This is a genomic window from Pseudomonas sp. rhizo66 (genome assembly GCF_031931925.1).
Classification (GTDB): domain Bacteria; phylum Pseudomonadota; class Gammaproteobacteria; order Pseudomonadales; family Pseudomonadaceae; genus Aquipseudomonas.
In genome coordinates this window covers 172,867-224,533 of record NZ_JAUJWZ010000009.1, presented here as the reverse complement: position 1 = coordinate 224,533, position 51,667 = coordinate 172,867, and the positions used below count along the sequence as shown (strand labels likewise).

Here is a 51,667-nt window from a genome sequence, read left to right as displayed (position 1 = left end):
GTTATTGCCAACACATTGACCGGCCCCAACCGTCGCAAGGGCTGCCATTGTGAAAATTCCTTCTGAAATGACCTTGCAGTTTTTGGTATGGTGCAGCTCGTTTTTTTAACGGACTGATGTCATGCCCACGGATCGGCACTCATTTATGTTAAAGAGTTGCTGTAGAAATGCCTGAACCCATTCCGATCAAGGACCACGAAAAAGAGACGCGTCTGGTCAACAAACGTTTGATCGCCTGCGCCTTGTTCGTCTTCGCCATCAGCTGCGCCCTGGTCGTGCGCCTGTATATCCTGCAAGTGGTGGAATTCGACTACCACTCCACGATCTCCGAAAACAACCGCGTCCACGTCTTGCCGATCCCGCCGACACGCGGCTTGATCTACGACCGCAATGGTGTGCTGCTCGCCGATAACCGCCCCAGTTTCAACCTGACTATCACCCGCGAACGCGCCACCGACGTCAATCAAGAACTGGACGAGGTCATCAACCTTCTGCATTTGCCTGCAGAAGATCGAACAGTCTTCGATAAAGCCATGAAGCAGTCCCGTCATCCGTTTACGCCGGTGACGCTGTTCTATGAGCTGACGGAAGAACAAATCGCCGTACTGGCAGTCAACGAGTTCCGCCTCCCAGGCCTTGATGTCGAGCCGCAGTTCGTCCGCCATTACCCGTTCGGCGCGCATTTTGCCCATTCGATCGGTTACGTCGGGCGGATCAACGAAAAAGAATCCAAGAGCCTCGACTCGGTGGAATATCGCGGTACGCAATCCATCGGCAAAACCGGCATCGAACGCTTCTACGAGGCGCAACTACACGGTCACGTCGGTTACGAAGAGGTGGAGACCAACGCTCAAGGTCGTGTACTCCGTGTGCTCAAACACACCGACCCGATCCCGGGCCAGAACATTGTCCTGAGCCTCGACATCAAACTGCAGGAAGCTGCCGAGGCCGCATTGGGTGATCGTCGTGGTTCAGTGGTCGCGCTCGATCCGTCGACCGGCGAAGTGTTGGCCATGGTCAGCAATCCGAGCTTTGACCCGAACCTGTTCGTCACGGGCATCAGTTCCAAGGAATACTCGGCACTGCGAGATTCGATCGACCGGCCGCTGTTCAATCGTGTGCTGCGCGGGCTCTACGCACCGGGTTCGACGATCAAGCCAGAAGTGGCAATCGCCGGCCTCGACGCCGGCGTCGTGACACCGCAGACGCGCGTCTTCGACCCCGGTTATTACCAACTCCCGGACTTTGATCACAAGTACCGCAACTGGAACCACAGCGGCGACGGCTGGGTGGATATGGATGCGGCGATCATGCGTTCCAATGACACCTATTTCTACGACCTCGCGCACAAGCTCGGCATCGATCGCCTGCACGATTACATGGCGATGTTCGGCCTCGGGGAGAAAGTCTCGCTGGACATGTTTGAAGAGTCTCCCGGCCTGATGCCATCGCAAGCGTGGAAACGCGCAACCCGCCGGCAAGCCTGGTTCCCGGGCGAAACGGTCATCCTCGGTATCGGCCAGGGCTACATGCAGGTCACGCCGTTGCAACTGGCTCAAGCCACGGCATTGATCGCCAACAAAGGTGTGTGGAATCGTCCGCACCTGGCCAAGACCGTTGATGGCGTCGCCCCGGTCGACGAGCATCCGATGCCGAACATTCTGCTCAAGGATCCGCGCGATTGGGAGCAGGTCAACCACGGCATGCAAATGGTGATGCACGATGCGCGAGGCATTGCGCGTGCGGCCGCTGCCGGCGCGCAGTATCGCATCGCTGGCAAGAGTGGTACGGCACAGGTCGTGGCGATCAAGCAGGGCGAGCGTTACAACCGCGAGAAGACCCTTGAACGCCACCGCGATAACGCCTTGTTCGTCGGCTTTGCACCGGCCGAACATCCGAAGATCGCGATTTCGGTGATGATCGAAAACGGTGAGGCCGGTGGTCGTGTGGCCGGTCCTGTGGTGCGACAGATCATGGACGCCTGGTTACTTGATCAGGACGGCCATCTCAAGCCGCAATACGCCGCGCCGACGAAAGCGCCGGGTGACCCGCACGTTTAACCTTCTACGGCTCACAGCACCGGCTCACGCAAGGCGAACCGATGTTGTGAGCTCCGCTTGCAAAGTCTATTTGCAGTGGTAACCCTCGAGCATCGTGGCGGTGTAGTTGCGCTGCACGCGATCCTCAAAGTTGAGGTTTGCAAGCCTTGCTCCACCAGAAAGGCTTCGACCTTGGCGGATTGGCAGTCTTCGTTACAGGACGAATCGCGAAGCAGGTAGACCTGCGCTTGCTGGCCTCATCCCGGACAGTGGCAACGAAGGACTGAGCGTGGTGTAACCGATGCGCAGAGGTGATTCGCTAGCCATCGAACCCTAATCGCCCTGCGGTGCTTGCCATCGCCCTGACGTTAACGTAAAGATTGCCGTCAGGGCGCTCGAATAAAGAAAGCGCAAAGCGGACCGCTACGGAGCGCTTGATGACTCTTATAAAAACCACCGATCCCAAGTCTCGCCACGAAGCCCGGCTCGCCCGGGAAAAGCTCCATCTGGAGGGCCAGGTACCCGACGGCGTGCTCCGTGCCGAGATCGATGCTTCGTGGCGGCGCAGCCTCAGTCACGGCGTGCATTTCAACGGCAAACACGAGCTGTCCCTGGAGTCGGGCGTCAGCCTCGACGTGTTGCTGGCAAGCAATCGCCTGCTGATCGATGCGGCGATGCCGGCCATCGATTACCTCGCCGAACGCCAAGGCAAAGAAGGCCTGATCATCCTTGCCAACTCCGATGCAACCATCCTCGCCGTCGAAGGACGTGCCGACCGGCTCAAGGGCAGCGGTCTGCAAGACATCACCCTCGGCGCCTGCTGGAGCGAAGCGGCGCGCGGCACCAATGCCCTCGGCACCGCACTGGTCGAAGCGCGGCCGACGCTGATCGATTGCGGCGAACACTACCTGGATCGCCTCACGGATTTTTCCTGCACCTCGGTGCCGATTCATTGCCCGCAAGGTGAGATTCTCGGTGTCCTTGATCTGACGCGCGAAGGCCCGCTTGGCCGCGTGCACGACAGCACCGCATTGCTGAGCATGGCGGTCAGCCAGATCGAAAGCCGAGTGTTCAATAACAGTTTCCCCGAGCAGATCGTTCTCGCGTTTCACAGTCGCCGGCAGTATCTGGAGTCGCCATGGCAAGGCTTGTTGGCAGTCAGTCTCGGCGGGCAGATTCTCGCGGTCAGCGCGCAGGCCTGTCAGTTGCTGCGGGCCGAACGTTCGGCGCTGGTCGGTCGCCGTTGTGAAGAGTTTCTCGGTGTCGATGGCGTGCAACTGCTCAGTCGTTTACAGCATGGCGGCGTCGGCAGTCTGCAAACTGCCAAAGGTGAGTTTTTCTACAAAGCCCTGCGTGCGCCGGCGCGTTCGGTCAACCTCGGCGGGCCACCGCGCAGCGTGGCGAAAAGCGTCAAGCCGCAAGCGGATCTGGACGCATTGGCTGGCAGCAACACCCGCTATGCGCGGGCCTTGCGCATGGCGCGCCAAGGTCTGGCCAATGAGTTGCCAGTCTTGCTCCTCGGCGAAACCGGTACCGGTAAAGAAGTCATTGCCCGAGCTCTGCACATGGCCGGCAGTCGTTGCAACAGACCGTTTGTGGCGGTGAACTGTGCGGCGATCCCCGAAGGCCTGATCGAGTCGGAACTGTTCGGCTACCGCGAAGGCGCGTTCACCGGCTCGCGACGCGGCGGCATGATCGGACGCTTGCAACAAGCCCACGGCGGGACGCTGTTTCTCGATGAAATTGGCGATATGCCGCTGGCCTTGCAGGCGCGGTTGCTGCGGGTTTTGCAGGATCGCAAAGTTGCGCCGCTCGGTGCCGGGGAAGAACAGGACATTGACATTGCGCTGATCTGCGCCACCCACCGCGACCTGAAAATACAGGTCGCCGACAAGCAGTTTCGCGAGGACCTGTTCTATCGCGTCAACGGCATCAGCGTCATGCTTCCGGCCCTGCGCGAGCGCGATGATTTTGCCGCTCTGGTCGCCAGCCTTTTAAGCAAGCTCGACGCGCCGAATGTGTTGCTGCACGACGACCTCGATCGTCTGCTCGGCGCCTATCACTGGCCCGGCAACATTCGCCAGTTGGAGATGGTCCTGCGCACTGGGTTGGCCATGCGCGAGCCGGGTGAAACCGTGCTGACCCTCGATCACTTGCCCGACAGCATGCTCGACGAGCTCAGCGTCACCGAGAAACCCCAGGCCGGCAGCATTCGCGAGAACGAACTGGAGATGATCCGTCAGTCCCTCGATACCCATCAGGGCAATGTCTCAGCGGCTGCCGACGCTCTTGGTATCAGTCGCGCGACGCTGTATCGCAAACTCAAACAGTTGCGCTCGTGATGCAGCGCTTCATCGTAAGGCTGATCGACAGCCGCGACCCCGCCGCGCTGCAAACGGCGTTGCGCTGGCTGTACAGTTTCGTCCGCCCGCAGCGTTTGGCGATTGCCGGTTTGCTCGGGTTATCGGTGTGCGCCTCGTTACTGGTGCTGGTCCAACCGTGGCTGGTGAAGTTGCTGATCGACGATGGCCTGTTGGCGCGCAACTTCCCGATGCTGGTGATGATTGCGGTGCTGATGATCATCGCCGGATTGCTTGGCACGGCGTTGTCGGGGATCAACCGTTATCTGCATACGCGACTGTCCGGGCGCATTCTGTTTGCCCTGCGCGACGACCTCTATCGGCATCTGCAAACCCTGTCACCGAGCTTTTATGGGCAGCGGCGTATTGGTGATCTGATGTCGCGCCTTGATGGTGATGTCGCGGAAATCCAGCGCTTTGCCGTGGATTCGCTGTTCTCTGCGGTATCGAGTGTGATCGGGCTGGTGGTGGCGATCGCCATGCTCTTTACGCTGTCCTGGAAACTTTCGTTGCTGGCATTGGTGCTGATCCCCCTCGATGTGATGTGGCTGCGCTGGATGCGGCGCAAGGTCGAGCGCGATGTGCGGCAATTGCGCGAGCGTTCGGCGGACATGTCGTCATTCATGGTCGAGACCTTGCCGGTGATGAAGTTCATCCAGTCCGCCGGGCAGCAGCAGCGTGAAGCGCGGCGCCTGGAGCGTCTGGGGCAGGGTTACATGAATCAGTTGCTGCGCCTGCAAGTTACCGAGTTTTTCACTCAGGCCGTGCCGGGCACGTTGACGTCGTTGTCCCGCGCCTGTGCGTTTTTGATTGGCGGCTACTGGGTGGTGCAGGGCACTTGGCAGCTCGGCGCATTGATCGCGTTTTCCACCTATCTGGGCATGGCGGTCGGGCCCGTGCAAAGCCTGTTGGGGCTGTACGTGGCGATTCAACGGATGACAGTCAGCCTCGGCCGGGTGATGGAGTTGCGCGGCGAAGAACCGACCGTACGCTCGCCGGTTACGCCGCAACCGCTGCCGGCCTCGGGCGAACTGCGCTTTGACGATGTGCACTTCAGCCATCCGGGCCGCCCGAGCACATTGAGTGGCATAGAGGCGACGATTCCTTACGGTTTGAAAGTCGCGTTAAGCGGCGGCTCCGGCGTCGGTAAATCTACCCTGATCGATCTGTTGCAGCGGCATCACGATCCGCAGTCTGGCCGGGTGTTGCTCGGTGAAATGGATCTGCGCGAGCTGGATCTGTTCGAACTGCGCCGACGCATCGCCGTAGTCAGTCAGGACATCGTGCTGTTTCGCGGCAGCCTGGCCGACAACCTCGCTTATGCGGTACCCGATGCCAGTCGCGAGGCGATTGCCGAAGTGGCGCGACTGGCGCAACTCGACAGCCTGATCGCCTCGTTGCCCGAAGGTCTCGACAGCCCGTTGGGCGAGCGGGGTCAGCAGTTGTCCGGTGGACAGAAACAGCGCATCGCAATTGCCCGGGCGCTGTTGCAGGATCCGTTGATTCTGGTGCTCGACGAAGCAACCTCAGCGGTCGATGAAGCCACCGAGCGTGAAGTGATTGAAGCCATCGACCGTCTGTTTGCCGGGCGCACGCGCATCCTCATCAGCCATCGGCCGTCGACCCTGGCCGATGCCGATCTGCGCTTCGAATTGCTCGACGGTGTGCTGACTTCGAAAACGGTGCTGCATGAAGCCTGAGTTACGTATCGGTGTGGTCGACAGTGGGCACTCGGCGGCGCAGCGTGTGCAGGTGATTGCCGGGCAGCGTTTTTCACTGCTGGAGGACGGCTTGGCGCAGAGTGATGTGCGCGATGATCCGCTCGGGCATGGCAGTGCAGTGATCGAAGCGATCAGCCGCCGCGCACCGGCGGCACAGATTTGCCTGGCGCAGGTGTTTGATCAACGTGGCGTGACCAGTGCGTTGCAGATCGCCACGGCGATTGACTGGCTGGTGACGCAAGGCGTGCGCTTGATCAATCTGAGCCTCGGTTTGCGTCAGGATCGCAGCTTGTTGCGCGAGGCCTGTGCGGCAGCGGTGGCGCGCGGCGTGTTGCTCTGTGCGTCGAGTCCGGCGCAGGGTGCGGCGGTGTTTCCGGCGAGTTATCCGCAGGTGTTGCGGGTGACCGGGGATGCGCGTTGCACGCAAGAACAGTGGTCGTGGCTCGACAGCGCGCAGGCGGATTTTGCCGCGTGTGTGCACGGCACTTATCCGGGGCAGTCCGGAGCGAGTCTGGGCTGTGCGGCGCTGAGCGGGCATATCGCCGGGTTTCTCCTCGAACATCCTGGCGCGAGCAACGCGGACGTTATCGAGTGGCTGAAACGCAGCGCGCGCTATCGCGGGCCTGAACGACGGTCCGGGCCATGACGGCGATCGTGATCCTCGGTGCAGGCCCGGCGGGCGCGGCGGTCGCGCTGGGGCTGCGACGGCTTGGCTATCCGGTGACGCTGATCAGCGAGTGGCGACGCTTTGCGGCACTGGAAGGCGTTTCGCAACGGGTACTGGACGCCTTGCGCGGCGCGGGGCTGCAGCATGCGTTGGCAGGTGCGCTGCTGCCGTCCCGGCGGCAGGTGAACTGGAACGGTCAGCAGCACGCGCAGAACATCGAGTTTCTGCTGGATCGGCCAACCTTTGATCGCGGTTTGCGTGACGCTTTGCGCGAGGCCGGGGTTGAGCGGGTCGAGGGTCGCGTGCTGAGTGTGCAGTCCTCGGTAAACGGACATCGAATCGCTCTGGATGGCGGGGTGGCGGTATTCGCGGATTTTCTCGTCGAAGCGCGGGGACGTCAGGCGCCGTCGCTCGGTAAAGGTTTGCGCGGGCCGGAAACAGTCAGCCTGCTCAATCGCTGGCAAGGTGCGCCGGGCACGACCGCCAGTGCGGTGGAAGGCCTTGAAGACGGCTGGGCGTGGATGGCGCGCCGCGCCGATGGGCAATGTTATTGGCAATGGACGGTGGATGTGGCCAGTGCCCAATTGCCGGGCAAGGCGCAGTTGCTGGATTACTGCCGGCACCGTCGGCACGTCTCGGATTTTGCGCGGGCGTTTTTTGCCGATGGCGCAGAGACCGATTCGCACCTGCACGCGCGTAGCAGTACGGCGATTCTTTCACCGCAAGTGTGCGGCGAAAACTGGATACGTGTCGGTGATGCGGCGATGGCGGTGGATCCGTTATCGGGCAACGGGATTTTTCAGTCGCTGTCGTCAGCGTTGCAGGCACCGGTGGTGATCAACACCTTGTTGCATAAACCCGAGCGTGCGGCGCTGGCGCAGCGCTTTCATCAGCAGCGGGTCGAACAGTTGTTCTTGCGCTTTGCGCGGATTGGCCGTGATTTTTATGCCGATGAACAGCGCTGGTCCGAACAGCCATTCTGGCAGGCGCGGCAGTCCTGGCCGGATGCTCGGGTGGCGCACGCAGCGGCGGATTTTTCAGCGCTCAGGATCGAGCGGATGCCTGTGTTGCGGGATGGTTTTGTCGATGAGGTCGAGGTGGTGATTACGACGGATCAGCCGTTGGGGATCTGGCATGTGCAGGGGATTGAGGTGGCGCCGCTGGTGCGACGGTTGCACACGGAGCCAGCCGATCAAGTGTTGGCGGGATTGAGTGAAGAGCAGGGCAGGGTGATCAAGGGATGGCTGTTGAGTCAGGGATATCGGCCCTCACCCTGACCCTTTCTCAGGGGGCGAGGGCTGGGTGAGGGTGCTCTTGAGCTTTTACAGTTTGATCAACACCGACTTCAGTTCGGTGTAATGCTCAATCGCCGCATAGCCCATTTCCCGCCCAACCCCGGACATCTTGTAGCCGCCAAACGGCAGCGCCGGGTCCAGTGCGCTGTGGCAGTTGACCCACACCGACCCCGATTTGATCCGCGGGATCATCCGGTGCACCGCCGCCAGATCATTCGACCAGATGCTCGCGCCCAAGCCGTAGGGACTGTCGTTGGCCATGCGCAACGCATCGGCTTCGTCATCAAATGGAATCGCCACCAGCACCGGGCCGAAGATCTCCTCCTGCACCAGCGAATGCTGTTGATCGACATCCACAATCACCGTCGGTTTGACGAAGAAGCCCGGCCCGAATTGCTCGCCACCACAGGCGATGGTCGCACCACTTTCCCGGCCCATTTCGATGTAGTTGTACACGCGCTCCTGCTGGCGCGCGGAAATCAGCGGGCCCATCTCCACGCTTGGATCGAGGCCGTTGCCCATCTTCATCGCGTTGGCGATGGCACTGATATCGGCCACCACATTGTCGAAATGCTTACGCTGCACATACAGCCTGGAACCGGCACAACAGACCTGTCCCTGGTTGAAGAAAATCGCACTGGCCGCGCCCGTTGCGGCGCTTTTCAGGTCGGCGTCGGCCATGACGATGGTCGGCGATTTGCCGCCCAGCTCAAGAGTGACGCGGGTCATCGAATCCATGGCGATTTTGCCGATCTGTTTGCCGACGGCGGTGGAGCCAGTGAAGGTCAGTTTGTCGACCAACGGATTGTGCGTCAGTGCTGAACCGGCGGTGATGCCGGTGCCGGTGACGACGTTGAACACGCCTTCGGGGTATCCCGCTTCCAGCACCAGTTCCGCCAGTTTCAGCGCGGTCAGTGGGGTTTCATCGGCAGGTTTGAGCACTACGGTGCAACCGGTGGCCAGTGCCGGGCCGAGTTTCCAGCAGGCCAGCAGCAGCGGGAAGTTCCACGCGACGATCGCGCCGACTACGCCGACCGCCTCGCGACGGATGAAACTGTGGAACTGATCATTCGGCATCAGCGGCAGCGACACTTCGACACTGGCGCCTTCGATTTTGGTCGCCCAACCGGCCATGTAGCGCAGAAAATCGATCGCCAGTTGCACGTCCATCACCTGCGCCACTGCCGCGCTCTTGCCGTTGTTCAGGCATTCCAGTTGCGCCAGCAGTTCGGCGTCGCGCTGCATCAGGTCAGCGAGTTTCCACAACAGGTTCTGCCGTTCGCGCGGGCGCGTGCGGCTCCAGGCGGAGTCGTCGAAGGCCTGTCGTGCGGCGAGTACCGCACGGTCGACATCGTCCGGCGTGGCGCGGGGTACCACGCACAGCACTTCACCGGTGGCCGGGTTATGCAGGGGCATGGTCTGGCCGTCGGCGGCCTCGACCCAATCGCCACCAATCAGCATGCGCGGTGCGCGCTGAATGAACTCGGAGGTGGCGGGGAGCAGATAGGGGAGGGACATGGCAAAGCCTCTTGTTGTTCGTGAGAACGAGACTTTCGCAATGGCTGTGCCAACTGTCCGGCGCGGCCGCGTGGCGCCGGGTTAGCGGGGTTTGCAGGGTTACCGGGACAGGCATCACGCGAAGGTTTGTCGCAAATCGCGACGGCGGTTGAGACATCCGCAACAGCCTTGGCCAATGATACGGCCAAGGCTTTTTCAAGGGCCTTGCTACCGAGAGTCAGACCTTCTCATCGATTCGCTTGGCATCGCGTGCGGCTACGATGGCAGCATCTGTTTCAGGCGTCCCCAACTGACCTTTACGCCATAACTGATGGGAGAAATAGCCGTCGATGGCTTCAGCACTGATGGTGTTGCCCTTGGGTACAAACAGCGCCGCCAGGTCAATGGTGCTGGCGAAGTTGTCTTTGGTCAGGTTGTACTTGCCCAAATGGCTGCCGCCCGAACCGGAATCGGCCGCGACCAGTTCGATGGAGGCGTCGCGGTAACCGCTCGCGGCGGCTTTCAATGCGTCCGAGTCATTGAGCAGAGTGTTCAGCTTATCCATGTCGGCAGCGCTCAGCTCATTGGCAGTGTTCAGCACCTTGAGGTTGCCATCGGCTTCAATGGTAAAGCCAAATTTCTTGTCGGCGAGCTCCGGAAAACTGTCGCTCAAGCTCGCTTTGAAGCTCTCGAACGTCAGTTTCAGCGAGTTGTTCGCTTCTGCGTGCCGTGCGGCCACTTGCGCGAAGTCAGCGGCCTGAGGGCGGCCGATCCAGCCCGAGATCACTTCCGTGTTCGGGCTGATGGTCGGGACATCACCGCTTGGGTGGTAAACCACCGCCGGATTGATGTTGACCGCATTGTTCTTGAGGTCTGCGCTGAGCGATTCCATCGTCAGGGGGTTCGCGGTTTTGTTCAGCTCTGCGGCTGACGGCTGGGTAAAACCGGGATTTAAAGTGATCGCCATGTCGTCATTCCTTGATCGTTGGTGGTAAGCCATTTATCGGCGGGCGCTGGCCTTGCTTAAGTTGTTGTCTTTGATTAGACGTAACTTGATGTGTCGGGAAAATGCTCGCCAGTACAGGCATCCATGCTTGTCTCACACTGCTACAACTGTCGCGAAATTGGACGCCTGTCACCCGTTCAAACGGCCACGTAGCGGCGTGATTGACTGGTAAGTGCTTGATTGAAAAGCCTCTCAACAAGCTGGCACGCTCCGTGTATTGCTCATCGCAGACGTTTCTCTTGCCTCCGTCTGTGCAACAGCGCCGACGGCAGAAACCATAAAAACGATAAGCGACAACAATAAGAAAGCACCGTGCGAGGTTCGACGTTGATGAAGAGAAGACTCCGATCAGGCATGAGCGCCAGCCTGCTGGCCGTGGCCGCGTGTGTGGCCCTGCATTCGCCGCACAGCCTGGCTGCCCGCGACGCCCAGACCATCCTGAAAGAAACCTGTCAGGGCTGTCACACCCCCGAGGCCGATAACGCCCTGAGCCGCATCAGCCACCAGCGCAAGACCCCGGAAGGCTGGCTGATGAGCATCGCCCGCATGCAGGTCATGCACGGCCTGCAGATCAGCGATGATGACCGTCGCACGCTGGTTAAATACCTGGCCGACACCCAGGGCCTGGCACCGAGCGAAACCGATGGCGTGCGCTATGCGCTGGAACGCCGCTTGAACACGGTCGAGCAGTTCGACGAGAAGACCAGCCAGATGTGCGGCCGCTGCCACTCCGGTGCGCGGGTCGCGCTGCAACGGCGTCCGGCGCAGGAATGGGAACGCTTGGTCAACTTCCACCTCGGCCAATGGCCGTCGCTGGAGTATCAGGCCTTGGCGCGCGATCGCGACTGGTTCGATATCGCCCGCAAAGAAATGGTGCCGTTGCTCGCCAAGCGTTATCCGCTGGACAACCCGGCGTGGCAGCAATGGCTGAAAACCGCGCCAAAAGCCGAAGCGCTGGTGGGCGACTGGAGCTTCAGCGGTCACTTGCCGGGCAAGGGAGAACTGGCCGGCGTGATGAGCGTGACCGCTGACGGCAATGACACCTTCAAGGTCAGCGTCAAAGGCCAATACGCCGACGGCAGCGCGTTCAATGGCGACGGCAGCGCAATCCTCTACAGCGGTTACGAATGGCGTGGCAATGTGACTGTCGATGGCGTGACCATGCGCCAGGTGTTCGCCGCGCAGGGCAACGCGATGCAAGGGCGGATGTTCGAGGCCGAACATGATGAGCGCGGTCTCGATTTCGTTGCCGCCAAACAAGGCTCGCAACGTTTGCTCGCTGTGCAGCCGGGTTACGTGAAGGCCGGCAGCGAAACCGAAGTGACCCTGATTGGCAGCGGTCTCAGCGGTAAACCGAGCTTCGGTAAAGGCGTCGAAGTCGTCCAGGTGCTCGAGCAGAACGCCGAACGCATCAAGGTCAAAGTCAAAGCCGCCGCCAACGCTCAACCGGGCCTGCGCGCCGTCAGCGTCGGTGCGCTCAAGGGCCCGAGCCTGTCGGTGTACAGCAAGATAGCTTCGGTCAAAGTGGTGCCGGAATTCTCCGTGGCGCGGATCGGCGAGGGCGGTGGTTCGACGCCGAAAGTCCAGGGCCGTTTCGACGCTGAAGCCTGGGGCAAGGGCGCCGATGGCAAGCCGTATCGCATCGGCGTGTTCCCGGCGCAGTGGAAGGTGGAAGCCTTCGACGACCGCGCCAAGGAAGATGAAGACGTCAAGTTCGCCGGCACCATGCAGGCCGACGCCGGCGTGTTCACCCCGGGCGATGCCGGGCCGAATCCGGCGCGCAAAATGTCCACCAATAATGCCGGCAACCTCAAGGTGATTGCCGCCGTCGACGATGCCGGGCAATCCCTCACCGGCGAAGGCCATCTGATCGTCACCGTACAACGCTGGAACAATCCACCCATTCCCTGAGTTGTTTTGAACGCACACGCTTCAGACACTTTTCGGAATGACCGCAAGCCCCGCCCAACGGGGCCTGCACAGGAGGTTTGCAATGGGCGCTATCTTGAATCTGGTCGAACGCAATCTGCACGAAGTGCACGTCGACGCCGACCGCATGCTGTTCCATATCCCCAGCAGTTCGCTGTTTGCCAGCGATGAGCTGACCGGCACCATCATTGATACGTTGCGCGGCCCTGGCTGCTCCTCGGAAGACCTGATTGAACGCCTCGCCGCGCGGTTCAACGGCGAGGAGATCAACGAGACCCTGCGCGAGCTGATCTCGCTGGAACTGGTCAGCGACGGCTCGCCACTGACCCCGGACATCGCGGTCAAACGTGTCGAGCGCACCGCCATCAATACCGTGGTGCTCAACGTCAACACCGGCTGCAACCTGAGCTGCACGTATTGCTACAAGGAAGACCTCGACAAGCCATCGGCCGGCAAGAAGATGGACGTTGAAACCGCGATCGCTTCGGTGGAAATGCTCCTGCGTGAATCGCCGGATGAAGAGCGCTTCACCGTGGTGTTTTTCGGTGGCGAACCGCTGAGCAACCGCAAGCTGATCGAGTACATGGTCGACTACTGCGAGAAGCGCTTTGCCGAGGCCGGCAAGTTCGTCGAATTCGTCATGACCACCAACGCCACGCTGCTTACGGAAGACACCGTCGACTACCTCAACGCCCACCGTTTCGGGCTGTCGGTGAGCATCGACGGGCCGAAAACCGTGCATGACCGCAACCGCATCACCGTGGGCGGGCAGGGCACTTACGACGTGGTCCGGCGCAAGGCCGAGATGCTGCTGTCGCGTTACAACAGCCGTCCGGTCGGCGCTCGCGTGACGCTGACCACTGGCGTCACCGACGTCGAAACCATTTGGGATCACCTGTTCAATGAGCTGGGATTTGCCGAGGTCGGATTCGCCCCGGTGACTTCGGGCGATATCAGCAGTTTCAACCTCAGCAGCGAAGAACTGATTGAAGTCTTCGCCAGCATGAAACGCCTCGGTCGGCGTTATCTGGAGGCCGCGCTGGAGCACCGCAACATCGGTTTCTCCAACCTGCACCAGTTGATCACCGACATCCACGAGGGCCACAAAAAAGCTCTGCCGTGTGGCGCCGGGCTGAAGATGCTGGCGGTTGATCACAAGGGCGAACTGAACTTGTGCCACCGCTTCACCGGCTCATCCTTGCCGACGTTTGGCAACGTGCACAGCGGCGTGAAGCAAGTCGAACTCAACGACTTTCTGTCCCAGCGCCTGGATCGCACGAACACCGGTTGTCACGACTGCCAGATCCGCAATCTGTGCTCCGGCGGCTGTTACCACGAGAGCTACGCGCGCTACGGCGACCCGGCGCACCCCACTTATCACTATTGCGAACTGATGCGTGACTGGGTCGACTTCGGCATTGAGGTCTACACCCGGATCATGGCCAATAACCCTGCGTTCATCAGCAGCTACATCACCCCGCGCAAGGCTCACTGATATGAAACATCTCAAGGCAATCAATAACAAAGCGTTGAAGCTCGATCAGGCCGCGGAGGAAAACCGCATCGAAGAGGTGGTGGCGATGAGTTCGGTGGCGGGCTGTGCCTCGACCACCGATCCGGGTTGGGAAATCGATGCGTTCGGCGGGGTGTCGTCGCTGTGCCAGCCGATGGAGGCTGACCTTTACGGTTGCTCCGACCCGTGCTGGTGGCCGGCGCAGGTGCCGGACATGATGAGCACCTACCCGGACTGGAACAAGGATGCCCAGGCGTCCAACGACAACTGGCGCAACCTCGGCACGGTCTTCCCGAAAGACAAGTGATCGTCCCGGACACGAAGAAGGATTCCAGCATGCACAGCATCAAAGCCTGCGGCCTGGCCGCGTTTGCCGCGCTGAACGTCTGTTCGTTCAGTGTTCTGGCCGATGAAAACACCGCGCTGCAAGACGGTCACGAGTACATGGTGACCACCAATTATCCGAACAACCTGCACGTCCTCGATCTGGCCACCGACAGCCTGTACAAGACCTGCAAGATGCCCGACGCCTTTGGCCCCGGCACCGTGCAATTGTCACCGGATCGCAAGACCGCCTACGTGCTGAACAATCATTACGCTGACGTTTATGGTGTCGAGCTGGACAGCTGCAAACAGGTGTTCCACGCCAGCATTACTCAGCAGCCGGGGGAGAAGGCGCGGTCGATGTTTGCCTTTACCGTCAGCCACGATGGCAAGGAGCTGTACACCATCGCCAACCCGACGCAGATGCTCAACGATCGCTACGAGGTTAAACAGCCGCGTCTGGATGTCTATGCCACGGATGCCGGGATGAACGCCAAACCGGTGCGCAGTTTTCCGGCGCCGCGGCAGTTGACCATCATGCAGAGCGGCGACGATGGCACGCTCTACGTGGCCGGCGCTGATGTGTACAAGGTTGATGTGCAGAGCGGCAAGTTCGATGTGCTGATTCCCAGTCGCCACTGGAAACGCGCGAATTACAGCGCGCCGGACGTGCTGTATGTATGGAATCAGCAGACCTACCGCCATGACTTCTCGCTGCTCTACACCACGGCGAAATTCAAGGACAAGAAGCAGGACCCGGCGACCGCCGAGTATCTGTACGGACTGTTCAGCATCGATTTGAAAACCGGCAAGACCGAAACCACCGACTTCGGCCCGCTGACCGAGATCTACTTCAGCGGCATGCGTTCGCCGAAGGATCCGAACCTGATGTTCGGGGTGCTCAACCGTTTGGCCAAGTACGACATCAAGCAGAAAAAGCTGATTCAGGCGGCGACGCTGGAGCATTCCTACTACTGCATTTCCTTCAACAAGGACGGCAGCAAGATCTACCTGGCCGGGACGTTCAATGACGTGGCGATTTTTGATGCCGAGACGATGCAGCAGACGGGTAGCATCAAGTTGCCTGGGGGGGATATGGCGATTACCACGGCGCAGATTTTTGTCCGGTAAGTCGCAGCGACCGGGCTGACGCCATCGTTAGCAGGCTAGCTCCCACACGATTTGTGAATGCCACAAGACCAACGTGGGAGCTAGCCTGCTAGCGATTTGGCCCTTGAAACCAATAAAGCACTCAGGCCCCGGGCACCGGGCAACTCATGTCACCTTCCTCGCACTTCAAGTACTCCTTCAGCGCCGCAACCCGCACCTTGGTCACGCTGGTCAGGCAATTGCTGTAAATCAACGGATAAACACTCCCGCCTGATACCCCCGACGCCGAAAACTTGCACTCGGCATCGCGAAACGCGATCCACGCTCGTTGCGCACCGACCAACAGCTTCTTGCCCTCCGGATTGTCCTTCAAGCGAGCGGTGATCTGCTGATACACCGTGTTCAGTTCTTTGTCTGCTGCTTTGAAATCCTGCCCGGCGCACTGATTCATCGTCGCCTGATCACTGGCGTTGGCGCAGTCGACGGCGGCGTGGGCGATGGGGGCGAACAGAAAGGGCGTCAGGGCCAGAAGACGACGTGGGGACATGATCAAATCTCGCTGTATCGAAAGTAAGTGCCGAGCAGTGTAGCGGCTGCATCGCGCTTATTCAGGTGGACGCATCCGGGAAGCCTCAAGCAAACGGTCGGCGGTCGCCGCAATCTCTTCACCGTCGTGCAGCATTTCCAGCCAGTGCGCAGGAATGCCCCGCACACCGTAGTACGCGCCAGCCAACTGGCCGGTGATCGCGGCGGTAGTGTCGGCGTCATCGCCCAGGTTAGCGGCGCGCAGTATGGCTGCTTCGAAGCTGTCCGTGCGCTGAAAGCACCAAAGTGCTGCCTCCAGCGACTGCACGCTGTAACCGCTGCCTTTGATGTCCATTTCGGATTTTTCGAGGTAATCGCCACGGGCAATGGCTGCGACTTTGGGTTGCGAGAGATTGGCCGAGGTCAGCTGGCGCAATTCTGCTTTGGATACGCCTTCAAGTGCCCTGACGATCAGGCCCGCCAGCAATTGGCAGCACTCGATGGCTTCAGGGGCAGCGTGGGTGGTGCGCGAACTGTCGCCGGCAAACGTGTGGACCTGCCGGGCGTCTGGAAAGTAAAACAGCACCACCGGAGCCAGGCGCATCAGCGAACCGTTGCCGGCGCTATAAGGATCGGTAGAGCCAGCGAAGGGCTCAGCGGTTTGTTGATACTGCGTCAGTGCCTGACTGACGGTCATGCCGATATCGAAACACTCACCGATCGAACTGAGATAACCCCACTGCCACCAGTTGAGGTAACGGCCCATCTGGTCGGCCGCATTGAATCCATTCTTGTTCAGCAGGCTCTGCGCCAGACACAGCGCCATTGAGGTGTCATCGGTCCACTGCCCGGGCTTGAGATGGAACGGGCCGCCACCGACCATATCGGTCATCGGTTGGAATGATCCCCGTGGTTTGAACTCAACCGTAGTACCGACGGCGTCGCCGCACGCCAGACCGAGCAGGGTGCCACGATAACGTTCGGCGAGGGATGGCTGCATGATTCGTCCTTGTTGATTCAAATTCGCTGGAAAAGGTAACAGTTTCGCCGCCCGCAGCGGGCTGGATCCATCGCATTGCCGGTCAGAAAAATGCAGCGGGATGTTTCCTTTCAGATCAATAACTGCACCGCTCTGATACAACTTCACATTGGACATGTGGTCATACAGGCCTAGTGTTCAGAACAGGAGGTGACGTATGAAACCAGTACCCAACAGTTTCGAACGCAAGATCACGCTCAAGGCGCCGCGTTCGCATGTCTGGCGTGCATTGGTCGATGCCGAGGCGTTTGGCCAGTGGTTTGGGGTGGCGCTGGAAGGGCGGCGGTTTATTGCCGGTGAATGGACGCAGGGGCAGGTCACGTATCCGGGTTATGAACACGTGTTGTGGAATGTGCTGATCGAGCGGGTCGAGCCGCAACAGTTGTTTTCGTTTCGCTGGCATCCGTATGCGGTCAATCCGCAGATCGACTATTCGCAGGAACCGACCACGCTGGTCAGGTTCGAGCTGCAGGATTTCGAGGAGGGCACGTTGCTCAAGGTGTCTGAATCGGGTTTCGCGCACATTCCCGACACCCGCCAGAAAGAAGCGTATTACATGGACAGTCGTGGCTGGGAAGAGCAGTTGAGCCGACTCGAACAGTTTCTTGTCGAAAGTGCCAAGGCTCGCGAGCGTCACGGTGGCTGACAGTTTTCAGCCCCGGCCCGAGCGTTGGGCACTGGTGCGGGGCCGTGCGGCAAGTGCCGATCGCGGTCCATGCTTGATGCCTGACACGACTAGGGGTTTTCGGAAGGGTTGCTATGGCGAATGTCTTACACGCACTGGTAGCTTTTACGACTATTTCCGATTGGATCCACTGCGTAATCTACACACATCAACTGAGACACAGGGAGTGTTTCAGGATCAAGGATGATCGACCATTTGCAAGGATCGCTGCCGACAGGGAGTCGATAATGGTCTTGGGAAAAACCCGCTTCGGCGGGTTTTTTTTCGTCCGTATGTAGGAGCTGCCGCAGGCCGCGATCTTTTGACTTTGGCTTTTAACAGCAAGATCAAAAGATCGCAGCCTGCGGCAGCTCCTACATTGGTTTGTGCGTTACGAGGCGATCAACTGGCGCAGGACGTAATGCAGAATCCCGCCCGACTTGAAGTACTCCACCTCATTCAACGTGTCGATCCGGCACAGCACCTCGATCCTTTCCTGGCGTCCGTCCTCACGGGTAATCACCAGCGGCAGATTCATCCGCGGTGTCAGCTCGACCCCGGTCAGGCCCAGAATCTCAAACGTTTCCTTGCCGGTCAGGTTCAGGCTCTTGCGGTTCTGATCAAGCTTGAACTGCAGCGGCAGCACACCCATGCCCACCAGGTTGGAACGGTGAATCCGCTCGAAGCTTTCCGCGATCACCGCTTTGACCCCCAGCAGATTGGTGCCCTTGGCCGCCCAGTCACGGCTGGAACCGGTGCCGTATTCTTGCCCGGCAATCACCACCAGCGGCGTGCCCGAGGCCTGATACTTCATTGCCGCGTCGTAGATCGCCAGTTTCTCGCCGGTCGGAATATAAATCGTGTTGCCACCTTCTTCACCGCCGAGCATCTCGTTGCGGATACGGATGTTGGCGAAGGTGCCGCGCATCATCACTTCATGGTTGCCGCGACGTGAGCCGTAAGAGTTGAAGTCCCGTGGCTCCACGCCTTTTTCACGCAGATAACGCCCGGCCGGGCTGTCAGCCTTGATGTTGCCGGCAGGGGAGATGTGGTCGGTGGTCACCGAATCACCGAGCAGGGCAAGCACCCGTGCACCTTTGACATCTTTGACTTCTGGCAGCGGGCCGGAAATGTCATCGAAAAACGGCGGATGCTGAATGTAGGTCGAATCGTCCTGCCACACATACGTTGCCGCTTGCGGCACCTCGATCGCCTGCCACTGCTCATCACCGGCGAACACTTCGGCGTATTCCTTGTGGAACATCGCCGTGTTGACCTGACTCACCGCGTCGGCGATCTCTTTACTCGAAGGCCAGATATCGCGCAGATAGACCGGATTGCCTTGCTGATCCTCGCCCAGCGGTTCGCTGCTGATGTCGCTGCGCACGCTGCCGGCCAGGGCATAGGCGACCACCAGCGGCGGTGAGGCCAGCCAGTTGGTTTTCACTAACGGGTGCACGCGGCCTTCGAAGTTGCGGTTGCCGGACAGCACCGAGGCCACGGTCAGGTCGGCTTTCTGGATGGCTTTCTCGATCGGCTCCGGCAACGGCCCGGAGTTGCCGATGCAAGTGGTGCAGCCATAACCGACCAGGGAAAAGCCGAGCTGATCGAGGTATTGCGTCAGCCCCGCAGCCTTGTAGTAATCGGTGACCACTTTCGAACCCGGTGCCAGCGAGCTTTTCACCCACGGTTTGCGGGTCAGGCCTTTCTCCACGGCTTTTTTCGCCAGCAGGCCGGCGGCCATCATCACGCTCGGGTTCGAGGTGTTGGTGCAGGACGTGATCGCGGCGATGACCACGGCGCCGTTTTTCAGGCGATAAGTGTGGCCTTCATATTCATATTCGGTCTCACCGACCAGATCGGCATTGCCTACCGCGACGCCGCCACCGCCCTCACTTTCCAGGCGTCCTTCTTCTTTGCTGGTGGGTTTGAATTGCAGATCCATGAAGTCACTGAACGCCTGTGCGACATTCGGCAGCGACACGCGGTCCTGCGGGCGTTTTGGTCCAGCCAGACTCGCTTCGACGCTGCCCATGTCCAACGCGAGGCTGTCGGTGAACACCGGTTCCTGGCCTGGCAGGCGCCACAGGCCCTGAGCCTTGGTGTAGGCCTCGACCAGTTTCACCACTTCCGGTGGCCGCCCGGACAGGCGCAAATATTCCAGCGTCACGTCATCGACCGGGAAGAAGCCGCACGTCGCGCCATATTCCGGGGCCATGTTGGCGATGGTTGCGCGGTCGGCCAGCGGCAAGTCGGCGAGACCATCACCGTAGAACTCGACGAATTTGCCGACCACGCCTTTCTTGCGCAGCATCTGCGTGACGGTCAGCACCAGGTCGGTGGCGGTAATGCCTTCCTTGAGTTTGCCGGTCAGCTTGAAACCGATCACTTCCGGAATCAGCATCGACACCGGTTGCCCGAGCATCGCCGCTTCCGCTTCGATCCCGCCGACGCCCCAGCCGAGTACGCCGAGGCCATTAATCATGGTGGTGTGCGAATCGGTGCCGACCAGCGTGTCGGGGAATGCGTAAGTGCGGCCGTCCTCATCCTTGGTCCACACGGTGCGGCCGAGGTATTCGAGGTTGACCTGGTGGCAGATGCCAGTGCCTGGCGGCACCACGCTGAAATTGTCGAAAGCGCTCTGGCCCCAACGCAGGAAGGCGTAACGCTCGCCATTGCGCTGCATTTCGATGTCGACGTTCTGCTCGAACGCGCTGGCGGTGGCGAACTTGTCGACCATCACCGAGTGGTCGATGACCAGATCCACCGGTGACAACGGATTGATGCGCTGCGGATCGCCACCGGCCTTGGCCATCGCCGCACGCATGGCGGCAAGGTCGACCACGGCGGGCACGCCGGTGAAGTCCTGCATCAATACCCGGGCAGGGCGGTACTGAATTTCGCGGTCGGAGCGGCGTTCCTTGAGCCACGCAGCAATCGCCTTGAGGTCGGCACCGGTGACGGTTTTTTCATCTTCCCAGCGCAGCAGGTTTTCCAGCAGGACTTTCAGCGACATGGGCAGCTTGTCGAGGTCGCCCAGACTTTTGGCGGCATCCGGCAAACTGAAATAGTGGTAGATCTTGTCGTCGATTTGCAGGGTTTTGAGCGTTTTCAGGCTATCGAGGGACGGCATTACAATCACTCCTTTGAATCCGCACGGCTACGGATTGTGGGGACGGGCAGAGCTAACAACGTAGCCCTGTTTTCATTAGCTGGCTAATAACTGGACTCTATGAGCGGAACCAAGGTTCCGACATCGGCTATCATGCGCCGGTTTTCGTGACAGGCTTTGCTGCAATGCAAGGCCTGAGCATCGCGCAGGGGCCGAATGATCGCCCGCTGCCCAGGAGTAAGAATGAACACCCTATTCATGCATTGCCGGCCCGGCTTCGAAGGCGAAGTCTGTTCGGAGATTTCCGACCTCGCCGCCCAACTCAACGTGGCCGGCTACGCCAAGGCCAAAGCGGCCGCTGCCTATGCCGAGTTTGTCTGCACCGAAGAGGATGGCGCCGAGCGCCTGATGCGCGGTCAGCGTTTCGCCGAGCTGATCTTCCCGCGCCAGTGGGCGCGCGGGGTTTTCATCGATCTGCCGGAAACCGACCGCATCAGCGTGATCCTCGCGCACATGGCCGAATTCCCGGTGTGCGGCAGCCTGTGGCTGGAAGTCGTCGACACCAACGACGGCAAAGAACTGTCGAACTTCTGCAAGAAATTCGAAGGCCCGCTGCGCAAGGCTCTGATCGGCGCCGGCAAACTGGTGGATGATGCGAACAAGCCGCGCCTGCTGCTGACCTTCAAGAGCGGTCGTGAAGTGTTTCTGGGGATGGCCGATGCCGGTAACTCGGCGATGTGGCCAATGGGCATTCCGCGCCTGAAGTTCCCGCGTGAGGCGCCAAGCCGTTCCACTCTGAAGCTGGAAGAGGCCTGGCACCACTTTATCCCGCGTGATCAGTGGGAAGATCGTCTGCACAGCGACATGACCGGCGTTGACCTCGGCGCCGCGCCGGGTGGCTGGACCTGGCAACTGGTCAATCGCGGCATGCTGGTGACCGCCATCGACAACGGCCCGATGGCCGAAAGCCTTATGGACACCGGGCTGGTCCAGCATTTGATGGCCGACGGTTTCACCTTCAAGCCCAAGCAACCGGTGGACTGGATGGTCTGCGACATCGTCGAGAAACCGGCGCGCAATGCCGCGATGCTGGAGGAGTGGATCGGCGAAGGGCATTGCCGCGAGGCGGTGGTCAACCTGAAATTGCCGATGAAGCAGCGCTATGCCGAAGTGAAGCGTTTGCTCGAACGCATTGCCGATGGTTTCAAGGCACGCGGGATCAAGGTCGATATCGGCTGCAAACAGCTGTATCACGACCGCGAAGAAGTGACCTGCCATTTGCGTCGTCACGACACCAAGAAGCCAAAATCCCGCTGACACAACTCAAAACCCCTGTAGGAGCTGCCGCAGGCTGCGATCTTTTGATCTTGAAAAGCAAAGATCGCAGCCTGCGGCAGCTCCTACACAGGGTGTGGCGTAACGCCACAGATGACCGAATACCCGGCAATGCGCGACAATGCCGGCCAGTTTCAGGAGTGAATCATGAGTGAAATGATCGATACCCCGGTCGACGGCACCCTCGACGCCACCGGCCTCAATTGCCCGGAGCCGGTGATGATGCTGCACCAGCACATCCGTGACCTGGCGCCTGGCGACCTGCTCAAAGTGATCGCCACCGACCCGTCGACCAAACGCGATATCCCCAAATTCTGCGTGTTTCTCGACCATGAACTGGTGAGCCAGCACGAAGAGGCCGGTACTTACCTGTACTGGATCCGCAAGAAACACGCATAACAGCGGCTACACCCAAAACAAATGTGGGAGCGAGCCTGCTCGCGAATGCGGTATCTCAGTCACTATTGTGGCGACTGATTCACCGCATTCGCGAGCAGGCTCGCTCCCACATTTTTTTGTCTTGCGTAAAGGCTCAACCCGCCGAGCGACTGATCCGAATACGCTTGCGCGCACTGCGCGTCAGTCGGATCGACAGCATCAGTGCCGCACAGCTCAGGCCAACGATCAGCCCCTGCCACAAGCCGCTCGGGCCACGTGGTTCACCGAGCCAGTCAGTCAGGCCGAGGGCATAACCCACCGGCAAACCAATGCCCCAGTAGGCGAACAGGGTCAGGATCATGGTCACCCGCGTGTCCTGATAACCGCGCAGTGCGCCGGCAGCGGTTACCTGAATCGCGTCGGAAAACTGGAACAGCGCCGAGTACACAATCAGCATCGCCGCGATGTGAATCACCGTCGGGTCAGCGGTGTAGATCGCCGCAATCGGCTCACGCAGCATCAGCATCATGCTCGCCGACAGGCAGGCGTAGGCCAGCGCGGTGCCCATGCCGACGCCCGCAGCAAATCGTGCCTCGCGCGGTTCTTCACGGCCCAGTGCCTGACCGACGCGTACGGTAACGGCCATGCCCAGCGAGTAGGGAATCATGAACACCAGCGAGCTGACGTTGAGCGCAATCTGGTGCCCGGCCACTACGGTGGCGCCGAGGCTGCCGATCAACAGCGCGATCACGGCAAAAATGCTCGACTCGGCAAACACCGCGATGCCGATCGGCAGACCAATCGCCAGCAGACGCTTGATCACTGCCCATTGCGGCCAGTCGAAACGGCTGAAAATCTCGCTCGAACGATAAGCCGGAGCCCAACGCTCATAACCGGCCAGCCCCAGTGCCATCACCCACATCACGATGGCCGTGGCCCAACCGCAACCGACGCCGCCCATCGCCGGCACACCGAAGTGGCCATAGATGAAGATGTAGTTCAGCGGTATGTTCAGCGCCAGACCGCACAGGCCCAGCACCATGGCCGGGCGGGTACGGCCGATGCCGTCACTGGTGCAGCGCAGCACGTGATAGAACGCCACCGCCGGCAGACCGCTGGCGATACCGTGCAGGTACTGCATGCATGGGCCGATCAGCTCGGGATCGACTTTCATCAGGTGCAGCACCGGTTCGGCGGCCATCAGCATTGCCGTCGCGATCAGTCCGACCACCAGTGCCAGCCACAGCGCCTGCCGTACGAGCGGGCCGATCTCACTGTGGGTCCCGGCGCCAAAACGCTGGGCGACTTTCGGCGTAGTTGCCAGCAGGGTGCCGGTCATCAGCAGAAACACCGGCACCCAGATCGAGTTGCCCAGTGCCACGGCTGCCAGATCCTTTGGCCCGACGCGACCAGCCATCACCGCATCGACGAAGCCCATGGCCGTGGTCGCCAGTTGCGCGATGATGATCGGCAACGCCAAAGCGAGCAGGTTCTTGAACTCCAGGCGAATCCGCGCGGGGCGGGTGAGGGAGACGGCGACAGGTTGATCAGTTACAGAATTCACGGGCAAAACGTCCACAGGTGTTGATGCGCAAGGCGCCGCATTCTACGCCGCTGACGCCTTGGTCAGGAAAAATCCTCTGTTGCGGATTTGTAAGCGCAAAGCTTGCTGGCCCGGCGACCGATCTGCACCTAAACTGCCGATCCGCCAAAGGAGCCCGCCATGCTGATTGTTGCCGACGAAAATATCCCCCTGCTCGATGCCTTTTTTGCCGGTTTCGGCGAGATCCGCCGGGTGTCGGGCCGTTCCATCGACCGTGCGACGGTCGAGCAGGCCGATGTATTACTCGTGCGTTCGGTGACCAACGTCAACCGCGCGTTGCTTGAGGGCAGCAAGGTGCGCTTTGTCGGTACCTGCACGATCGGCACCGATCATCTGGATCTCGACTACTTCAATGAGGCCGGCATCACCTGGTCGAGTGCGCCCGGCTGCAATGCCCGGGGCGTGGTCGATTATGTGTTGGGCAGCCTGATGACCCTCGCCGAAATCGAAGGTGTCGATCTCACTCAGCGGACCTACGGTGTTGTCGGCGCCGGTGAGGTGGGGGGGCGCCTGATCGAGGTTCTGAAAGGGCTGGGCTGGAACGTCAAAGTCTGCGATCCGCCGCGTCAGGCTGCCGAGGGCGGCGATTACGTGAGCCTCGAGCAAATCATCGAGCAATGTGACGTGATCAGTTTGCACACACCGCTGACACGCAGCGGCGCTGGTGCGACCTGGCATCTGTTCGATCAGCAGCGTTTGCAGCAACTCAAGCCTGGTGCATGGCTGATCAACGCGGCGCGTGGTCCGGTGGTGGATAACGCCGCGCTGCGCGAAGTGCTGCTGGAGCGTGACGACCTGCAGGCCGTTCTCGATGTCTGGGAGGCCGAGCCCGAGGTTGACGTGGCACTGGCCGAGCTCTGCGTGCTGGCCACCCCGCACATTGCCGGTTACAGCCTTGACGGTAAACAGCGCGGAACGGCGCAGATTTATCAGGCTTACTGCGCATTCATCGGCCAGCCAGCCAGCATTCAACTCAGTGAGCTGCTGCCTGCGCCGTGGGTGTCGCAAGTGACCTTGGATGGCGACAGCGATCCGGCCTGGGCGCTGGCGATGTTGTGCCGTGGCGTGTACGACCCGCGCCGTGATGATGCGGATTTTCGCCGCAGCCTTGTAGGTAATGTCGGTGAGCAGCGCGCGGCGTTCGATGTGTTGCGCAAGCAGTATCCGGTGCGGCGCGAGATTGAAGGGTTGAAGGTGCGGATTGAAGGGGAGTCGCCGGCGTTGCGGCAGACTGTGGCTGCACTCGGGGCGGTGGCTGTTTAGAGACCGAGATGGATTCATCGCTGGCAAGCCAGCTCCCACAGGTTTCTCGGGTGTACTCAAGTTTTGAGTACGACGAAAATTTTGTGGGAGCTGGCTTGCCAGCGATTGTTTCAACACGAATTTTAATTGTTTAGGCAGAAAAAACCCGCCCAAAGGGGCCGGGTCAGGAAGACGGTGGCTATATCACTTTTGTTCGGCAGGCTTGACCAATCGCTTGTCCAGCTCGCGGCACGCGTCCTGGATCATGTCTTCAGTGATCGGTACTTCACGCCCATCCTTATCGATAATCGAGCAACCCAGAGGTTGGCCGGGCTTGGTGCGGATCACTTCAATCTTGTCTTCGCTGCGGTGTTGCAAGGACATGGCCTGTCTCCTCATCAGGTTGTTTACCCAGATTAAAACCGCCACGTGACCAGGCTGTGACAGCGCCTTTCGATCCGTCATGAGCGGCCATTCCAGTCCAACAGAAATGACCGTTCGTCTCAACCTTGACGTTAGACCGATAGCAACTATGGCCTAGTCTTTGGGGGCATATTTAACCTGACTCATTGTGATTTACAGAGTTCCACCCCAAAGAAGGTTTACGCTAGCCCTTTCATCAACACGGATGTGTACCTGAATGACCCCGAAGCTTTCTTCACGACACCGTCGCGCGCTGCGTCTGACCAGTCGATTTCTGGCCCCTTACCGCTGGCAAGTGATCGCTGCGCTGCTGGCGTTGATCGTCACCGCCGCCGTCACGTTGTCGATGGGGCAGGGGATCAAGCTGTTGGTCGACCGGGGCTTCATGACTCAGTCGCCGCATCAGCTCAACCAGAGCATCGGCATCTTCATGCTGATGGTGCTGGGGCTGGCGGTCGGTACGTTTGCCCGGTTCTACTGGGTGTCGTGGATCGGCGAGCGTTGCGTGGCCGACATCCGCCGTGAGGTGTTCAACCATCTGGTTTATCTGCATCCCGGCTTCTATGAGAACAACCGCAGCTCGGAGATCCAGTCGCGGCTGACCGCCGACACGACGCTGCTGCAATCGGTGATCGGCTCGTCGCTGTCGATGTTCCTGCGCAACCTGTTGATGGTGATTGGCGGTGTCATCCTGCTGTTTGTCACCAATGCCAAACTCACCAGCATCGTGGTGATTGCCTTGCCGTTCGTGGTCGCGCCGATCCTGATTTTCGGCCGGCGCGTGCGCAATCTGTCACGGCTGAGCCAGGATCGGGTCGCCGATATCGGTAGCTACGTGTCGGAAACCCTCGGCCAGATCAAAACCGTGCAGGCCTACAACCACCAGGTCCAGGATGAGCGGCGTTTCGCGACAACGGTCGAGGACGCGTTCGACACCGCGCGCAAACGCATCTTTCAGCGTTCGTGGATGATCACCATGGTGATCGTGCTGGTACTCGGCGCGGTGGCGGTGATGTTGTGGGTCGGTGGCATGGACGTGATCGCCGGGCGCATCACCGGGGGCGAACTGGCGGCGTTTGTCTTTTACAGCCTGATCGTCGGCAGTGCCATTGGCACCTTGAGCGAAGTGATTGGCGAACTGCAGCGCGCGGCCGGGGCCGCCGAGCGGATCGCTGAATTGTTGGGTTCGGAAAATATCATCCAGCCGCCCATCACGGGACTTGTGACTCTGCCTGAGCGCGTGCGAGGAGAATTGCAATTGCAGGACGTGCGCTTTTCCTACCCCTCGCGTCCTGAAAGCTACGCGGTCAATGGCTTGAATCTGACCATTCGCGCCGGCGAGACGCTGGCGCTGGTGGGGCCGTCCGGTGCCGGCAAGTCCACGGTGTATGACTTGCTGTTGCGCTTTTATGACCCGCTGGAAGGGCAGATCCTGATTGATGGCGTGCCGTTGACCAGCCTCGATCCGCTGGACCTGCGCCGTCACTTTGCTCTGGTATCACAATCGCCGGCGCTGTTTTTCGGCAGTGTTGAAGAGAATATTCGTTACGGCAATCCGGGGGCGACGCTTGCGCAAGTCAAGGACGCGGCAAAAATTGCTCACGCCCACGACTTCATCGAAAAAATGCCCAACGGTTACCAGACCCATCTCGGCGACGGTGGTCTCGGTCTTTCCGGTGGTCAGCGTCAACGTCTGGCGATCGCCCGGGCGTTGCTGGTCGACGCGCCGATCCTGCTGCTGGACGAAGCCACCAGTGCCCTTGATGCGCAGAGTGAGCATCTGATTCAGGAAGCGCTGCCGAGCCTGATGCAGAACCGCACCACGCTGGTGATCGCGCATCGACTGGCCACAGTTAAAAACGCTGACCGGATTGCGGTGATGGATCAGGGCAAGCTTGTGGCTATCGGTACCCATCAGGAACTGATTGCCAGCAATCCGCTGTATGCGCGGCTGGCGGCGTTGCAGTTCAATGATGGTCACGCGGTGGCTGTGTAGGAGCTGCCGGAGGCTGCGATCTTTTGATGTAAAAATGCCCGCATGAAAATGCGGGCATTTTTGTTTGAATCAGAATCAAAAGATCGTCCGAACGCGGCCCGAACCTTCGGCAGCTCCTACTTAACCGGCGTTACCGGTTACTGATCATCAAAATACCGCTCATGCCAATCCACCAGCGGCTGTGGCGAGTTGAGCTTCTGGCCATAGATCACCGAGTACGACAACACGTTCTGCACATACTGACGGGTTTCATCGAACGGGATGCTTTCCACCCAGACGTCGAAGCTCAAGTGATCGGCGCCACGCAGCCATTGACGCACGCGCCCCGGGCCGGCGTTGTAGGCGGCGGAGGCGAGAACGCGGTTGCCGTTGAACTGGCTGTGCACCTGGCTCAGGTAAGCGGCGCCGAGCTGGATGTTCTTGTCCGGATCGAGCACCTGCTGCGGTGAAGCCAGCGGGATGCTGAACTTGCGTGCGGTTTCCTTGGCGGTGCCGGGCATCAATTGCATCAGGCCACTGGCGCCGACGCCGGAGCGGGCGTCGTCCATGAAGGCACTTTCCTGGCGAGTAATGGCAAACACCCAGCTCGAATGCAGGCCACGCACCTTGGCTTCACGCACGAGCGTATCGCGATGGGCCATCGGGAAGCGGATATCCAGATCGTCCCAGTACTGCGCCTGACTGATGGTGCGAATGGCCGGGAAGTACCATTTCAGGTCGTAAGCGAGTTTGGCCTGGGCAACCATTTCATCGCGATTGAAATGGCGGCTGACGTGATACCACTCGCGGCGACCGTCGACGATCTGCCCACGGGCATGGAATTCCAGCGCACGGCGCACGCCCGGCGTGTTGCGCACTTTGTTGATCAGCGCCTGGCTCAGCACCAATGGCTTGTTGTTGAGCGAGTAGGGCGACTGCGAGCGGTCGGCGGCGAGGAAACCGTAGAAGTCCCGTTCCCGCGCCAGGTTTTTGTACAGGGTTTGCGCTTGCGGGTTCTGCGGCTGGGCCAGTTCAAGGCTACGCGCCTGCCAGTAGCGCCAGCGGTTGGTGCTGGCCAGGTCTTGCGGGAGACGCTTGGTCAGTTCGTATGCGTCGTCCCAGCGAGCGAGGCGCAGCAATAGGCGCAAACGCCATTCCGAGACGGTGTTGTCGCGCAACTCCGGGTCGTACTTGGTCATCACGTCCAGCGCGCGGCTGTCGAAACGCCGAGCGAGGGTCAGACCGATTTCCCGGGCAATCGCGACTTTTTCATCGCGGGAGAAATGCATGCTGCTGGCATAACCGTCGAGCAACGCCATGGCCTTGTCCGGATCCTGACGGGCCAGACGGCGCAAGCCGAGGCTGACCACATCGGCCATCGGCTCATCGGCCGGGGAGAAGCGCGAAGGCTGATTGAGCAGCTCCGGTTTCTGTGCCACATCCACCAGTAAACGGCCGCGCGGGGCGAGGGTGGTCAGGCCGTTGACCAGACTGTTGGCCAGCGGGTAATTGCGTGCTTGAGCGGCGAGTTTGGTGCGCTCCCAGCGTTTCTGTTCGGTGAGCTGGCCGTCGGCGGCCCAGATGCCGAACAGCGCGTCACATGCCGCAGGTTGCGATTTTCCGGTTAGCCAGAGCTTGTCGGCGTTGGCGTAACCCTCGGCTTTCTTTCCGTGAGTGATCTGGTATTGCGCATTGAGGCAATCCAGTTCGGTGAAGTTGAGTTTCGGGTCGTAATATTTGACGAAGGTTGCCCAGTCGCCACGGTCGGCGAGCCAACGCAACCAGCGCAGTTTCATCCAGTTGGCCTGGGGCAGGTCACCGTGTTCGGCGAGGAACTTCTCGATTTCTGCGTTGCTCGCGGTTTTCAGCCGCGCGGTGAGTTCGTCGTAGGCCAGGTACGGTTCCAGCGGGTAATCGGCCAAGGCCTGGCTGTAACGGAAATACGGGCCGGTATCGCCTTTGGCCAGGGCGCGCTTGGCTTCATCGTAATACTGGCGTTGGGTGGACAGGTCCACCGCCTGGGCGGATTGAGCGGCAGCGGCGGTAAGTAGCAAACAGGACAAGACACTGAAAAGGCGACTGCGCATGAGACATCCGGGCAGAGAAATCATGACAAGTGCCGACATCAATCAGCACTGAATTGTCTGTAGCTTAGCCTTTTGCCAGCAAGCGGCGAAAGCTTTGCGGGCCTCGCAGCACAAGTTCGCAACAAATGTTGTGCAGAGTGCTTCGACAGACAAATTGCCGGCCTGTTGAAGCCCTAACTCAGGTAGAATGCGCGCCCGGTTTTTGGAGAAGCTCATGACCCTGCTCAAATTCAGCGATGTGTCCCTTGCGTTCGGCGCTATGCCGTTGTTGGACAAGGTGTCCTGGCAGATCGCCCGTGGTGAGCGGGTGTGCATCATCGGCCGCAACGGCACTGGCAAGTCCAGCATGATGAAACTGGTCAAGGGCGACCAGAAGCCCGATGACGGCTCGGTGTGGCGTGCCCCCGGTCTGAAAATCGGCGAATTGCCGCAAGAACTGCCGGTGGCCGACGAGCGGACCGTGTTCGACGTGGTGGCTGAAGGCCTCGACGGCGTCGGTGCCTTGCTCGCCGAATACCATCACCTGAGCCAGAACATCGTCACCGATGCCGATCTGGACAAGCTGATGCACGTTCAGCACGACCTCGAAGCCCGTGACGGCTGGCGCTTGCAGACCCTCGTCGACAGCACTCTGAGCCGTCTGCAACTGCCGGCCGACAAGACCCTCGCCGAACTGTCCGGCGGCTGGCGTCGTCGCGTCCTGCTGGCGCAGGCGCTGGTGTCAGAGCCGGATCTGCTGCTGCTCGACGAACCGACCAACCACTTGGACATCGGTGCAATTGCCTGGCTCGAAGAAGCCCTGAAAGATTTCCAGGGCGCTGTGCTGTTCATCACGCACGACCGTTCTTTCCTGCAAAACCTGGCCACGCGCATCCTTGAGCTGGATCGCGGCGGCCTGATCGACTGGAACGGCGACTACGCCAGTTTCCTTGTGCACAAAGAAGCCGCGCTGGCCGCTGAAGAGACCGCCAACGCGCTGTTCGACAAGCGTCTGGCCCAGGAAGAAGTGTGGATCCGCCAGGGCATCAAGGCCCGTCGTACCCGTAACGAGGGCCGCGTCCGCGCCCTGAAAGCCCTGCGCGTTGAGCGCAGCGAGCGTCGCGAGCGCACCGGCAAGGCCAACATTCAGCTGGAAACCGCTGACAAGTCCGGCAAGCAGGTGATGGTCCTCGAAAATGTCAGCTTTGCGCATCCGGGCGGGCCGTTCCTGATCAAGGACTTCTCGATGGTCCTGCAGCGAGGCGACCGTATCGGCCTGCTTGGCGCCAACGGTACCGGCAAGACCACCCTGCTGAAACTGATGCTCAGCGGTCTGCAACCGACCAGCGGCAAAGTGGAAGAGGGCACGCGGATCGACGTGGCGTACTTCGACCAGTTGCGCCATCAGTTGGATCTGGAAAAGACCGTGATCGACAACGTCGCCGAAGGTCGCGATTTCATCGATATCGATGGTCAGAGCCGTCACGTGCTGAGTTACCTCGGCGACTTCCTGTTCAGCCCGCAGCGTGCTCGTACGCCGGTCAAGGCGCTGTCGGGTGGTGAGCGGGCGCGTCTGTTGCTGGCCAAGCTGTTCAGCAAGCCGGCGAACCTGCTGGTCCTCGACGAACCGACCAACGACCTCGACGTGGAAACCCTCGAGCTGCTCGAAGAAGTGCTACTGACCTTCAACGGCACCGTGCTGATGGTCAGTCACGACCGGGCATTCCTCGACAACGTGGTCACCAGCACCCTGGTCTTCGAAGGTGAAGGCAAGGTGCGCGAGTACGTCGGTGGCTATCAGGACTGGATCCGTCAGGGCGGCTCGCCGCGCCTGCTGGGTGTGACTGAAAGCAAATCGGGCAAGGCTGACCTGAATTCGGCGGTAGTCACCGCTGAGCCTGCTGTGGTTGCTGCGCCTGCCGCTGCAGCCCCGGCGGCCAGGAAAAAGCTGAGTTACAAGCTGCAGCGTGAGCTGGAAGCGTTGCCGGGCGATATCGACGCCAAGGAACAGCAGATCGCTGCGGTAGAAGCCGAAATGGCTGAAGGCGGTTTCTATCAGCGACCGCCGGCAGAAACGGCCAAGGTGATTGCTTCGCTGGAGCAGTTGCAGGCTGAGCTGGATGCGCTGGTGGAGCGTTGGGCCGAGCTGGATGCCTGATTGATCCTGATGTGAAAAAGCCCGGCGCTCAGTGATGAACGCCGGGCTTTTCATATGCGGGCGGAGACCCAATGTGGGAGCGAGCCTGCTCGCGAATGCGGTGTGTCAGGCGGCATTAATACTGAATGTGCCGACGCCTTCGCGAGCAGGCTCGCTCCCACAATGATCAGTGTTTCAACGTTTGACCAAGTGGACGGCGAGGACGTCGCATGGCGCACCGTGGAGTACGTCATTGGCGGTGGAACCGAGCAACAGCGCCAGACCATGACGGCCATGGCTGCCGACCACGATCAGATCGCACGTGTTTTCCTTGGCGAAATGATGAATTTCCTGGCGTGGCTGGCCATAGGTCAAGTGGCAGTCGGCGGCTTCCAGCTCTGCATATTTGACTTTCAAGCGCGCAAGTCGCTCCTTGGCCTGATCAAACTGCTGCTGTTGCAGTTGTGACAGATCCATTGGCACGTCACCGCCGAACGCCATGGCCATCGGCTCAACGATGTGCACCAGCGACAGCTTGGCGCCATTGCTCACCGACAGCTCTCGGGCGCGGTGAATCACAGGGTCGCACTCTTCGGTCAGGTCTACGGCGACCAGGATGTGGTGGTAGGGCATGAGGTGCTCCTCGTGAGGTTTCAATATTGTTAAGTATGGCTGGTTTCAGGCGCATTGGTTCCAAAGTGACAGAATGCGCTCATCAAGAATTGGGAATAGAGATATGACGGTCTGGTTAGTGGTGTCAATCCTGCTGGTGGTTTTAAGTCCGCTGGCGTGGTTGCGCCCATCGCGCGCGCAAAGCGGTCGCATCGCCCTGCGCATGGAAGCTCGACGCATGGGGCTGGCCATGCAACTGGCGCCTCAGGAATGGCCGCACTGGCTGGCGCAGGAGCCGCCCAATCCGTGTGCGCAGTATCATCGGCCGCGCCGGGGCAAAGAGCCTGCGTGCTGGACTTACTGGCAGAAAACACCGGGTGTGTGGGTCAATCAGTGGCAGGAAGTCTGTGAGGACCGTGCGCTGCTCAATCATTTCGAAAAGTTGCCGGGCAACGTTTTCAAAGTCGAGGCAGACAAACAGATGATCGCCTTGTATTGGGGCGAGAAGGGCGAAGCCTCGGTTTTGCAGGACATTGACGCCACTCTGAAAGCACTGGCGTGAGGCGCGGACTTTTCCCACTGCAACGGTGGGGAACGTCCGGCAGACGCGCAATAAAAAGCCCGACATGATTCGTCGGGCGGGGTGGCCAGGCAGGCCGGAAACTTCTTTTTGATGCTGACAGGGTCGGCATATCTCTCCGTAGTCCACCCAGCGTAGCCCTTTAAACAAGGGCCGCCGCGAATTAGGGCGACTTTTCTAACTATTGATTCTATGAATGGCTTCACATGCAGACGCGTGTTGCGGGTCTTCGTCTTACAGAAATGACCGCAAAGTCGCATTTCAACCCGTATTTTGGGCGATTGACAATTGTCGGAAATTCCGTGAAGGTGACGTACCCAAATCAAACGGGCGTATGAATTGAGCGTTTGTCTTACAGACTGCTCCTACAGAATCCCGACTATCGCGTTGGCGGGTGTGCCGGGTGGATTGGCGTTAGCATCGACGAAAAAGCGTCCTGCCGAGCCATTCGCCTGCGTCCGACGTGTACTGTTCAGCTTCCATATCGTGGAGATCAGTTGATGATTTACGAAGGTAAAGCCATCACGGTTAAAGCTCTTGAAAGTGGCATCGTCGAATTGAAATTCGACCTCAAGGGTGAGTCCGTCAACAAGTTCAACCGTCTAACCCTGAACGAACTGCGTCAGGCCGTAGACACCATCAAGGCAGATGCTTCGATCAAGGGCGTGATCGTCAGCAGTGGCAAGGACGTGTTCATCGTCGGCGCCGACATCACCGAATTTGTCGACAACTTCAAGCTGCCGGATGCCGAGCTGGTTGCTGGCAATCTCGAAGCCAACAAGATCTTCAGCGATTTCGAAGACCTCAACGTTCCGACCGTAGCGGCCATCAACGGCATCGCGCTGGGCGGCGGTCTGGAAATGTGCCTGGCGGCTGACTATCGCGTCATGTCGACCAAGGCCAAGATCGGTCTGCCGGAAGTCAAACTGGGCATCTACCCAGGCTTCGGCGGCACCGTGCGTCTGCCGCGTCTGATCGGTGTCGACAACGCCATCGAGTGGATTGCCGCCGGCAAGGAAAACCGCCCTGAAGACGCTCTGAAAGTCAGCGCCGTCGATGCCGTGGTTGCTCCTGAGAAACTGCAGGAAGCTGCCCTTGAGCTGATCAAGCGCGCCATCTCCGGCGAGTTCGATTTCAAGGCCAAGCGTCAGCCGAAACTTGAAAAACTCAAGTTGAACGCCATTGAGCAAATGATGGCTTTCGAAACCGCCAAAGGTTTTGTCGCCGGTCAAGCTGGCCCGAACTACCCGGCGCCGGTTGAAGCGATCAAGACCATCCAGAAAGCCGCGAACTTCGGTCGTGACAAAGCGCTGGAAGTCGAAGCCGCCGGTTTCGTCAAACTGGCAAAGACCTCTGCCGCGCAGAGCTTGATCGGTCTGTTCCTGAACGATCAGGAGCTGAAGAAAAAGGCCAAGGCCTACGACGAAATCGCCAAAGACGTGAAGCAGGCCGCTGTACTCGGCGCTGGCATCATGGGTGGCGGTATCGCCTATCAGTCGGCTTCCAAAGGTACGCCGATCCTGATGAAGGACATCAACGAGCACGGTATCGAGCAGGGTCTGGCCGAAGCCGCCAAACTGCTGGTTGGCCGCGTTGATAAAGGTCGCATGACCGCTGCGAAAATGGCTGAAGTGCTCAACGCCATTCGTCCAACCCTGTCCTACGGCGACTTCGGTCACGTCGATCTGGTGGTCGAAGCTGTGGTCGAGAACCCGAAGGTCAAGCAAGCCGTACTGGCTGAAGTTGAAGCTCAGGTCAAAGAGGACACCATCCTCGCGTCCAACACCTCTACCATTTCCATCAGCCTGCTGGCGAAAGCCCTCAAGCGCCCGGAAAACTTCGTCGGCATGCACTTCTTCAACCCGGTGCACATGATGCCGCTGGTGGAAGTGATCCGTGGCGAGAAGTCCAGCGAACTGGCTGTTGCCACCACCGTTGCCTACGCCAAGAAAATGGGCAAGAACCCGATCGTGGTCAATGACTGCCCGGGCTTCCTCGTTAACCGTGTACTGTTCCCGTACTTCGGCGGTTTCGCCAAGCTGGTCAGCGCCGGTGTGGACTTTGTCCGTATCGACAAGGTCATGGAAAAATTCGGCTGGCCGATGGGCCCGGCCTACCTGATGGACGTGGTCGGCATCGACACCGGTCACCACGGTCGTGACGTCATGGCTGAAGGTTTCCCGGACCGCATGAAGGATGACCGTCGTTCGGCCATCGACGTGCTGTACGAAGCCAAGCGCTTGGGCCAGAAGAACGGCAAGGGCTTCTACGCCTACGAGGCCGACAAGAAAGGCAAGCAGAAGAAAGTTGCCGATCCATCGGTGCTGGAAGTGCTCAAGCCGATCGTTTACGAGCAACGCGAAGTCACTGACGAAGACATCATCAACTGGATGATGATCCCGCTGTGCCTGGAAACCGTGCGTTGCCTGGAAGACGGCATCGTTGAAACCGCCGCCGAAGCCGACATGGGTCTGGTCTACGGTATCGGTTTCCCTCCATTCCGTGGCGGTGCGCTGCGCTACATCGATTCGATCGGTGTTGCCGAGTTCGTTGCCCTGGCTGACCAGTACGCTGATTTGGGCGCGCTGTACCACCCGACCGCGAAGCTGCGCGAAATGGCCAAAAACGGCCAGAGCTTCTTCGGTTAAGCGCCCCCAACTAGAGTGAGAGTGAACTTATGAGCTTGAATCCTAGAGACGTCGTGATTGTCGACTTCGGTCGTACTCCGATGGGCCGCTCCAAGGGCGGCATGCACCGCAACACCCGCGCCGAAGACATGTCGGCGCACCTGATCAGCAAATTGCTGGAACGCAACGCCAAGGTCGATCCGGCAGAAGTCGAGGACGTGATCTGGGGCTGCGTCAACCAGACCCTGGAGCAGGGCTGGAACATCGCGCGCATGGCGTCGCTGATGACCCAGATCCCGCACACCTCGGCCGGTCAGACCGTCAGCCGTCTGTGCGGCTCGTCGATGAGCGCGCTGCACACCGCTGCGCAAGCGATCATGACCGGCAACGGTGACGTGTTCGTGGTTGGCGGCGTCGAGCATATGGGCCACGTGAGCATGATGCACGGTGTCGATCCGAACCCGCACATGTCGCTGTACGCGGCAAAAGCCTCGGGCATGATGGGCCTGACCGCGGAAATGCTCGGCAAAATGCACGGCATCACTCGCGAGCAGCAGGACGCTTTCGGCGTGCGTTCCCACCAGTTGGCCCACAAGGCAACCGTGGAAGGCAAGTTCAAAGACGAAATCATCCCGATGCAGGGCTACGACGAGAACGGTTTCCTGAAACTGTTCGACTACGACGAAACCATTCGTCCGGAAACCACCCTGGAAAGTCTGGCGGCCCTCAAGCCTGCCTTCAATCCAAAGGGCGGCACCGTGACTGCCGGTACTTCGTCGCAGATCACCGATGGTGCTTCGTGCATGATCGTGATGTCGGCGCAGCGTGCGCAGGACCTGGGTATCCAGCCAATGGCGGTTATCCGTTCGATGGCAGTGGCGGGTGTGGATCCGGCGATCATGGGCTATGGTCCAGTTCCGGCAACACAAAAAGCCCTGAAGCGTGCGGGCCTTGGCATCAACGATATCGACTTCTTCGAACTCAACGAAGCTTTCGCTGCACAGGCCCTGCCAGTGCTGAAAGATCTGAAAGTGCTCGACAAGATGAACGAGAAGGTTAACCTGCACGGCGGTGCAATCGCCCTGGGTCACCCGTTCGGTTGCTCCGGTGCCCGTATTTCCGGCACCTTGCTGAACGTGATGAAGCAGAATAGCGGCACCTTCGGGGTGGCCACTATGTGCATTGGTCTCGGCCAAGGCATCTCCACCGTCTTCGAACGCGTTTAAGCGTCTCGTCGATGGAAGCCGGGGCCAAGTGCCCCGGTTTTTGTTTTTGAGGATTTATTTTGTTTTTATTTTTGAAAAAATTTGAGTGAGGGCCGAAGCATGCCGATACAACCTGGGCTCTACCAACATTACAAAGGTCCGCAGTACCGCGTATTCAGTGTTGCGCGGCATTCCGAGACCGAAGAAGAAGTGGTCTTTTACCAAGCCCTGTATGGCGATTACGGCTTTTGGGTGCGCCCTCTGAGCATGTTTCTCGAGTCAGTCGAGGTTGACGGCGAGCAGGTGCCACGCTTTGCTTTGGTGCAAGCCGAACCGAGCCTTTTTTCCAAGGCATGAGGCGAGTGCGCACAGAACCCTGTGCTTGACCTCACCTTGTATCAACTATATATAGCGGTGCCGCGTCAGGCGCCAACCGCCTTTCACTTCTAGAATTCAGGAATTTTCTGATCCATGGGCAAATCGCTGGTCATTGTGGAATCCCCGGCTAAGGCCAAGACCATCAACAAGTATCTGGGTAACCAATACGTGGTGAAGTCGAGTATCGGCCATATCCGAGACCTGCCCACCAGCGGTTCGGCTAGCGCCAGCAAAGAGCCAGCCGCCAAGCGCGGCAAGGCTGCCGCGGGCGAAGGTCCGGTGCTCTCGCCGAAAGAGAAAGCGCGCAAGCAGCTCGTTTCGCGTATGGGTGTCGATCCCGATCATGGCTGGAAGGCCCAGTACGAGATCCTTCCGGGTAAAGAGAAGGTCATCGAAGAGCTGCGCCGGCTCGCCAAGGATGCTGACACCATCTATCTCGCAACCGACTTGGATCGCGAGGGGGAAGCCATTGCCTGGCACCTGCGCGAAGCCATCGGTGGTGACGACAGCCGCTACAAGCGCGTGGTGTTCAACGAAATTACCAAGAAAGCGATTCAGGAAGCTTTCTCGGAGCCGGGTGAGCTGGATATCGATCGTGTTAACGCTCAACAGGCGCGTCGCTTCCTCGACCGCGTCGTTGGCTACATGGTCTCGCCACTGTTGTGGGCGAAGATCGCGCGTGGCCTGTCCGCCGGTCGTGTGCAATCGGTTGCCGTGAAGCTGGTCGTTGAGCGTGAGCGCGAAATCCGTGCGTTCAACCCCGAAGAATATTGGGAAGTGCACGCCGATCTCGGCACCACCAAAGGCTCCACGGTGCGTTTTGAAGTGGCCCGCGAGAAAGGCGAAGCCTTCAAACCGCTCAACGAAGCCCAGGCCATGGCTGCGCTGGAGAAGCTCAAGTCTTCCAGCTACAGCATCGTCAAACGCGAAGACAAACCGACCAGCAGCAAGCCTTCGGCACCGTTCATCACATCGACCCTGCAACAGGCTGCGAGCAACCGCCTGGGCTTCGGCGTGAAGAAAACCATGATGATGGCCCAGCGTCTGTACGAAGCCGGCTACATCACTTATATGCGTACCGACTCGACCAACCTCTCGGCTGATGCCGTGGCGATGGCGCGTACTTACATCGAAGACGAGTTCGGCAAGAAGTACCTGCCGGAAACGCCGAACGTCTACAGCAGCAAGGAAGGCGCACAAGAGGCTCACGAAGCGATTCGTCCGTCCGACGCCAACACCATTCCGAGCAAGCTGGCGGGTATGGAGCGTGATGCTGAGCGTCTCTACGAGCTGATCTGGCGCCAGTTCCTCGCTTGCCAGATGCTGCCGGCGCAATACCTCTCGACTACCGTCAGCGTCGGCGCTGGTGACTTCGAGCTGCGCGCCAAAGGCCGTATCCTCAAGTTTGACGGTTACACCCGCGTCATGCCGCAGATTGCCAAGCCGGGTGACGACGACGTTCTGCCCGATATGGCGCAGGGCGACGTGATGAAGCTGATCAAGCTCGATCCATCGCAGCACTTCACCAAACCGCCGGCCCGTTACTCGGAAGCCAGTCTGGTTAAAGAAATGGAAAAACGCGGCATCGGTCGTCCTTCAACGTACGCCGCGATCATTTCGACCATTCAGGATCGCGGTTATGTGACCTTGCACAACCGTCGTTTCTACTCGGAAAAGATGGGCGACATCGTCACCGAGCGTCTCTCGGAAAGCTTCTCCAACCTCATGGACTACGGCTTCACAGCCGGCATGGAAGAGAACCTCGATGATGTGGCGCAAGGCGAGCGCGACTGGAAAAACGTGCTGGACGAGTTCTACGGCGACTTCAAAAAGAAACTCGAAGTGGCCGAAAACCCGGACAGCGGCATGCGTGCCAACCAGCCGGTCATGACCGACATTCCGTGCACCACTTGCGGTCGTCCAATGCAGATCCGTACCGCGTCGACCGGTGTGTTCCTCGGTTGCTCGGGCTACAGCCTGCCGCCGAAAGAACGCTGCAAGGCCACGGTCAACCTGGTGCCGGGTGACGAAATCGCAGCGGACGACGAGGGTGAGTCGGAATCGCTGGTCCTGCGCGGCAAGCATCGCTGCCCGATCTGCAGCACGGCGATGGACGCTTATCTGCTGGACGAAAAGCGCAAGCTGCACATCTGCGGTAACAACCCGGATTGCGCAGGCTACGAGATCGAAGAAGGCAGCTACCGCATCAAGGGCTATGAAGGTCCGAGCCTGGAATGCGACAAGTGCGGCAGCGAGATGCAGCTCAAGACCGGCCGTTTCGGCAAGTTCTTCGGTTGCACCAACCCGACGTGCAAAAATACTCGCAAACTGCTGAAGAGCGGTGATGCGGCGCCGCCGAAGATGGACCCGGTGAAGATGCCTGAGCTGAAATGCGAAAAGGTCAACGACACCTACATCCTGCGTGACGGTGCGTCCGGTCTGTTCCTGGCTGCGAGTCAGTTCCCGAAAAACCGCGAGACCCGTGCTCCGCTGGTGATCGAGATTCTGCCGCACAAGGACGAAATTGATCCGAAGTACCACTTCCTGTGCGAAGCGCCGCAGAAAGATCCTGATGGTCTGCCGGCGGTGATCCGCTACAGCCGCAAGACCAAGGAGCAATACGTACAGACCGAAGTCGACGGCAAGCCTACCGGTTGGAAGGCTTACTACGACGGTGGCAAGTGGACGGTTGAAGACAAGCGTACGAAGGCCAAAGCTGAATAAGCGTTAGCCTGATACTGAAAGGCCGCATGACAACCTTAGGGTTTTCATGCGGCCTTTTTGTTTTGTGCTTGCGGTGGGATCGGCTGATCCACGACACTGTCCGGCCTGTGTGAAGCAATTATTTCGTAGTGGAGACTGCCTTCATGGCCCACGAACTCTATACCCGCACCAACCAGAAGATCTACTTTGCCGGCCTGTCGCTCGAAGCTCTGGCTCGCGCTGAAGAAGGGCGCGCGATGAATTCGCTGGCGTTGATTCAGGCTGGGCGTGAATCGGCGTTGTTTCACCTGTACGGCGCTTTGCTGGGGCTCTGTCATGAGATCGCTGGTTTCTATCGTCTGCCGCAGGCCAATGCACCGCGCGCCGAGATGCTGCTGACGCGCGAAGTCCTCGAGTCGATCGCGATTCCAGAGTTGGCCGAGATGGTCGAGCTGGCGGGTAACTCTGAAACCTGGCTGGCAAAACTGCTGGCCGCGCATTCGGCGTTATTTCAACCGCCACGGGTGCCACACAAGCCCAAAGGGGATGTGACGCAACCGCTGATTCAGGCGATTAATCTGGATGAAGAAGAATCGCCCGAAGAGTTGAGTCGAGACGAGCTGGAGAGCTGGCGGCAGAATCTGAAAGGCTTGGCGATTCGCTTTCGCGAAGGCTTGAACGAGTGCTGAGTGCGATTGACACGGTGGCAATCTGAAACATGCTGCTGGTCAAGATCCCGAGCGAAGCCTGAATGATGTCTATATAATCCCTGCCTTTCGTGGAGAACAGACCTTTATGCCAACGTCCTTTCTAGAAATTGTCGAGTTACCAGACGGCCGAATCGAGCTGCGCAGGGCTGAGGACGAGGGTTCTTTGGTGACGCTGGATTTCTCCGAGGATGCCAAGGCGTTCCTGCAAGGTCAGCATGTGGAAATCGCCAAGGCGATGCTAAGCGTCGGCGTGCAGATGGCCGGTCGTATGGTCGAAGGCGAGTTTGATAAAGAAGAGGGGCCGCGGGTTCTTCATTGATCCCCTGCCTTTTTATTGTTTGACGTTACTGCTTCAGATCGGCTTCTCTGTCCCTGGAGAAGCCCTGCGCTTCACACAGCGCTTGTTGCCCGTAAATCAACCCAAACGAATATTCAGGCTCTGCGCCTCGCCCGTGCGTGCGGCGCTGATCAGCTGTTGCCGCGAGTTGGTGTTTAACGGGTTGAGCCAGGTCACCACAGTGTGACTGCGACCTAGGCGCAGCGCTTCGCACGCCAGTTGTTGAGCGCTTTGGGCGCCCCGTGGTTGAAGTAGCAGAATACGCTCGCGGTTCAGGCCGGCATCACGCAGCCAGGTTTGGGTCAGGCTGGCTGGTGGTGCGATCAGTGTCAGCCAGCGCGCGTCCTGATCGTCACTGAGTTCACGAAGAATCGGGGCGAGCAGGTTCAGGCAGTTCCCGGCAGCACCACGCAGTGACAGCTCACTGAATACTTCGGGTTCGGCATTCCAGGGGCGTTCGACCACGTCTTTCAGGATCGGCGCCATCGGTTGCGCCAGAAACGCTTCGAATAAAGGCAGTTGTGTTTGCTGAGGGGTGTGTGGGAACTGCATAAAGCCTCCAATTAGCGGCGGATGACGCCGACACTCAAGCCTTCGATCACCAGTTCCTGATCTTTCAGGTCGACTTCGATAGGGGCGAACTCGGGGTTTTCGGCAATCAGCCAGACCTTGCTGCCTTCACGCTTGAAGCGTTTGACCGTCACTTCGTCGCCGATGCGGGCAACGACGACCTGGCCATTACGTGCTTCGCGGGTGGTGTGTACGGCGAGGAGGTCACCGTCGAAAATGCCGATGTCCTTCATGCTCATGCCGTGCACCCGCAGCAGATAGTCGGCGCGCGGATGAAAGAAGGCCGGATTGATGTTGCAGGACTCTTCGATGTGCTGCTGGGCAAGTATCGGCGCGCCGGCAGCGACCCGGCCAATGATCGGCAGGGTGGAATCGTCAGCCTTGGCTTCGAAGCCAGGGATGCGAATGCCGCGAGAGGCGCCGGGGGTCATCTCGATGGCACCTTTTCGGGCCAGAGCCTTGAGATGCTCTTCAGCCGCGTTTGGCGACTTGAAGCCCAGTTCCTGAGCGATTTCCGCACGGGTTGGCGGGTAGCCGTTGTCTTCGAGGCAGCGTTTGATAAAGGCCAGAATCTCGGCTTGGCGTGGCGTCAGCTTTAGCATATTGATCGCTCTGTCTTTTTATACAGTGACTGGGATTATATACAGTGAAGCGCCCTTGGCAATGCCCGTTTTTTTGCACGCCGCCGGACGGTCGACAGGCCGACTTATTAATGCATGGGTCTTGTGTGGTTAAATAGCTGACCGACCATTCCCAAAACGAACCGGCAGGCTTGACAAGGCACAGGCTGAAACGTATGTTTCAAACAAGTGTTTGTCAGGCGGAGTAGCCATGGCCCAGTCGGAAACCGTTGAACGCATTCTTGATGCTGCCGAGCAGTTGTTCGCGGAGAAAGGTTTCGCTGAAACCTCATTGCGTTTGATCACCAGCAAGGCTGGCGTCAACCTGGCAGCGGTGAACTATCACTTCGGCTCGAAAAAAGCGCTGATTCAAGCGGTTTTCTCGCGCTTCCTCGGGCCGTTCTGCATCAGCCTCGATAAAGAGCTGGAGCGGCGTCAGGCCAAGCCTGAAAACAAGCCGACGCTTGAAGAGCTGCTGGAAATTCTCGTCGAGCAAGCCCTCGTGGTTCAGCCACGCAGCGGCAACGATCTGTCGATCTTCATGCGTCTGCTCGGCCTCGCATTCAGTCAGAGCCAGGGCCACTTGCGCCGTTATCTGGAAGACATGTACGGCAAGGTGTTCCGTCGCTACATGCTGCTGGTCAACGAAGCCGCGCCACGCATTCCGCCGATCGAGCTGTTCTGGCGCGTGCACTTCATGCTCGGCGCCGCGGCGTTCAGCATGTCCGGCATCAAGGCGTTGCGCGCGATCGCCGAGACCGATTTCGGCGTCAACACCTCCATCGAGCAAGTGATGCGCCTGATGGTGCCGTTCCTCGCTGCGGGCATGCGTGCCGAAACCGGTGTCACCGACGCCGCCATGGCCACCGCGCAGTTGCGTCCGCGCAGCAAATCAACGCCGGTCGCCGCCAAGGTTTAACCGCGCACGGGTGGGCGCGGCAGCTTGTATCCGCTAAGCTAGCCGCCCATGCCGACTCTCGTTCTGAACCTGAAATCCATAGAAATTGCCGACCTGCCGAGCATTGCTCACGGTAGCGATTTGCTGTGGGTCGGGTTTTTCGTTTTCAAGGAATCTCTATGACTGCTGGCCTGCAAGGCTCGTTGATGGTGGACGTCGCCGGTACCTGGCTGACGGCCGAAGATCGCCAATTGTTGCGTCAGCCCGAAGTGGGTGGCCTGATCATTTTCGCGCGTAACATCGAGCACCCGCGTCAGGTGCGTGAACTCAGCGCGGCGATCCGCGCGATTCGCCCGGACCTGCTGCTGGCGGTGGATCAAGAGGGGGGGCGTGTACAGCGTCTGCGCCAAGGTTTTGTTCGTCTGCCGGCCATGCGTGCCATCGCCGACAACCCGAACGCCGAATATCTCGCCGAGCAATGCGGCTGGATCATGGCCACTGAAGTGCTGGCGGTCGGGCTCGACCTGAGTTTCGCCCCGGTGCTGGATCTGGATTACCAGCGCAGCGCTGTGGTCGGCACCCGTTCATTCGAAGGCGATCCCGAGCGCGCTGCCATGCTCGCCGGAGCGTTCATTCGCGGCATGAACAGCGCGGGGATGGCGGCCACCGGCAAGCATTTTCCTGGCCACGGCTGGGCCGAAGCCGATTCCCACGTGGCGATCCCGAATGACGAGCGCAGCCTCGACGAGATCCGTGCCAATGACCTCGTGCCCTTCGCCAGACTCAGCAAACAACTGGCCGCTGTGATGCCAGCCCACGTTATCTACCCGCAAGTCGATTCGCAGCCTGCCGGCTTTTCGCGGCGCTGGTTGCAGGACATCCTGCGCGGCGAATTGCAGTTCGACGGCGTGATCTTCAGCGACGATCTGTCTATGGCCGGCGCCCACGTGGTCGGCGATGCTGCCAGTCGTATCGAAGCGGCGTTGACTGCCGGTTGCGACATGGGCCTGGTGTGCAACGACCGCGCCGCCGCCGAGCTGGCCCTCAGTGCCGCGCAACGCATGAAGGTCAAGCCGTCCGCGCGCATCGCGCGTATGCGCAGCCAGGCGTTCGCCAGCACTGATTACCGTCAGGATCCGCGCTGGCTCACCGCTATCGGCGCGCTCAAAGACGCTCAACTGATCGATTGAGGAGAGTGCTATGACGGTTTACGCAATCATCGGTGGCACCGGACTGACTCAGCTTGATGGCTTGACCATTCGCCAATCGCTGGCGGTGGACACGCCCTACGGCGCGCCATCGGCCGAGGTGCAGATCGGCGAATACGCCGGCAAGGAGGTACTGTTCCTCGCCCGTCACGGCCACCCGCATCGCTTTGCGCCGCACAAGGTCAACTACCGCGCCAACCTGTGGGCGTTGAAACAGGCCGGTGCCGAAGCGATCATCGCGGTAAATGCCGTCGGCGGTATTCATCCGGCCATGGGCACCGGGCATTTTTGCGTGCCGCACCAGATCGTCGATTACACCAGCGGGCGTGAGCACACGTTTTTCGCCGACGATCTGGAGCACGTCACCCACATCGACTTCAGCTTTCCCTACAGCGAGCCGCTGCGTCAGCAATTGATTGCGGCGGTGGCTGCCGAAGGTTGCGAGTACAGCGATCAAGGCGTGTATGCCTGCACTCAGGGCCCGCGTCTGGAAACCGTTGCCGAGATCTTGCGTCTGGAGCGCGATGGCTGCGACATCGTTGGCATGACCGGCATGCCGGAAGCGGCGCTGGCGCGTGAGCTGGATCTGGATTACGCCTGCCTGGCATTAGTGGTTAATGCGGCGGCGGGCAAGACCACCGAAGTGATCACCATGGCCGAAATCGAGCAGGCGCTGCATGACGGGATGGGTAAGGTGAAATCGACGTTGACGCGGGTGTTGGCGAACTAAAGGACTGATCAGAGCCATGACGATCATCATCGATCAGCTTCGTTCGCTGCCATGGACTGAGTCATTTAGCCGTAATGCTTTGGCCAAGGCTCGCGATTACGCCGTGGAGGATCGGATAGACATCCATTCAGTCGATGACGAGATGATTGAGGCGGCCTGCGCCGGATCTGAAAATTACGTCTATCTACAGGAAATCTATCTGGTCAAAGATCATCAGGAGCAATTCGGTCTACGTTGCTTTTGCTCCTGCCCGGTCGAGATCAACTGCAAACACTGCGCTGCGGTGCTCTATCACTTGCTCGATCGCGCCGATAGAACGCCTGAAAGTGACGCTCCTGTTCAACTGAGTCGAACACTGGAGCACTGGCTCTCCACTATTCCTGTGACGTCCCAGACTGCTGATCAAACCTCGCAAGCGGCCAGTACGCGGCTCTTTTACAAACTCAAAGCAACGCCGGTGACCGGCAAGTGGCTGGTAGAAATCTTCAAGGTCTACCAGCTCAAGAGTGGCGAGCTGCGCGACGTCAAACCGCTGTTCTCGCTATCCGACATGTTGATGCGTCAGCCCGGTTATCTGACCGAGCTCGATCTGCGGATTGCCCGGTTGCTGGTGGCCATGCACTCGCATCATGCCTATTACAGCGGCTATCCGCTGGACGGCAGCAGCGGCGCCGAGCTGCTTGAAATGCTGTTGCGAACGTCGCGACTGTATCTGGATTTTGAAGCGTTGGAGCCGCTGACTGCGGGCCCAGGAAGAAGCGCGCAGTTTGCCTGGGCCGAACAAGCCAACGGCAGTTTTCTCCCGCACTGGAGCAGCCAGGAAGCACCGGTGGAAACCGTTCTCGCGCTGGAGCCGCTGCATTATCTGGATCGCCAACGGCAGCAAATCGGCCCGCTGTTCAACGAGTTCGATGAGAAACTCGCCTGTCATTTAGCGTTGGCTCCGGAGATTCCGGCCCGTCAGGCAATGCAGTTCAGCCATCGGATGAGTGCGGCAACGCAAGTGGCTCCGCCGCACCAGCTCACGGAGCGGATCGTCGATAATGTGTTGCCCAAGGCGCAGCTGACCCTCGACAGTGGTAAACGCTACACGCGCTGGCAGTACGAACCCGAGCACCGTGCCGCTTTACTGTTCACCTACGATGGTCATCCTGTGCAGGATCGCAACCCGGAGGTGATGGTTCTTTCGGGCGTTGAAACCCTGCGTATTCAGCGCCAGCCGACCGCCGAGAAAGCGCTGCGTCAGCAGTTGCAGAAGCACGGATTCAAAAAGGCGACGCGCAAAAGCAGTGTTGATCATCCGGGGGAGAAGTTTGATCTGCCCGATGATTCGGCGTGGCTCGCATTTGCTCAAAACGGGATTCCCGTACTGCGCGAGGCAGGCTGGCAGGTCGACGTCAGCAAGAACTTTCATTTCAGCGTCGAGCCAGTCGAACACTGGTTCGCTGAGGTTGAGGAAGAGTCGGGGCGCCAGTGGTTTGATCTGCAATTAGGGATTGTCGTTAACGGCGAGCGTCATAGCTTGTTGCCGATTTTTTTGCATCTGTTACGCACTCAGCCGCTACTTCTCGACCCTGCGAAACTCGCTCAGCGCGACGATGATGAACTGCTGTTGGTCGAGCTGGGTGCCGGACGCTTGAGCAATAACATCAGTGGCAAAGTCGCGCTGCCCTTCGGTCGGATCAAACCGTTGATGGCCACGCTTGGCGAGTTGTATCTGGGTAACCATCAGGGCAATAAGTTGCGCTTGAGTGCCCCCGATGCAGCACGCCTTGATTTGCTTGACGGTGTAGCCCTCGATTGGCAGGGTGGCGAGCGCCTGCGCAACTTTGCCAAACGCCTGCGTGAATCAACCTATACGCCGGTCGCTGCGCCGATCGGACTCAACGCACAGATGCGGCCCTACCAGCTCGAAGGCCTGAACTGGATGCAAACCCTGCGCGAGCTTCAGGTGGGCGGCATTCTTGGCGATGACATGGGGCTGGGTAAAACTCTGCAAACACTCGCCCATCTTCTTACGGAAAAGCAGGCAGGGAGGCTTGATCGCCCGGCACTGGCCGTGATGCCTACCAGCCTGATCCCCAACTGGCTGGACGAGGCGCAGCGTTTCACACCGCAGTTGAAAGTGCTGGCGCTACACGGTACGGGCCGGAAAAAAGACTTCGACAATTTTGCTGAATATGATTTGGTGTTGACCACTTACGCCTTGCTGCCGAGGGATCTTGAGGTTCTGCAGCCGCAGCTGTGGAGCGTGCTGATTCTCGATGAAGCGCAGAACATCAAGAATCCGATCAGCAAGGCTGCTCAAGCCGCGTGTGATTTGCAGGCCCGTCAGCGCTTGTGCTTGAGCGGTACGCCAATGGAAAACCACTTGGGCGAGTTGTGGTCGCAGTTTCACTTCTTGATGCCCGGTTGGCTGGGTGACAGCAAATCCTTCAATCGTGATTACCGCACCCCCATCGAAAAACACGGCAATGCCGAGCGCATGCAGCATCTGACGGCACGGATAAAACCGTTTCTGCTGCGCCGCAAAAAGGACCAGGTCGCGACCGAGTTACCGCCGAAAACCGAAATTGTGCATTGGGTCGATCTCAGCGACGGCCAGCGCGATGTGTATGAAACGGTTCGCGTGGCGATGGACAAAAAAGTGCGCGACGAGATTGCCCGCAGTGGCGTGGCGCGCAGCCAGATCATCATTCTTGATGCCTTGCTCAAACTGCGACAGGTCTGTTGCGACCTGCGCCTGATCAATATGCCGCTGACAGCGAAGGCGCTGCGTTCGGGGAGTGGCAAGCTGCTCAGTTTGATGGAGATGCTTGAAGAACTGCTGGGCGAGGGTCGCCGGATTCTGCTGTTCTCACAGTTCACGTCGATGCTGGCCTTGATCGAGCAAGAACTGCAGCAACGTCAAGTTACCTATTCGCTGCTGACCGGTGAAACCACGGACCGGCGCACACCGGTAAAGGACTTTCAGAGCGGCAAGGTGTCGCTGTTTCTGATCAGTCTGAAGGCTGGGGGGACCGGTTTGAATCTGACTGCGGCGGACACGGTGATCCACTTCGACCCTTGGTGGAACCCGGCAGTGGAGAATCAGGCAACCGATCGTGCGTATCGAATCGGGCAAAACAACCCGGTGTTCGTTTACAAGCTGATTGCTCGTGGCACGGTAGAGGAAAAAATCCAGGCACTGCAGCAGGAAAAAGCAGCGCTGGCCGGGGCGGTGCTTGAAGGTGGGACGACGGGGGGCTGGAAACTGGAGCAGGGTGACATTGAAGCGCTGTTTGCGCCCTTGCCTGTATCCAAGGGTTGATTGCCTAAATCTGAGGCCATTATCTGAGGGCCCCGTCGCTGGCAAGCCAGCGCCCACAGGTATCGAGTTGAAACACAGTTTTGTGTACGACTCATAACCCTGTGGGAGCTGGCTTGCCAGCGATAGCTATCTAACAGGCGACGCAGGTCTCAACGCTTGTCGGACTTATCCGGCAACGGCGCAAACAACGCCTCAATATCATCACTCTGCAACTTCCAGTCCCCGGCCTTGCGCCCATCCAGAACGCCTGCCGCCAAGTCGGATTTTTCTTTTTGCAGGTGCTGAATCTTCTCTTCCACCGTGCCCCTGGCAATCATCTTGTAGACGAACACCGGTTTCTCCTGACCGATCCGATAGGCGCGATCCGTCGCCTGATTTTCGGTGGCCGGGTTCCACCACGGGTCGTAGTGAATCACTGTGTCCGCCTCCGTCAGGTTCAAACCGACACCGCCAGCCTTCAGGCTGATCAGAAAGATCTGACGCTTGCCACTCTGGAATTCCTTCACCGGCGTGCGCCGATCGCGGGTCTGGCCGGTCAGCAGCGCATAGGCGACATTGCGTTTTTTCAGTTCGTCTTCGATCAATGACAGCATCGAGGTGAACTGCGAAAACAGCAGAATCCGCCGGCCTTCCTCGAACAGCTCTTCGAGCATTTCCATCAAGCTGTCGAGTTTGCCGGAGGTGCTGCCACGAGCGGGCAGGGTGGCGTCATTGACCAGGCGCAGATCACAGCAGACCTGGCGCAGCTTGAGCAACGCCTCAAGAATGATGATCTGGCTGCGTGCCACGCCTTTGCGGGTGATCTCGTCGCGGACTTTCTTGTCCATCGCCAAGCGCATGGTTTCATACACATCGCGCTGCGCTTCGTTGAGATCGACCCAGTGGATGATCTCGGTTTTCGGCGGCAGTTCGGTGGCCACCTGTTCCTTGGTGCGGCGCAGCAGAAACGGTTTTATCCGGCCGTTCAGGTGCTGAAGTCTGACTTCGCTGCCACGCTTTTCAATCGGCACGCGGTAATCGGCGTTGAAGCTTTTCACATCGCCGAGCCAGCCCGGCAGCAGGAAGTGAAACAGTGACCACAACTCGCCCAAGTGGTTTTCCAGCGGCGTACCGCTGAGGCACAGACGCTGACGCGCATTCAGCTCGCGCGCCGCTTGTGCAGCTTTGCTGTTCGGGTTCTTGATGTACTGCGCTTCGTCCAGCACCAATACATGCAGCGGCTGCCTGGCCAGACGTTCGACGTCTTTGGGCAGCAGTGCGTAGGTGGTGAGGATCAGGTCGAAATCCGCCAGATTGTCGAAGTGTTTTTTACGGCTGGCGCCGTACAGCGCCACGACTTTCAGTTGCGGGGTAAAGTGCGCCGCTTCATCGAGCCAGTTAGGGATCAGGCTGGTCGGCATCACCACCATGCAGGGGCGATCGAGGCGTCCGGCGTTTTTCTCGCTGAGAATATGCGCCAGGGTCTGTAGGGTTTTACCCAGGCCCATGTCATCCGCGAGAATCCCGCCGACTTCCAGTTGCCGTAGCGACTGCATCCAGCTCAGACCTTCGAGTTGATAAGGACGCAGCGTCGCATTCAAGCCCTCTGGAGCTTCTGCGCTGAAATCACGAATATCCCGCAGGCGCTGAGCGAACGTGCGGATCTGCTCGCCGCCCTCCCACAGCAACGGCAGGCCTTCCAGCGAATTCAGGCGGGTGGCATCGGCCTTGCTCAGGCGTAGCGTGGTTTCACCTGGTTCCTGCAGATAAAACTCGCCAAGCGTCATCAACACCGGTTTCAAGCGCCCGAGCGGCAAAGCCACCTGCAATGGCCCGTGCTCGCTGTTGCGTTGCGGAATATTCACCAGAATCAGCTCGTCATCGCGGCGGCGCGCCAGGCGTTCCGGGTTGAGGATTTCCGCATGCGAGCGCATCAGGTTGAGCAGGATCGGCAACAGGCTCAGGCGCTCACCGTTGACGATGATCCCCAGTTCCAGATCAAACCAATCGCGTTCCGGCACCTGTTCGACGGTGGCGTACCAGTCATCCACGGCGGTCAGGTCGAAGCCGAATTCCTCATCGATCTGCAGCTCCCAGCCTTGGCTGCGCAGTTTCGGCAAGTCGTTGAGGGTGAACGTCAGCCAGGCGCTGTCATTGACCATCTCGTACAGCTCGCCGGCGCTTTCCGGCAGGGCTTTGCTCTGGCGGGTGGCGATGCGAAAACCGAGGATGCGCAACTGTTCGCGGTAGGACTGCTCGACATCCGGATGGCGTTTGACCCGCAGCGTCTGGCTTTCCTGACGAATCAGGATGTCGCTGTTCTTCTGCCCGCTGACGTACTCGTCCAGATAACTGAACGACAGCGCCGCGCGATGCTGAATGTAGCGCTGCATTTTGCCGTTGCGCGGTTCGAAGGCGCTGAACTCGACACTGGCCAGCCACAGACGTGGCAGTGGCTGCACATTGTCGACCAGCACTTGCGGTGGCGCTTTCGGGCTGCGGTTTTCCAGCACGGCTTGCAGCTTTTCCAAGAGTTCGGCGTCTTTGGCGGCGGCCGGGTAATCGAGGGTTTCCTGCACTTTCAGCAGCACCGCTGCGCAATGCTTGCAGTTGCTGCGAACCGGACAGGTGCAACTCGCATCGACCAGCAGCAAGGTGTTTTTGGCGGATTCGCGCAGCTGGATGGTCTGGCGGTAAACGTTGCCGCCAGAGCCTTCGCAACTGGCGGTGATGGTCGCATCGCCGACCTGGGCGATGCGTACCCGGTTTTCCAGGGCGTAGCGGCGGCCACGCTCCAGGCTCTGTTCCTTGAATCGGCTGACCCAGGAGGGTGCCAACGGTTTACTCAGGGGCGGGGACATAAGGACTTCGATCAGTCCGGAATGGCTTCAGGCGCTTCCCGTGGCGCTGGCGCGGTCAGGGAAGTGATCTTGATCAGCAGGGCCAGATGGCCGTTGTCCAGGTAGTTGAGTTGGCCGTTCTTGGTGTGGCTGTCCTGTTTCAGGCGCTCACTGGCGGTGACCAGGCCATTGGCGTCGATCTGATTGACCCAGAAGTCGGCGTTCACATCGGTGAAGCGCCCCAGTTTCATTTCCAGCGTACCCTCGATCGGGAATTGACCGAATTGCTCCTGGCCGTCGCTGACCGCAACTTTTGCAGGTGCTTCGCCAAGGGTTTGCTGCCAGGCCTTGTGCATCAGCACGGTGTAGTCGCCGCTGGCGGTGAGCCTGGTGACAACGT

39 protein-coding genes and 1 pseudogene (1 of these 40 cut by a window edge) are annotated in these 51,667 nt (G+C 59.5%); 26 read left to right on the top strand and 14 right to left on the bottom strand.

The window, feature by feature from the left end; translation table 11 throughout:
- The first annotated feature begins 167 nt into the window (after positions 1 to 167).
- Positions 168 to 2,060, top strand: a complete 1,893-nt coding sequence (mrdA, locus tag QZR14_RS13470) for a penicillin-binding protein 2 (protein WP_250607017.1) — start codon at positions 168 to 170, stop codon at positions 2,058 to 2,060.
- A gap of 66 nt (positions 2,061 to 2,126) precedes the next feature.
- Here the strand turns inward: mrdA and QZR14_RS13465 are convergent.
- Positions 2,127 to 2,345 (bottom strand): annotated as a pseudogene (locus QZR14_RS13465) (hypothetical protein); the annotation flags it as partial.
- A gap of 131 nt (positions 2,346 to 2,476) precedes the next feature.
- On the opposite strand from QZR14_RS13465, the gene QZR14_RS13460 reads away from it, so the two are divergent.
- From QZR14_RS13460 to qhpG, 4 genes are read left to right on the top strand one after another with little or no spacing between them, the layout of a single operon-like run.
- Positions 2,477 to 4,381: a sigma-54-dependent Fis family transcriptional regulator gene (locus QZR14_RS13460; RefSeq protein WP_311996832.1), complete on the top strand. Its 1,905-nt coding sequence runs from the start codon at positions 2,477 to 2,479 to the stop codon at positions 4,379 to 4,381.
- Positions 4,381 to 6,099: an ABC transporter ATP-binding protein gene (locus tag QZR14_RS13455; RefSeq protein WP_311996831.1), complete on the top strand. Its 1,719-nt coding sequence runs from the start codon at positions 4,381 to 4,383 to the stop codon at positions 6,097 to 6,099. The genes QZR14_RS13460 and QZR14_RS13455 overlap by 1 nt, the downstream gene beginning before the upstream one ends.
- Positions 6,089 to 6,766 (top strand): subtilisin-like serine protease QhpE, encoded by a 678-nt coding sequence (gene qhpE / locus QZR14_RS13450; RefSeq protein ID WP_311996830.1) that lies wholly within the window; start codon positions 6,089 to 6,091, stop codon positions 6,764 to 6,766. The genes QZR14_RS13455 and qhpE overlap by 11 nt, the downstream gene beginning before the upstream one ends.
- A complete protein-coding gene (gene qhpG, locus QZR14_RS13445) occupies positions 6,763 to 8,064 on the top strand; it encodes a flavin-dependent monooxygenase QhpG (RefSeq protein ID WP_311996829.1) in 1,302 nt (433 codons plus the stop codon). The genes qhpE and qhpG overlap by 4 nt, the downstream gene beginning before the upstream one ends.
- Before the next feature lie 45 nt (positions 8,065 to 8,109).
- Here the strand turns inward: qhpG and QZR14_RS13440 are convergent, their stop codons facing one another.
- Complete coding sequence (locus tag QZR14_RS13440) at positions 8,110 to 9,600, bottom strand: aldehyde dehydrogenase family protein (RefSeq protein WP_311996828.1); 1,491 nt, start codon at positions 9,598 to 9,600, stop codon at positions 8,110 to 8,112.
- 217 nt (positions 9,601 to 9,817) lie between these two features.
- The gene (locus QZR14_RS13435; protein WP_311996827.1) at positions 9,818 to 10,546 is read right to left on the bottom strand and encodes a hypothetical protein; all 729 of its coding nucleotides are present in this window, start codon (positions 10,544 to 10,546) and stop codon (positions 9,818 to 9,820) included.
- A 369-nt stretch (positions 10,547 to 10,915) separates the two neighbouring features.
- Between QZR14_RS13435 and peaA the strand changes: the two genes are divergently transcribed.
- The 4 genes from peaA (at position 10,916) to peaD (ending at position 15,482) form a co-directional block, all read left to right on the top strand.
- Positions 10,916 to 12,496: a quinohemoprotein amine dehydrogenase subunit alpha gene (gene peaA / locus QZR14_RS13430; RefSeq protein ID WP_311996826.1), complete on the top strand. Its 1,581-nt coding sequence runs from the start codon at positions 10,916 to 10,918 to the stop codon at positions 12,494 to 12,496.
- 82 nt (positions 12,497 to 12,578) lie between these two features.
- A complete protein-coding gene (gene peaB, locus QZR14_RS13425; protein WP_250607009.1) occupies positions 12,579 to 14,009 on the top strand; it encodes a quinohemoprotein amine dehydrogenase maturation protein in 1,431 nt (476 codons plus the stop codon).
- A 1-nt stretch (position 14,010) separates the two neighbouring features.
- A complete protein-coding gene (qhpC, locus tag QZR14_RS13420) occupies positions 14,011 to 14,334 on the top strand; it encodes a quinohemoprotein amine dehydrogenase subunit gamma (protein WP_064117830.1) in 324 nt (107 codons plus the stop codon).
- 29 nt (positions 14,335 to 14,363) lie between these two features.
- Complete coding sequence (gene peaD / locus QZR14_RS13415; RefSeq protein ID WP_311996825.1) at positions 14,364 to 15,482, top strand: quinohemoprotein amine dehydrogenase subunit beta; 1,119 nt, start codon at positions 14,364 to 14,366, stop codon at positions 15,480 to 15,482.
- Positions 15,483 to 15,603: 121 nt separating this feature from the next.
- Here the strand turns inward: peaD and QZR14_RS13410 are convergent, their stop codons facing one another.
- Together QZR14_RS13410 and QZR14_RS13405 are read right to left on the bottom strand one after the other, a co-directional pair.
- Positions 15,604 to 16,008 carry a lysozyme inhibitor LprI family protein gene (locus QZR14_RS13410; protein WP_311996824.1) on the bottom strand — a complete coding sequence of 135 codons (405 nt, stop codon included), beginning with the start codon at positions 16,006 to 16,008 and terminating at the stop codon, positions 15,604 to 15,606.
- 57 nt (positions 16,009 to 16,065) lie between these two features.
- Positions 16,066 to 16,986 carry an ADP-ribosylglycohydrolase family protein gene (locus QZR14_RS13405; protein ID WP_311996823.1) on the bottom strand — a complete coding sequence of 307 codons (921 nt, stop codon included), beginning with the start codon at positions 16,984 to 16,986 and terminating at the stop codon, positions 16,066 to 16,068.
- A gap of 196 nt (positions 16,987 to 17,182) precedes the next feature.
- Between QZR14_RS13405 and QZR14_RS13400 the strand changes: the two genes are divergently transcribed.
- Positions 17,183 to 17,671 carry an SRPBCC family protein gene (locus tag QZR14_RS13400; protein WP_250607004.1) on the top strand — a complete coding sequence of 163 codons (489 nt, stop codon included), beginning with the start codon at positions 17,183 to 17,185 and terminating at the stop codon, positions 17,669 to 17,671.
- Positions 17,672 to 18,080: 409 nt separating this feature from the next.
- Here QZR14_RS13400 and acnA read toward each other — a convergent pair whose 3' ends face one another.
- Positions 18,081 to 20,822 (bottom strand): aconitate hydratase AcnA, encoded by a 2,742-nt coding sequence (acnA, locus tag QZR14_RS13395; protein ID WP_311996822.1) that lies wholly within the window; start codon positions 20,820 to 20,822, stop codon positions 18,081 to 18,083.
- Positions 20,823 to 21,044: 222 nt separating this feature from the next.
- On the opposite strand from acnA, the gene rlmM reads away from it, so the two are divergent.
- Together rlmM and tusA are read left to right on the top strand one after the other, a co-directional pair.
- On the top strand, positions 21,045 to 22,118 hold the full coding sequence (rlmM, locus tag QZR14_RS13390) for a 23S rRNA (cytidine(2498)-2'-O)-methyltransferase RlmM (protein ID WP_311996821.1): 1,074 nt from the start codon (positions 21,045 to 21,047) through the stop codon (positions 22,116 to 22,118).
- A 165-nt stretch (positions 22,119 to 22,283) separates the two neighbouring features.
- Positions 22,284 to 22,535, top strand: coding sequence for a sulfurtransferase TusA (gene tusA / locus QZR14_RS13385; RefSeq protein ID WP_311996820.1), 252 nt, complete (start codon positions 22,284 to 22,286; stop codon positions 22,533 to 22,535).
- A gap of 133 nt (positions 22,536 to 22,668) precedes the next feature.
- On the opposite strand, the gene QZR14_RS13380 is transcribed toward tusA, so the two are convergent.
- Positions 22,669 to 24,078 (bottom strand): MATE family efflux transporter, encoded by a 1,410-nt coding sequence (locus QZR14_RS13380; protein WP_250607000.1) that lies wholly within the window; start codon positions 24,076 to 24,078, stop codon positions 22,669 to 22,671.
- A gap of 159 nt (positions 24,079 to 24,237) precedes the next feature.
- Between QZR14_RS13380 and pdxB the strand changes: the two genes are divergently transcribed.
- On the top strand, positions 24,238 to 25,380 hold the full coding sequence (gene pdxB / locus QZR14_RS13375; RefSeq protein WP_311996819.1) for a 4-phosphoerythronate dehydrogenase PdxB: 1,143 nt from the start codon (positions 24,238 to 24,240) through the stop codon (positions 25,378 to 25,380).
- 183 nt (positions 25,381 to 25,563) lie between these two features.
- Here pdxB and QZR14_RS13370 read toward each other — a convergent pair whose 3' ends face one another.
- Entirely contained in the window at positions 25,564 to 25,743 is a 180-nt protein-coding gene (locus tag QZR14_RS13370; RefSeq protein WP_250606998.1) for a PA1571 family protein, read from the bottom strand.
- Positions 25,744 to 25,999: 256 nt separating this feature from the next.
- Between QZR14_RS13370 and QZR14_RS13365 the strand changes: the two genes are divergently transcribed.
- Positions 26,000 to 27,778, top strand: coding sequence for an ABC transporter transmembrane domain-containing protein (locus tag QZR14_RS13365; protein ID WP_311996818.1), 1,779 nt, complete (start codon positions 26,000 to 26,002; stop codon positions 27,776 to 27,778).
- A 137-nt stretch (positions 27,779 to 27,915) separates the two neighbouring features.
- Here QZR14_RS13365 and QZR14_RS13360 read toward each other — a convergent pair whose 3' ends face one another.
- Positions 27,916 to 29,844 carry a transglycosylase SLT domain-containing protein gene (locus QZR14_RS13360; RefSeq protein WP_311996817.1) on the bottom strand — a complete coding sequence of 643 codons (1,929 nt, stop codon included), beginning with the start codon at positions 29,842 to 29,844 and terminating at the stop codon, positions 27,916 to 27,918.
- A gap of 214 nt (positions 29,845 to 30,058) precedes the next feature.
- Here QZR14_RS13360 and QZR14_RS13355 point away from each other — a divergent pair, with 214 nt between their 5' ends.
- Positions 30,059 to 31,981 (top strand): ATP-binding cassette domain-containing protein, encoded by a 1,923-nt coding sequence (locus QZR14_RS13355; protein WP_250606995.1) that lies wholly within the window; start codon positions 30,059 to 30,061, stop codon positions 31,979 to 31,981.
- Between the two features lie 174 nt (positions 31,982 to 32,155).
- Here QZR14_RS13355 and QZR14_RS13350 read toward each other — a convergent pair whose 3' ends face one another.
- Positions 32,156 to 32,593 (bottom strand): universal stress protein, encoded by a 438-nt coding sequence (locus tag QZR14_RS13350; RefSeq protein ID WP_311996816.1) that lies wholly within the window; start codon positions 32,591 to 32,593, stop codon positions 32,156 to 32,158.
- 103 nt (positions 32,594 to 32,696) lie between these two features.
- On the opposite strand from QZR14_RS13350, the gene QZR14_RS13345 reads away from it, so the two are divergent.
- From QZR14_RS13345 to QZR14_RS13315, 7 genes are all read left to right on the top strand, one after another.
- Positions 32,697 to 33,134: a hypothetical protein gene (locus QZR14_RS13345; RefSeq protein WP_250606993.1), complete on the top strand. Its 438-nt coding sequence runs from the start codon at positions 32,697 to 32,699 to the stop codon at positions 33,132 to 33,134.
- Between the two features lie 518 nt (positions 33,135 to 33,652).
- Entirely contained in the window at positions 33,653 to 35,800 is a 2,148-nt protein-coding gene (gene fadB / locus QZR14_RS13340; protein ID WP_250606992.1) for a fatty acid oxidation complex subunit alpha FadB, read from the top strand.
- Positions 35,801 to 35,829: 29 nt separating this feature from the next.
- Complete coding sequence (gene fadA / locus QZR14_RS13335) at positions 35,830 to 37,005, top strand: acetyl-CoA C-acyltransferase FadA (protein WP_007910465.1); 1,176 nt, start codon at positions 35,830 to 35,832, stop codon at positions 37,003 to 37,005.
- Between the two features lie 99 nt (positions 37,006 to 37,104).
- The gene (locus QZR14_RS13330; RefSeq protein ID WP_007910467.1) at positions 37,105 to 37,341 is read left to right on the top strand and encodes a DUF1653 domain-containing protein; all 237 of its coding nucleotides are present in this window, start codon (positions 37,105 to 37,107) and stop codon (positions 37,339 to 37,341) included.
- Positions 37,342 to 37,455: 114 nt separating this feature from the next.
- Positions 37,456 to 40,086, top strand: a complete 2,631-nt coding sequence (gene topA / locus QZR14_RS13325) for a type I DNA topoisomerase (RefSeq protein ID WP_250606991.1) — start codon at positions 37,456 to 37,458, stop codon at positions 40,084 to 40,086.
- A 143-nt stretch (positions 40,087 to 40,229) separates the two neighbouring features.
- Complete coding sequence (locus tag QZR14_RS13320) at positions 40,230 to 40,754, top strand: DUF6586 family protein (RefSeq protein ID WP_311996815.1); 525 nt, start codon at positions 40,230 to 40,232, stop codon at positions 40,752 to 40,754.
- A 106-nt stretch (positions 40,755 to 40,860) separates the two neighbouring features.
- Positions 40,861 to 41,094: a hypothetical protein gene (locus tag QZR14_RS13315; RefSeq protein ID WP_003226592.1), complete on the top strand. Its 234-nt coding sequence runs from the start codon at positions 40,861 to 40,863 to the stop codon at positions 41,092 to 41,094.
- A 96-nt stretch (positions 41,095 to 41,190) separates the two neighbouring features.
- Here the strand turns inward: QZR14_RS13315 and sulA are convergent, their stop codons facing one another.
- Positions 41,191 to 41,664: an SOS-induced cell division inhibitor SulA gene (gene sulA / locus QZR14_RS13310; RefSeq protein WP_250606989.1), complete on the bottom strand. Its 474-nt coding sequence runs from the start codon at positions 41,662 to 41,664 to the stop codon at positions 41,191 to 41,193.
- A gap of 11 nt (positions 41,665 to 41,675) precedes the next feature.
- Positions 41,676 to 42,284, bottom strand: coding sequence for a transcriptional repressor LexA (gene lexA / locus QZR14_RS13305; RefSeq protein WP_003226590.1), 609 nt, complete (start codon positions 42,282 to 42,284; stop codon positions 41,676 to 41,678).
- 229 nt (positions 42,285 to 42,513) lie between these two features.
- On the opposite strand from lexA, the gene QZR14_RS13300 reads away from it, so the two are divergent.
- From QZR14_RS13300 to QZR14_RS13285, 4 genes are all read left to right on the top strand, one after another.
- Complete coding sequence (locus QZR14_RS13300; protein WP_007910473.1) at positions 42,514 to 43,221, top strand: TetR/AcrR family transcriptional regulator; 708 nt, start codon at positions 42,514 to 42,516, stop codon at positions 43,219 to 43,221.
- Between the two features lie 158 nt (positions 43,222 to 43,379).
- Positions 43,380 to 44,390, top strand: coding sequence for a beta-N-acetylhexosaminidase (gene nagZ / locus QZR14_RS13295; protein WP_250606988.1), 1,011 nt, complete (start codon positions 43,380 to 43,382; stop codon positions 44,388 to 44,390).
- A gap of 10 nt (positions 44,391 to 44,400) precedes the next feature.
- Positions 44,401 to 45,138: an S-methyl-5'-thioinosine phosphorylase gene (locus QZR14_RS13290; RefSeq protein WP_250606986.1), complete on the top strand. Its 738-nt coding sequence runs from the start codon at positions 44,401 to 44,403 to the stop codon at positions 45,136 to 45,138.
- A gap of 16 nt (positions 45,139 to 45,154) precedes the next feature.
- Complete coding sequence (locus tag QZR14_RS13285; protein WP_311996814.1) at positions 45,155 to 48,448, top strand: DEAD/DEAH box helicase; 3,294 nt, start codon at positions 45,155 to 45,157, stop codon at positions 48,446 to 48,448.
- Positions 48,449 to 48,597: 149 nt separating this feature from the next.
- On the opposite strand, the gene QZR14_RS13280 is transcribed toward QZR14_RS13285, so the two are convergent.
- Together QZR14_RS13280 and QZR14_RS13275 are read right to left on the bottom strand one after the other, a co-directional pair.
- Positions 48,598 to 51,288 (bottom strand): DEAD/DEAH box helicase, encoded by a 2,691-nt coding sequence (locus QZR14_RS13280; protein WP_311996813.1) that lies wholly within the window; start codon positions 51,286 to 51,288, stop codon positions 48,598 to 48,600.
- Positions 51,289 to 51,299: 11 nt separating this feature from the next.
- On the bottom strand, positions 51,300 to 51,667 hold the 3' portion of the coding sequence (locus QZR14_RS13275; RefSeq protein ID WP_250606981.1) for a CsiV family protein. 199 nt of this gene lie beyond the right edge of the window; the window shows 368 of its 567 coding nt (coding positions 200–567); the start codon falls outside the window, past its right edge; the stop codon is at positions 51,300 to 51,302.

Excerpts from the sequence above, each read along its gene's own strand:
- mrdA (WP_250607017.1), top strand. The coding sequence starts at position 168 with ATGCCTGAACCCATTCCGATCAAGGACCACGAAAAAGAGACGCGTCTG.
- QZR14_RS13460 (WP_311996832.1), top strand. The coding sequence starts at position 2,477 with ATGACTCTTATAAAAACCACCGATCCCAAGTCTCGCCACGAAGCCCGG.
- QZR14_RS13455 (WP_311996831.1), top strand. The coding sequence starts at position 4,381 with ATGCAGCGCTTCATCGTAAGGCTGATCGACAGCCGCGACCCCGCCGCG.
- qhpE (WP_311996830.1), top strand. The coding sequence starts at position 6,089 with ATGAAGCCTGAGTTACGTATCGGTGTGGTCGACAGTGGGCACTCGGCG.
- qhpG (WP_311996829.1), top strand. The coding sequence starts at position 6,763 with ATGACGGCGATCGTGATCCTCGGTGCAGGCCCGGCGGGCGCGGCGGTC.
- QZR14_RS13440 (WP_311996828.1), bottom strand. The coding sequence starts at position 9,600 with ATGTCCCTCCCCTATCTGCTCCCCGCCACCTCCGAGTTCATTCAGCGC.
- QZR14_RS13435 (WP_311996827.1), bottom strand. The coding sequence starts at position 10,546 with ATGGCGATCACTTTAAATCCCGGTTTTACCCAGCCGTCAGCCGCAGAG.
- peaA (WP_311996826.1), top strand. The coding sequence starts at position 10,916 with ATGAAGAGAAGACTCCGATCAGGCATGAGCGCCAGCCTGCTGGCCGTG.
- peaB (WP_250607009.1), top strand. The coding sequence starts at position 12,579 with ATGGGCGCTATCTTGAATCTGGTCGAACGCAATCTGCACGAAGTGCAC.
- qhpC (WP_064117830.1), top strand. The coding sequence starts at position 14,011 with ATGAAACATCTCAAGGCAATCAATAACAAAGCGTTGAAGCTCGATCAG.
- peaD (WP_311996825.1), top strand. The coding sequence starts at position 14,364 with ATGCACAGCATCAAAGCCTGCGGCCTGGCCGCGTTTGCCGCGCTGAAC.
- QZR14_RS13410 (WP_311996824.1), bottom strand. The coding sequence starts at position 16,008 with ATGTCCCCACGTCGTCTTCTGGCCCTGACGCCCTTTCTGTTCGCCCCC.
- QZR14_RS13405 (WP_311996823.1), bottom strand. The coding sequence starts at position 16,986 with ATGCAGCCATCCCTCGCCGAACGTTATCGTGGCACCCTGCTCGGTCTG.
- QZR14_RS13400 (WP_250607004.1), top strand. The coding sequence starts at position 17,183 with ATGAAACCAGTACCCAACAGTTTCGAACGCAAGATCACGCTCAAGGCG.
- acnA (WP_311996822.1), bottom strand. The coding sequence starts at position 20,822 with ATGCCGTCCCTCGATAGCCTGAAAACGCTCAAAACCCTGCAAATCGAC.
- rlmM (WP_311996821.1), top strand. The coding sequence starts at position 21,045 with ATGAACACCCTATTCATGCATTGCCGGCCCGGCTTCGAAGGCGAAGTC.
- tusA (WP_311996820.1), top strand. The coding sequence starts at position 22,284 with ATGAGTGAAATGATCGATACCCCGGTCGACGGCACCCTCGACGCCACC.
- pdxB (WP_311996819.1), top strand. The coding sequence starts at position 24,238 with ATGCTGATTGTTGCCGACGAAAATATCCCCCTGCTCGATGCCTTTTTT.
- QZR14_RS13370 (WP_250606998.1), bottom strand. The coding sequence starts at position 25,743 with ATGTCCTTGCAACACCGCAGCGAAGACAAGATTGAAGTGATCCGCACC.
- QZR14_RS13365 (WP_311996818.1), top strand. The coding sequence starts at position 26,000 with ATGACCCCGAAGCTTTCTTCACGACACCGTCGCGCGCTGCGTCTGACC.
- QZR14_RS13360 (WP_311996817.1), bottom strand. The coding sequence starts at position 29,844 with ATGCGCAGTCGCCTTTTCAGTGTCTTGTCCTGTTTGCTACTTACCGCC.
- QZR14_RS13355 (WP_250606995.1), top strand. The coding sequence starts at position 30,059 with ATGACCCTGCTCAAATTCAGCGATGTGTCCCTTGCGTTCGGCGCTATG.
- QZR14_RS13350 (WP_311996816.1), bottom strand. The coding sequence starts at position 32,593 with ATGCCCTACCACCACATCCTGGTCGCCGTAGACCTGACCGAAGAGTGC.
- QZR14_RS13345 (WP_250606993.1), top strand. The coding sequence starts at position 32,697 with ATGACGGTCTGGTTAGTGGTGTCAATCCTGCTGGTGGTTTTAAGTCCG.
- fadB (WP_250606992.1), top strand. The coding sequence starts at position 33,653 with ATGATTTACGAAGGTAAAGCCATCACGGTTAAAGCTCTTGAAAGTGGC.
- fadA (WP_007910465.1), top strand. The coding sequence starts at position 35,830 with ATGAGCTTGAATCCTAGAGACGTCGTGATTGTCGACTTCGGTCGTACT.
- QZR14_RS13330 (WP_007910467.1), top strand. The coding sequence starts at position 37,105 with ATGCCGATACAACCTGGGCTCTACCAACATTACAAAGGTCCGCAGTAC.
- topA (WP_250606991.1), top strand. The coding sequence starts at position 37,456 with ATGGGCAAATCGCTGGTCATTGTGGAATCCCCGGCTAAGGCCAAGACC.
- QZR14_RS13320 (WP_311996815.1), top strand. The coding sequence starts at position 40,230 with ATGGCCCACGAACTCTATACCCGCACCAACCAGAAGATCTACTTTGCC.
- QZR14_RS13315 (WP_003226592.1), top strand. The coding sequence starts at position 40,861 with ATGCCAACGTCCTTTCTAGAAATTGTCGAGTTACCAGACGGCCGAATC.
- sulA (WP_250606989.1), bottom strand. The coding sequence starts at position 41,664 with ATGCAGTTCCCACACACCCCTCAGCAAACACAACTGCCTTTATTCGAA.
- lexA (WP_003226590.1), bottom strand. The coding sequence starts at position 42,284 with ATGCTAAAGCTGACGCCACGCCAAGCCGAGATTCTGGCCTTTATCAAA.
- QZR14_RS13300 (WP_007910473.1), top strand. The coding sequence starts at position 42,514 with ATGGCCCAGTCGGAAACCGTTGAACGCATTCTTGATGCTGCCGAGCAG.
- nagZ (WP_250606988.1), top strand. The coding sequence starts at position 43,380 with ATGACTGCTGGCCTGCAAGGCTCGTTGATGGTGGACGTCGCCGGTACC.
- QZR14_RS13290 (WP_250606986.1), top strand. The coding sequence starts at position 44,401 with ATGACGGTTTACGCAATCATCGGTGGCACCGGACTGACTCAGCTTGAT.
- QZR14_RS13285 (WP_311996814.1), top strand. The coding sequence starts at position 45,155 with ATGACGATCATCATCGATCAGCTTCGTTCGCTGCCATGGACTGAGTCA.
- QZR14_RS13280 (WP_311996813.1), bottom strand. The coding sequence starts at position 51,288 with ATGTCCCCGCCCCTGAGTAAACCGTTGGCACCCTCCTGGGTCAGCCGA.